Source organism: Corynebacterium intestinale (assembly GCF_023574125.1).
GTDB classification, from domain to species: Bacteria; Actinomycetota; Actinomycetes; order Mycobacteriales; family Mycobacteriaceae; genus Corynebacterium; species Corynebacterium hesseae.
Window position 1 is genome coordinate 514633 of sequence record NZ_JAMKFF010000001.1, and the last position, 57671, is coordinate 572303.

General features: G+C 59.6%; 54 protein-coding genes and 1 tRNA gene (2 of these 55 only partly in view). 43 read left to right on the top strand and 12 right to left on the bottom strand.

Annotated elements, in window-relative coordinates:
• Positions 1 to 1763 carry the 5' portion of an aconitate hydratase gene (can, locus tag M5J06_RS02360; RefSeq protein ID WP_210386600.1) on the bottom strand. 1054 nt of this gene lie to the left of the window's left edge, so only the first 1763 of its 2817 coding nucleotides appear in the window; its start codon is at positions 1761 to 1763; its stop codon lies off the left edge, out of view.
• A 346-nt stretch (positions 1764 to 2109) separates the two neighbouring features.
• Here can and M5J06_RS02365 point away from each other — a divergent pair, with 346 nt between their 5' ends.
• The 3 genes from M5J06_RS02365 (at position 2110) to M5J06_RS02375 (ending at position 7009) form a co-directional block, all read left to right on the top strand.
• On the top strand, positions 2110 to 2586 hold the full coding sequence (locus M5J06_RS02365) for an Rv1476 family membrane protein (protein ID WP_070520584.1): 477 nt from the start codon (positions 2110 to 2112) through the stop codon (positions 2584 to 2586).
• A 1364-nt stretch (positions 2587 to 3950) separates the two neighbouring features.
• Positions 3951 to 5864, top strand: coding sequence for a DIP1281 family NlpC/P60 protein (locus tag M5J06_RS02370; RefSeq protein WP_070532878.1), 1914 nt, complete (start codon positions 3951 to 3953; stop codon positions 5862 to 5864).
• Between the two features lie 26 nt (positions 5865 to 5890).
• Positions 5891 to 7009 carry a ferrochelatase gene (locus M5J06_RS02375; RefSeq protein ID WP_154761965.1) on the top strand — a complete coding sequence of 373 codons (1119 nt, stop codon included), beginning with the start codon at positions 5891 to 5893 and terminating at the stop codon, positions 7007 to 7009.
• Here the strand turns inward: M5J06_RS02375 and M5J06_RS02380 are convergent.
• A complete protein-coding gene (locus tag M5J06_RS02380; protein WP_250223864.1) occupies positions 7006 to 7773 on the bottom strand; it encodes an Rv1486c family protein in 768 nt (255 codons plus the stop codon). The two genes, M5J06_RS02375 and M5J06_RS02380, sit on opposite strands and share 4 nt — an antisense overlap.
• Positions 7774 to 7812: 39 nt before the next feature.
• Here M5J06_RS02380 and M5J06_RS02385 point away from each other — a divergent pair, with 39 nt between their 5' ends.
• Entirely contained in the window at positions 7813 to 8655 is an 843-nt protein-coding gene (locus tag M5J06_RS02385) for a DUF3097 domain-containing protein (protein ID WP_250223925.1), read from the top strand.
• Here M5J06_RS02385 and M5J06_RS02390 read toward each other — a convergent pair.
• On the bottom strand, positions 8652 to 9224 hold the full coding sequence (locus M5J06_RS02390) for a MarR family transcriptional regulator (protein ID WP_070520572.1): 573 nt from the start codon (positions 9222 to 9224) through the stop codon (positions 8652 to 8654). The two genes, M5J06_RS02385 and M5J06_RS02390, sit on opposite strands and share 4 nt — an antisense overlap.
• A 37-nt stretch (positions 9225 to 9261) precedes the next feature.
• The gene (locus M5J06_RS02395; RefSeq protein ID WP_070520569.1) at positions 9262 to 10002 is read right to left on the bottom strand and encodes a TVP38/TMEM64 family protein; all 741 of its coding nucleotides are present in this window, start codon (positions 10000 to 10002) and stop codon (positions 9262 to 9264) included.
• Positions 10003 to 10347: 345 nt separating this feature from the next.
• Here M5J06_RS02395 and M5J06_RS02400 point away from each other — a divergent pair, with 345 nt between their 5' ends.
• Complete coding sequence (locus M5J06_RS02400; RefSeq protein ID WP_250223865.1) at positions 10348 to 11019, top strand: DedA family protein; 672 nt, start codon at positions 10348 to 10350, stop codon at positions 11017 to 11019.
• A 75-nt stretch (positions 11020 to 11094) separates the two neighbouring features.
• Here the strand turns inward: M5J06_RS02400 and M5J06_RS02405 are convergent.
• Positions 11095 to 11180, bottom strand: a tRNA-Leu gene (locus tag M5J06_RS02405).
• A 210-nt stretch (positions 11181 to 11390) separates the two neighbouring features.
• Between M5J06_RS02405 and M5J06_RS02410 the strand changes: the two genes are divergently transcribed.
• Together M5J06_RS02410 and M5J06_RS02415 are read left to right on the top strand one after the other, a co-directional pair.
• Complete coding sequence (locus M5J06_RS02410; protein WP_250223866.1) at positions 11391 to 11954, top strand: YbhB/YbcL family Raf kinase inhibitor-like protein; 564 nt, start codon at positions 11391 to 11393, stop codon at positions 11952 to 11954.
• A 23-nt stretch (positions 11955 to 11977) separates the two neighbouring features.
• A complete protein-coding gene (locus M5J06_RS02415) occupies positions 11978 to 12373 on the top strand; it encodes a hypothetical protein (RefSeq protein WP_070520563.1) in 396 nt (131 codons plus the stop codon).
• Between the two features lie 45 nt (positions 12374 to 12418).
• Here the strand turns inward: M5J06_RS02415 and M5J06_RS02420 are convergent, their stop codons facing one another.
• Together M5J06_RS02420 and M5J06_RS02425 are read right to left on the bottom strand one after the other, a co-directional pair.
• Positions 12419 to 13531 carry a quinone-dependent dihydroorotate dehydrogenase gene (locus M5J06_RS02420; protein ID WP_250223867.1) on the bottom strand — a complete coding sequence of 371 codons (1113 nt, stop codon included), beginning with the start codon at positions 13529 to 13531 and terminating at the stop codon, positions 12419 to 12421.
• A gap of 44 nt (positions 13532 to 13575) precedes the next feature.
• Positions 13576 to 14613 (bottom strand): NHL repeat-containing protein, encoded by a 1038-nt coding sequence (locus M5J06_RS02425; RefSeq protein WP_250223868.1) that lies wholly within the window; start codon positions 14611 to 14613, stop codon positions 13576 to 13578.
• A gap of 69 nt (positions 14614 to 14682) precedes the next feature.
• Between M5J06_RS02425 and M5J06_RS02430 the strand changes: the two genes are divergently transcribed.
• The 9 genes from M5J06_RS02430 to M5J06_RS02470 all read left to right on the top strand — a co-directional run bounded on the left by M5J06_RS02430 (position 14683) and on the right by M5J06_RS02470 (position 24262).
• A complete protein-coding gene (locus M5J06_RS02430) occupies positions 14683 to 15534 on the top strand; it encodes an undecaprenyl-diphosphate phosphatase (RefSeq protein ID WP_210386601.1) in 852 nt (283 codons plus the stop codon).
• Positions 15535 to 15631: 97 nt separating this feature from the next.
• Positions 15632 to 16876 (top strand): cysteine--1-D-myo-inosityl 2-amino-2-deoxy-alpha-D-glucopyranoside ligase, encoded by a 1245-nt coding sequence (gene mshC, locus M5J06_RS02435; RefSeq protein ID WP_070564548.1) that lies wholly within the window; start codon positions 15632 to 15634, stop codon positions 16874 to 16876.
• Positions 16877 to 16900: 24 nt separating this feature from the next.
• Entirely contained in the window at positions 16901 to 17284 is a 384-nt protein-coding gene (locus M5J06_RS02440) for a hypothetical protein (protein WP_070520547.1), read from the top strand.
• Positions 17285 to 18010, top strand: a complete 726-nt coding sequence (locus M5J06_RS02445) for an HAD family hydrolase (RefSeq protein WP_256485272.1) — start codon at positions 17285 to 17287, stop codon at positions 18008 to 18010.
• A 103-nt stretch (positions 18011 to 18113) separates the two neighbouring features.
• Positions 18114 to 18377, top strand: coding sequence for a phosphoribosyl-ATP diphosphatase (locus tag M5J06_RS02450; protein ID WP_070520541.1), 264 nt, complete (start codon positions 18114 to 18116; stop codon positions 18375 to 18377).
• Positions 18378 to 18435: 58 nt separating this feature from the next.
• A complete protein-coding gene (hisG, locus tag M5J06_RS02455) occupies positions 18436 to 19281 on the top strand; it encodes an ATP phosphoribosyltransferase (RefSeq protein WP_070520538.1) in 846 nt (281 codons plus the stop codon).
• A gap of 91 nt (positions 19282 to 19372) precedes the next feature.
• The gene (gene aspA / locus M5J06_RS02460; RefSeq protein ID WP_070520535.1) at positions 19373 to 20905 is read left to right on the top strand and encodes an aspartate ammonia-lyase; all 1533 of its coding nucleotides are present in this window, start codon (positions 19373 to 19375) and stop codon (positions 20903 to 20905) included.
• Positions 20906 to 21214: 309 nt separating this feature from the next.
• On the top strand, positions 21215 to 22522 hold the full coding sequence (locus M5J06_RS02465) for an anaerobic C4-dicarboxylate transporter (protein WP_070520532.1): 1308 nt from the start codon (positions 21215 to 21217) through the stop codon (positions 22520 to 22522).
• Between the two features lie 72 nt (positions 22523 to 22594).
• Positions 22595 to 24262 carry a formate--tetrahydrofolate ligase gene (locus M5J06_RS02470; RefSeq protein ID WP_250223869.1) on the top strand — a complete coding sequence of 556 codons (1668 nt, stop codon included), beginning with the start codon at positions 22595 to 22597 and terminating at the stop codon, positions 24260 to 24262.
• Positions 24263 to 24289: 27 nt separating this feature from the next.
• On the opposite strand, the gene M5J06_RS02475 is transcribed toward M5J06_RS02470, so the two are convergent.
• The gene (locus M5J06_RS02475) at positions 24290 to 25093 is read right to left on the bottom strand and encodes a RecB family exonuclease (RefSeq protein WP_250223870.1); all 804 of its coding nucleotides are present in this window, start codon (positions 25091 to 25093) and stop codon (positions 24290 to 24292) included.
• A gap of 76 nt (positions 25094 to 25169) precedes the next feature.
• On the opposite strand from M5J06_RS02475, the gene M5J06_RS02480 reads away from it, so the two are divergent.
• The 11 genes from M5J06_RS02480 to M5J06_RS02530 all read left to right on the top strand — a co-directional run bounded on the left by M5J06_RS02480 (position 25170) and on the right by M5J06_RS02530 (position 38536).
• On the top strand, positions 25170 to 26432 hold the full coding sequence (locus M5J06_RS02480) for a M18 family aminopeptidase (RefSeq protein ID WP_250223871.1): 1263 nt from the start codon (positions 25170 to 25172) through the stop codon (positions 26430 to 26432).
• Positions 26433 to 26468: 36 nt separating this feature from the next.
• Positions 26469 to 27305, top strand: coding sequence for a tRNA (adenine-N1)-methyltransferase (locus tag M5J06_RS02485; RefSeq protein ID WP_070520523.1), 837 nt, complete (start codon positions 26469 to 26471; stop codon positions 27303 to 27305).
• Between the two features lie 44 nt (positions 27306 to 27349).
• Complete coding sequence (gene arc, locus M5J06_RS02490) at positions 27350 to 28924, top strand: proteasome ATPase (RefSeq protein WP_070520520.1); 1575 nt, start codon at positions 27350 to 27352, stop codon at positions 28922 to 28924.
• The gene (gene dop / locus M5J06_RS02495) at positions 28921 to 30465 is read left to right on the top strand and encodes a depupylase/deamidase Dop (RefSeq protein ID WP_250223872.1); all 1545 of its coding nucleotides are present in this window, start codon (positions 28921 to 28923) and stop codon (positions 30463 to 30465) included. Before arc ends, dop begins: the two co-directional genes overlap by 4 nt.
• Positions 30466 to 30501: 36 nt before the next feature.
• On the top strand, positions 30502 to 30693 hold the full coding sequence (locus tag M5J06_RS02500) for a ubiquitin-like protein Pup (protein WP_070520514.1): 192 nt from the start codon (positions 30502 to 30504) through the stop codon (positions 30691 to 30693).
• Between the two features lie 47 nt (positions 30694 to 30740).
• Positions 30741 to 32123: a Pup--protein ligase gene (gene pafA, locus M5J06_RS02505; protein WP_250223873.1), complete on the top strand. Its 1383-nt coding sequence runs from the start codon at positions 30741 to 30743 to the stop codon at positions 32121 to 32123.
• Positions 32124 to 32154: 31 nt separating this feature from the next.
• Positions 32155 to 33144, top strand: coding sequence for a helix-turn-helix transcriptional regulator (locus tag M5J06_RS02510; RefSeq protein ID WP_070564575.1), 990 nt, complete (start codon positions 32155 to 32157; stop codon positions 33142 to 33144).
• The gene (locus M5J06_RS02515; protein ID WP_250223874.1) at positions 33137 to 34102 is read left to right on the top strand and encodes a helix-turn-helix transcriptional regulator; all 966 of its coding nucleotides are present in this window, start codon (positions 33137 to 33139) and stop codon (positions 34100 to 34102) included. The genes M5J06_RS02510 and M5J06_RS02515 overlap by 8 nt, the downstream gene beginning before the upstream one ends.
• Before the next feature lie 81 nt (positions 34103 to 34183).
• Entirely contained in the window at positions 34184 to 34447 is a 264-nt protein-coding gene (gene tatA, locus M5J06_RS02520) for a Sec-independent protein translocase subunit TatA (protein WP_070520503.1), read from the top strand.
• A 189-nt stretch (positions 34448 to 34636) separates the two neighbouring features.
• On the top strand, positions 34637 to 35626 hold the full coding sequence (gene tatC, locus M5J06_RS02525; protein WP_250223875.1) for a twin-arginine translocase subunit TatC: 990 nt from the start codon (positions 34637 to 34639) through the stop codon (positions 35624 to 35626).
• Between the two features lie 96 nt (positions 35627 to 35722).
• Positions 35723 to 38536, top strand: a complete 2814-nt coding sequence (locus tag M5J06_RS02530; protein WP_250223876.1) for a DEAD/DEAH box helicase — start codon at positions 35723 to 35725, stop codon at positions 38534 to 38536.
• Here the strand turns inward: M5J06_RS02530 and M5J06_RS02535 are convergent.
• Positions 38533 to 39162: a trypsin-like serine peptidase gene (locus tag M5J06_RS02535; protein WP_250223878.1), complete on the bottom strand. Its 630-nt coding sequence runs from the start codon at positions 39160 to 39162 to the stop codon at positions 38533 to 38535. The genes M5J06_RS02530 and M5J06_RS02535 overlap by 4 nt on opposite strands.
• Positions 39163 to 39207: 45 nt before the next feature.
• Here M5J06_RS02535 and M5J06_RS02540 point away from each other — a divergent pair, with 45 nt between their 5' ends.
• Together M5J06_RS02540 and M5J06_RS02545 are read left to right on the top strand one after the other, a co-directional pair.
• Positions 39208 to 40332 carry a M24 family metallopeptidase gene (locus M5J06_RS02540; RefSeq protein WP_250223879.1) on the top strand — a complete coding sequence of 375 codons (1125 nt, stop codon included), beginning with the start codon at positions 39208 to 39210 and terminating at the stop codon, positions 40330 to 40332.
• Positions 40332 to 41078, top strand: a complete 747-nt coding sequence (locus M5J06_RS02545; RefSeq protein ID WP_101736345.1) for an SDR family oxidoreductase — start codon at positions 40332 to 40334, stop codon at positions 41076 to 41078. Before M5J06_RS02540 ends, M5J06_RS02545 begins: the two co-directional genes overlap by 1 nt.
• Here the strand turns inward: M5J06_RS02545 and M5J06_RS02550 are convergent.
• Positions 41075 to 41917, bottom strand: coding sequence for a ferredoxin-like domain-containing protein (locus tag M5J06_RS02550; protein ID WP_250223880.1), 843 nt, complete (start codon positions 41915 to 41917; stop codon positions 41075 to 41077). The two genes, M5J06_RS02545 and M5J06_RS02550, sit on opposite strands and share 4 nt — an antisense overlap.
• Before the next feature lie 70 nt (positions 41918 to 41987).
• Between M5J06_RS02550 and M5J06_RS02555 the strand changes: the two genes are divergently transcribed.
• The 9 genes from M5J06_RS02555 (at position 41988) to musI (ending at position 51945) form a co-directional block, all read left to right on the top strand.
• A complete protein-coding gene (locus M5J06_RS02555) occupies positions 41988 to 42560 on the top strand; it encodes an FxsA family protein (protein WP_250223881.1) in 573 nt (190 codons plus the stop codon).
• A complete protein-coding gene (gene lnt / locus M5J06_RS02560; RefSeq protein WP_250223882.1) occupies positions 42560 to 44047 on the top strand; it encodes an apolipoprotein N-acyltransferase in 1488 nt (495 codons plus the stop codon). Before M5J06_RS02555 ends, lnt begins: the two co-directional genes overlap by 1 nt.
• Before the next feature lie 28 nt (positions 44048 to 44075).
• A complete protein-coding gene (locus M5J06_RS02565; protein ID WP_070564604.1) occupies positions 44076 to 44951 on the top strand; it encodes a polyprenol monophosphomannose synthase in 876 nt (291 codons plus the stop codon).
• A gap of 218 nt (positions 44952 to 45169) precedes the next feature.
• Positions 45170 to 46300, top strand: coding sequence for an ABC transporter ATP-binding protein (locus M5J06_RS02570; protein ID WP_070520478.1), 1131 nt, complete (start codon positions 45170 to 45172; stop codon positions 46298 to 46300).
• Between the two features lie 99 nt (positions 46301 to 46399).
• The gene (locus M5J06_RS02575) at positions 46400 to 47644 is read left to right on the top strand and encodes a DUF4032 domain-containing protein (RefSeq protein ID WP_250223883.1); all 1245 of its coding nucleotides are present in this window, start codon (positions 46400 to 46402) and stop codon (positions 47642 to 47644) included.
• Between the two features lie 365 nt (positions 47645 to 48009).
• Positions 48010 to 49341: an ABC transporter substrate-binding protein gene (locus M5J06_RS02580; protein ID WP_070520595.1), complete on the top strand. Its 1332-nt coding sequence runs from the start codon at positions 48010 to 48012 to the stop codon at positions 49339 to 49341.
• Positions 49342 to 49513: 172 nt separating this feature from the next.
• Positions 49514 to 50359, top strand: a complete 846-nt coding sequence (locus M5J06_RS02585; RefSeq protein WP_070520471.1) for a carbohydrate ABC transporter permease — start codon at positions 49514 to 49516, stop codon at positions 50357 to 50359.
• A 3-nt stretch (positions 50360 to 50362) separates the two neighbouring features.
• Positions 50363 to 51277 carry a carbohydrate ABC transporter permease gene (locus M5J06_RS02590; RefSeq protein WP_143335529.1) on the top strand — a complete coding sequence of 305 codons (915 nt, stop codon included), beginning with the start codon at positions 50363 to 50365 and terminating at the stop codon, positions 51275 to 51277.
• 26 nt (positions 51278 to 51303) lie between these two features.
• Complete coding sequence (musI, locus tag M5J06_RS02595) at positions 51304 to 51945, top strand: ABC transport system MusEFGK2I component MusI (protein WP_250223885.1); 642 nt, start codon at positions 51304 to 51306, stop codon at positions 51943 to 51945.
• Between the two features lie 103 nt (positions 51946 to 52048).
• On the opposite strand, the gene M5J06_RS02600 is transcribed toward musI, so the two are convergent.
• Positions 52049 to 52432, bottom strand: coding sequence for an RNA polymerase-binding protein RbpA (locus M5J06_RS02600; RefSeq protein WP_010186588.1), 384 nt, complete (start codon positions 52430 to 52432; stop codon positions 52049 to 52051).
• 135 nt (positions 52433 to 52567) lie between these two features.
• Between M5J06_RS02600 and M5J06_RS02605 the strand changes: the two genes are divergently transcribed.
• The 4 genes from M5J06_RS02605 (at position 52568) to M5J06_RS02620 (ending at position 55784) form a co-directional block, all read left to right on the top strand.
• The gene (locus M5J06_RS02605; protein WP_250223887.1) at positions 52568 to 52927 is read left to right on the top strand and encodes a hypothetical protein; all 360 of its coding nucleotides are present in this window, start codon (positions 52568 to 52570) and stop codon (positions 52925 to 52927) included.
• Positions 52928 to 52930: 3 nt separating this feature from the next.
• Complete coding sequence (locus tag M5J06_RS02610; RefSeq protein WP_250223888.1) at positions 52931 to 53629, top strand: YceI family protein; 699 nt, start codon at positions 52931 to 52933, stop codon at positions 53627 to 53629.
• Positions 53630 to 53644: 15 nt separating this feature from the next.
• Positions 53645 to 53809, top strand: coding sequence for a hypothetical protein (locus M5J06_RS02615; RefSeq protein WP_168163001.1), 165 nt, complete (start codon positions 53645 to 53647; stop codon positions 53807 to 53809).
• Positions 53810 to 54413: 604 nt separating this feature from the next.
• Positions 54414 to 55784 carry an MFS transporter gene (locus M5J06_RS02620; RefSeq protein WP_250223889.1) on the top strand — a complete coding sequence of 457 codons (1371 nt, stop codon included), beginning with the start codon at positions 54414 to 54416 and terminating at the stop codon, positions 55782 to 55784.
• 338 nt (positions 55785 to 56122) lie between these two features.
• Here M5J06_RS02620 and M5J06_RS02625 read toward each other — a convergent pair whose 3' ends face one another.
• A complete protein-coding gene (locus tag M5J06_RS02625) occupies positions 56123 to 57100 on the bottom strand; it encodes a bile acid:sodium symporter family protein (protein ID WP_250223890.1) in 978 nt (325 codons plus the stop codon).
• A 109-nt stretch (positions 57101 to 57209) separates the two neighbouring features.
• On the opposite strand from M5J06_RS02625, the gene M5J06_RS02630 reads away from it, so the two are divergent.
• Positions 57210 to 57671, top strand: partial view of an FAD-binding and (Fe-S)-binding domain-containing protein gene (locus tag M5J06_RS02630; protein WP_250223892.1) — the 5' portion only. 2460 nt of this gene lie beyond the right edge of the window; only the first 462 of its 2922 coding nucleotides appear in the window; its start codon is at positions 57210 to 57212; the stop codon falls past the right edge of the window.

Here is a 57671-nt window from a genome sequence, read left to right on the forward strand (position 1 = left end):
TTCATCTTGACGTCCGGGGAGATGCGGCCCTCAAAGTTACGGTTGCCGGACAGCACCGCGGTAGCAGCCAGATCATGCTCGTTGATGGCGTTGGAGATTTCCTCCGGCAGAGGGCCGGAGTTACCGATACAGGTGGTGCAGCCGAAGCCGGAGAGGTAGAAGCCAAGCGCCTCCAGATCCTTCCAGAGGTCTGCGCGCTGGAAGTAGCCGTCAACAACCTGGGAACCCGGGGCACAAATGGTCTTGACCCACGGCTTGGACTTCAGGCCCTTTTCAGCAGCCTTACGTGCGATGAGGCCAGCGCCAACCATGACGGACGGGTTAGAGGTGTTGGTGCAGGAGGTAATGGAAGCGATAGCAACCATGCCGTGGTCCAGGGTGTACTCACCACCGTTCGGGGAGGTGACGGTAACCGGGTTGGACTGGCGGCCGGAGCCGCCCTTGGCTGCGGACTCGCCTTCGCCTGCGCGAGACTTGTTCAGGCCACCGGTAACGTCGACGAGAGCATTCTCGTCGCCGCCCTCGGAGGTCATGCGCTTTGCCTCGATGGTGGACTCGTCTGCAACAACCTCGCCGGAAGCGTAGGTCGGCAGATCCTTGCGGAACTGCTCCTTTGCCTCGGAGAGGAGAATGCGGTCCTGCGGGCGCTTCGGGCCGGCGATGGACGGCTTAACAGTGGACAGATCCAGCTCGAGGTACTCGGAGTACTGTGCCTCCGGAGCGTCCTGCTCGAGCCACATGCCCTGAGCCTTGGCATAAGCCTCGACGCGATCGATCTGCTCCTGCGGACGGCCGGTGAGCTCGAGGTACTTGATGGTCTCCTCGTCGATCGGGAAGATCGCAGCGGTGGAACCGAACTCGGGGGACATGTTACCGATGGTGGCGCGGTTGGCCAGCGGCACGGACTTGACACCGTTGCCGTAGAACTCAACGAACTTCTGAACCACACCGTGCTGGCGCAGCATCTCGGTGATGGTCAGCACCACGTCGGTAGCGGTCACACCGGTCGGAATCTCGCCGGTGAGCTTGAAGCCCACGACGCGCGGGATCAGCATGGACACCGGCTGGCCCAGCATTGCAGCCTCGGCCTCGATGCCGCCAACGCCCCAGCCCAGGATGCCCAGGCCGTTTTCCATGGTGGTGTGGGAGTCGGTACCAATACAGGTATCCGGGTAGGCAACACCATCGTTGTCGAAGACCACGCGGGAGAGGTACTCAATGTTTACCTGGTGGACAATTCCGGTTCCCGGAGGAACAACGCGGAAGTTGGAGAAGTTCTCGGCACCCCAGCGCAGGAACTGGTAGCGCTCCTGGTTGCGCTCGTACTCGATCTCGACGTTCTTTTCCAAAGCCTCGGTGGAGCCGAAAGCCTCTACGATGACGGAGTGGTCAATAACCATCTCGGCCGGGTTGAGCGGGTTCACCTGGTCCGGCTTGCCGCCGAGGGTGGCGATAGCCTCACGCATGGTTGCCAAGTCGACCACGCAGGGGACGCCGGTGAAGTCCTGCATCAGAACGCGGGCCGGGGTGAACTGGATCTCGGTATCCGGCTCAGCGGACGGATCCCAGTTGGCCAAAGCGTTAATGTGATCCTTGGTTACGTTCTTCCCGTCCTCGTAGCGCAGCTGGTTCTCAGCCAGGACCTTGAGGGAGTAAGGAAGCTTCTCCAGGCCCTCGACTGCATTGATGTCAAAGTAGTCATAGGACTTACCGTTGACCTCAAGAGTCTTCTTGGCGCCGAAGGAGTTCAGGCTTTCAGTCATAAGGAGCTCCATTCCTTGCTTTTCGCTTGTGGGTTATCGAACACTGGTCGAAGGTTCATCGAATTTGCCGATATGCCCTAGCAACCACATGGAGCCAGGTGTATCGGCGATCTCAGAACGCGAATGTTCCGTATCTATTGTAGATGCAAGAACCCTCGGTCGACACCAGCATAACAGTACGGGCGTTCTGTTTCCTACATTTCGGGGGTAGCGGCGAGTCACCGGCCTCGCCCACGCTCCGAGGTTTAGGCTCGATCGGGAATCCGGGGGACAAACCTCCGAATCGTGTTTGGACAGAAGACTGTGCCACCAAGCATTAACGGCCATAGAGATTAAGGAGTGGCGGATGATCCCGGCGGGCGTAGATGTAGACGACATTGCAGATCAGCTCTCGGCCGACGGTGTAGCGTTCTCCAACCCAGAGCTGGCGCAAGACGCCGACCTCCAGGTCCACATCGCAGACTCCCTCCAGCCCAACCATGGCATCGCAGTGGTAGATGTCTTCCCCGACAAAATTCCCGATCTGCGCGACCTGGCGACAACCCTTCAAGAACAAACGGGACTCGATACCGTGATTCTCCAAGCGCCAATGCGGGTGTCCGCAGTCAGTAATTCTTATGCTCGGGCATCCATTGAGGCAGCCGAGGATTCGCTGCCAACTGGACTCGATCAGGTAACTTTGCTGAATGATTTCTATGCAACTGCAGATCATTTTTCAACGCCATGGCTGGCAATCTTGACGTTGTTTTTCTTCGTAGCGGCAATTGCGGGCTGGGCGGGATTTCGAGCCGCTACACAGAAAGCTGACACGGCCAGAAACTAAGCGATCGAGGTCGCCGAGTGAATTCCGCTAAACATGCGCCACACCCACCACAGGGGTAGGGAAGTGGCGAATATCAACCACTAAGACTTGACTTTTGCAACGGGGGAGTGGTTGAGAGGGCGTAAGAGCCCTAGGAATATGGCCCACGCAGCGACCACATCGGATGCCGCACGGGCACCTTAAGTCGACGAATACTTCGGTTCTCTCCAGTCCCGAAATGGAGCGTTTCCTGCGCCCCAGAAGACAGGTTCCACTGGGAACAATCGAAGCTTCTGCGGCAGGCCCAGGGCCGCAATCCACAGCGATAGTCAGGGGGGAGAGGTTTGCACTCCGGGGAAGAGTGAGCAACGTCACAGTCACACATTGATAACAAAGTCATTGCAGGTTAGGTGCGCCTGTAACGCCTTGTGGTTTTCCGTGGCTGATGTGAAAGATGGGAAAAGTGTGCGAGATGGCGTGTCGGTGACGTATGGTTCACGTATCGACTCACGGGTTGACTATTGCTCCATACGTTCATGGACCAAGCCTTGACTCTCAACTGATTTGTCGCACGGGTATGTGGGGAAGCACGCCGCGAGCGAAGAGGACCGTTGGGGTTCACCGCCTGGTGGATGACCGTCGCACCGCGCTAGCGATGCGCGTAGCAATGCAGTTTTCTCGACGCAGTCGGTACCAGTGTTCAACCTTTTAGATATCGAAACACCTACCTCCCGAGTGGAAGAGGCTTCATACACTTCATTCGCACGCCCTCATCGAGGGCTGTGATGGCCATGAGTTCCATCGGTTTCCGGTTGGGTGCCAGCTGTGAGTGCTTACGCGTGCGCCACTAAGGACCGCGGAAGTGCCCTCCACGAGCGCGGCGCCGAGCGAGGAGGAACCGACGCAGGACCTCGAGCCTGAATATGGGTGTGTGTCCCTTCGTCGTCGGATCGTGCAGCCATACTCGGCGCCGCTCTCCGTGAGCCCAACGAGCACCATGCGAGTGCGGTGTGGCTAGCTATGACGCACGGTTCGACGTGATGTTGGTGCACACGCCAGACGCCCCGCAGATTTCCCTGCCGCCTCTATAAGAGAAAATGCCGCCCCGTCTATTCGGCATTTCGTGGCGTAGAGAGCAAAGAGCTCTTCAGGGGCAAGCCGCGTTCGCGTATCCCGGTCAATTCCGGGCGCAAGCCTTATTAAGTCCACTATTCCCATTGGGAAATCGATTGCCGCCTCATCCTGCTTGAAGGCGAGACTAGCTACGTACACACCGCTGTTTCTTTTGCTCGTCCAACTCGTCACCTCCAGGTCTCGATGTCCGGCAAGCTCGTCTACGCAACGTGCGTGACATCTCCGGGGTAGGTGTCTAGGAGATAACCCTCGTGGCCACCACATCATCTTTCGGCTTTCGGCGCTTTAAGGCAGCGTGCGCTGCCATAGCGACCACCGCCGCCTTGTCTACTGTCTCCGCGCTCACTCCTGCAGTGGCTGCGGAACCTGAGCAGATCAACATCAAATCCCTGCTATCCTCCGACAACCCATCCATCGCAGACCTCGCGGGCGCAATCGCCCAGATTGAGGAGCGCATCGCACAAGCGGAAGCCTCCATAGGTGCGCAGCGCGAAACCGTCAACCGTGCGCTGGTCGATCTCAACGACGCCCGCACTAAGGCAAACCAAGCGCGCCAAGGAACAACGACGGCGCGCGAGCAGCTTGACGACGCACAAGCGGATGTCGCCGATGCCCAGGCCAAGCTGGATGAGGTCTCCCGTTCCGCCTACCGCCGAGCCAATACTTCCGATGCCGTCTCCCATGCGGCAGGAAAAGACGCGCGTTCGGACATGCTGGAGCGCCAGTCCTACCTTCGCTCGCAGTCTGAGAAGCAGCAGGCCGTCGTTAGCGACTTGGAGAAGCAGCGCACGGAAAAGGCGAACAAGGAATCCCAGCTGCGGAAGACCCAACAACTGGCCGAGGAACGTGCGGACCGGGCGGCCGATGCCGAGGCTGCCGCGCGCGAGCAACTCTCCGCGTCCGAGGCTTCTATTGAGGAATCTACGTCCGAACGCGAGGATCTGCTTTCCCAACTCTCATCTCTTCACAAGGCGCTAAATCAAGCCAAGGGTCTGGACGGAGAAGGTGTGTCAAGCCCAACAGCTGGATCTAAGGTCAAGGAGCGGGCCGGGACTAATTCTGCACAGGGTCGTTCTGAGTCTAGTGCCGCAACTCCTGCCGACGGCCCATCGACGGTATCCTCACCGCCCGCTGCGGGGCACTCGACACCAGCCAGCACGGAGCCGACCGCCGAGTCCACAGCGTCCACCGTGGCCGGCCCCTCCGGCTCTGAGGCACAGAACCCCACGCTTCAATCGCAGCCGTCGACGGCTTCTGCCTCTGCAGACGAATTGGAAGAGCTCTCTAGCGCCGCAAGCACTGTGGCTTCCGATCCGAACGTGCAAGAGTTGTCGTCGACAAGCACGGCCAACTCCTCTGAAGGCCACGCCGAGAACTCCCAGGGCGGTAGCTCCAGCTCGTTCGATCCGAACGGAATCGATGCGGAAACCGTAGCGCTTGGCATTGAAGCGGTGGGAACAGTGGCCTCGATGGTGGCCGCATCTCAGCCGGACCACAATAACAGCTTGAGCCAAGAGGAAATCGATGCTCTGGCGGAAGGCTCTTCCAAGCTCTTTGCCCTCCAGGGTGGGCAAGACAGCGCTGGGGAAGCGACGGATTCCACGGAGACGTCCGATAGCGATGCAGCGAACGCAACTGATGACGAGGATTCCCTTGAGTCCGATGTTTCCGGTGTCCTGGAGGAACTTGACACCACCGATAGCGTGACGAAGAAGGCATCCGCTTCACTGGGCGATGCCTCCCGCGAAGCGAAGATCGAGACCGTGATCGAGCGTGCGACGTCTCAAGTAGGAGTTCCTTATGCCTGGGGCGGTGGCGATGCCAACGGTCCTACACAGGGCATTCGCGACGGCGGCGTCGCTGACTCTTATGGCGACTACAACAAGGTCGGCTTCGACTGTTCTGGGCTGGTGCTCTATGCCTTTGCTGGCGTCGGCATTTCCCTGCCGCATTACACCGGCTACCAGTATCAGAAGGGAACCAAGATTTCCCCGAGCGAGATGCAGCGAGGCGACCTTGTCTTCTACGGCCCGAGCGGAAATCAGCACGTGGCAATCTATCTTGGTGACGGCACCATGGTCGAAGCTCCGCAGTCCGGTCAAAACGTCAGCATCTCCCCAGTACGACAAGCCGGCATGGCACCCTATGCCGTGCGACTGATCTAGTTCAGCCCGTTGCTAAACTGGGCTGCATGACTGACACACTGCGTACTGCCCAGGGCAACACCCGCGGCACCGATTCGGTGCCCTCCTCATTTGACGCCCTCCTCGTTCTTTCCTTCGGTGGCCCGGAAGGAAACGAGGAGGTCGTCCCGTTTTTGGAGAACGTTACCCGTGGGCGTGGCATCCCGCGCGAGCGGCTCGAAGTCGTCGGGGAACACTATTTCCGCCTAGGCGGCATTAGTCCGCTTAATGCGCTAAATCGAGAGATTATTTCTAATGTTTCCGCGGAGCTGAAGGAACGCGGACATAATCTACCGGTCTATTTTGGTAACCGTAACTGGTACCCGTTTGGGACAAAAGCCGTCGAGCAGATGGCCGCCGATGGTGTGCGCAACGTCGCCGTATTCGCTACCTCCGCCTGGGGTGGCTACAGTGCTTGCCGCCAGTACAACGAGGACATCGTTGCATTGCGCAAGCACCTCGAGGACGAGCAACTGCCCGACATGAACTTCACCAAACTGCGCCAATTCTTCGATCACCCCAAGTTCATCGAGGAGATGGCCGCAGCCGTCCGCGAGGCTTATGCGGAGGTGCCGGAAGACAAGCTGGCTAGCACCCGCATGCTTTTTACTGCGCATTCAGTGCCATCGGCACACGATGCTGTTGGGGGAGCAGAAGGCGATAAGCATATCTATTCCCGCCAGGTAGCGGAGGCTGCACGGCTCGTAGCCAAGGCTGCCGGGGTCCAGAATTATGACCTAGTGTGGCAATCCCGTTCAGGAAACCCAGCCACCCCGTGGTTGGAACCGGACATTGTCGACCACACCACGCGAATCCATGAGGAAGATGGTGTCGACAGCGTTGTCGTGTGCCCAATTGGATTTATCTCCGATCACATGGAGGTCATCTGGGATCTCGATACTGAACTTCAGCAAGCCGCTGAGGAAATGGGCGTCAGCGTCTATCGCACCCGCACCGCCGGCCCATCTGCGCGTTTTGCCTCGCTCATCGTGGACCTCATCGAGGAGCTAGAGCATGACGCTGAACCTGCTTCACTCGGTGAGGTTACCGTTCAGGGCTGTACGGTCAATGGCGCACCCTGCGCTGAAGGTTGTTGTGACATCTGGTCTCTGCGCAAGCCGCATTAACGCGCGAAATCGGTGAGCGCATAAGCCACGCCGGCCATGCGTGCTTCGCGGATATGGCGCCACAGGCGCAGAAGCTGCGGATCGAGACTGTGATCTTGAATGCGGTCAGTCACCGTCTCGATGATGGCCGCCACGCGGTCGGCGCGGGCGAAGAGCTTCGCTGCTCGCCCCGGCACTGCAGCGGGTAATCCGGGGGTGTCGTAGAAATCGCTTAGTGTGCCTACTGTTAGCCGGGGATTGGGGAGGGCATCGCTGCGATAGCCCAATGCCTCGATGAGGTTTGCTGACTCATTCGTCGCGGTACTCAAGAGCTCATCGGCCTCGCCCGGGCTAAGCCAAGCGGGCGAGGGTAACGGGGCAGTCTCTTCAATCACCGTCCACCGTGTCGCGCCCACGGCATAGGTGGGCACCAACACCAGGTTTCGATCCCGATTATTGGTACGCACCACGATTGCGCCTGCCGGATTTTCTGCCGCCGCTCGCGCCGATTCCGTGCCGGCTGGAAGTGCTGGCGCGTCGCCAGGACCGGAGAGAACTAGCCGAAGCAGCGGTTCGCGCTCTCCACGCTCGATGACGGAGGCCGTTTCACGCCGGAGAAGTGACATAACATCAACAAACGGCTCTCCTTCGACCCCTTGTTGCTCACCACCCAGCTCGCTGAGGGCATCAAGAAAGCCATCAGTGGATTCGTGCCCCCATAGCCATGCACCAAGCCAAACAGAAACGTTTTGTACAGGGGACCAGACTTCGGCGCGCATATCCATGGCAGGACAGTGTAGACGATAGGGTAGACCCCTATGAGCTTGAATTCCCGAGATCCCTATGGCGGCGATATTTTTGCAGGACATGCGCGGAACAAGAAGCCGGAGTACCCCGAGGTACCCGCTAAACCAGGCATGGTCGTCGAGGTTCGAGGTGATGACTTTGTAGGGGCAGTATTGGGCGTCGACAAAACCGTATGGGGCCCAGTCGTGCGCCTCGAGGACCGACATGGAAATGAGCGAGTATTCAAACTCGTGAAAGGGGGGTTCTTGTTGGAGGGGCAGCCAGTGACGTTAACGCGATACGTCGAAAAGCAGGCGCCGCGGAAGTCAAACTCCGGGTCGCGCCGTGTGGAGAATCTTGAGGCGAAAGTTGCCGCACCTTCGCGCATTTGGGTTGAAGGCATTCACGACGCGGCCATCGTTGAAAAGGTCTGGGGTCACGATCTGCGGGTGGAAGGTGTGGTCGTCGAATACCTCGAAGGACTCGATAACCTTGAGGAACGCCTGGCTGAGTTTCAGCCCGGTCCGGGACGCCGTGTGGGCATCCTCGCGGATCACCTAGTCGAAGGATCAAAGGAAACGCGGTTGACGCAAACGGTGGGCGAGCACGTGCTTGTCACCGGTCACCCCTTCATTGATATCTGGGCGGCTGTAAAGCCTGAGCGCCTAGGGCTGCGCGCCTGGCCCGAGGTTCCCTATGGGGAAGACTGGAAGACGGGCATCTGCAAGCGCGCGGGGTGGTCTGATCCTAAGGAAGGGTGGAGCCGCGTGTACAACGCCGTGAATTCTTTCCGGGATCTCGATTCCACGCTCATCGGCGCCGTCGAGCGGCTCGTCGACTTTGTCACAACACCGGAATTGAGCAAAGAAGATTTGCTCTAATTCGAATTCGCTCGGTCAATGAGGTTGATGGCGAGCTGGCAACCGGCCGTCTCTGCTGCCCACCCCGCCGCTTGGAGGCGCTGGGACATCGCTTGTTTGGAAATGCCCAGCTCTTCCGCAGCTTCGTTCTGATTCAACCCGCCGCGTACAAGAGATGTCGCCTCACGGCCTTCCATTGTGCGCTTGTGCAGCACAAAGCCGAGTAGGGCGAATGCCGCTGCAATATCCTGCGCCTCCGCAGCGCGCCCGCGCCGATCAATTTTGGCGTAGACGTGTCCGGCCCGCGCCGAGCCCTTTACCGCGGCGGTTGCCACTGCGCGTGTTTCGGCATCACCTGCGCCTTCGCCAGGGATAATTCCAATGCCAATGGCCCAGTCACCGTCCGCGAGAAGCGCCATAACGACATCACAGACCGCCGGAGAAGAATAGGCCACAGCGCAAATATCCTCAACACCAAGGACCTCAAACTCGCCGATTCCCTCCAGGGTGGAAAGCGCGGCGGCGGATCGTTGGACCAAATCGGCGCGGCGTACCGAGCGTCCGCGGTAGCGGGCATGGACAGCTAGCACAGTGAGAGACTCCTTCCAGCAAGAAACAACGCTCAGTCTACTCTTTGCGCTTGACTGGGCCACGCATTCCGGGGCCGAGCGGCAACCGCGTGTCTAGGATGAGACCAGCGATTCCCACTGCCGCAGCGATAAGGAAGCCGGCGATCGTGTAGGGGCTCATCGCTCCGGTGAGCGCATCCCCGAAGAAGACCCCGATGGCGGTGGTGGGAATCGAACCGATGAGTGTAGCGATGGCGAAGTGAGTCACCGAAATCGGCGTGAGCGCTGCAACATAGTTTAGTAAGGAAAACGGAACTCCGGCGACCATTCTCAATGACGCCACCGCTAGCCAACCCCGGCGCTCAAGCCGGGCATTGATTGCATATACCGCTTTGTGCGTGAGATGCGGGCGAATCCACTCACCAAGTAAGCCGCGGACGATAAGGAGAGAAATGGTGGCGGAGATAGTCAGCGCGACAAGGGAAACAGAAAGCCCAAGCCACGGGCCGAAAAGAAGGCCTGCCGCCAAAGTCCACACGGTCCGGGGAATAGGGAACTGGGTGAAGAAGATGTAGGCGCCCGTAAAAGCAACGACAAACCACGGCCCGAGTTGGTCTGACCACGTGCGGAGGGCGGCGAGTGAGGGGACGTCGACAAGCACGGCGAGTAGCATCAATGCCGCACCGGCAGCGACTACTGCCGTCCAACGTTTCCACGTCCAACGCTTGCAGCTTTGCCACGCAGCGCGGCCCAGAGACGCGAAGAAGTCCCCGACGCTGTGCACCCAACCTGTGTTCATAGAGATAGAAGTCTAGTGCCGAAGACGCCAAACCCCGCATTGAGTCCAAAGCATGGGAGAACGGCTAAAGACGAAGGCAGGAGACGGCTTGGCTGGCTGGGGAGCAGCTGAGAGCTGCACCTCAACTTACTGTTAAGCCGCGATTCGATGCATGAGTATTGCCTTGCACGCGGGATACTGAACAGCAGTGCGCATCCGCAAGCATCTCTAGGGCCACTTCTATTGTGACCGTCTTAGCTAGTTTCACTTCTATTGTCTCTACGCCCTAGCTGCGGAGCGAATTCTTGATTCACCACCTACTTTTGGCGCCCGCCCTGGCGCCTGCATTTTTCTTTGGAGAGCATTATGGACTTTATCCACAACCTCACGTCTTATATGGACGCAGCCACCTTGCTCGAAGCCTTTGGGCCCTGGGTCATCGGTGGTATAGCCCTTGTCGTCTTCATCGAGTCCGGTGTGCTCTTCCCATTTCTTCCGGGAGATTCACTACTCGTGACTGCCGCGATTCTGCGCCATGAGCTCCAGGTCTCCCTGTGGGTACTCATTGCTGTAGGCATGATCGCCGCGATGGCTGGTGACCAGGTGGGGTACTGGATTGGGCACCGTTTTGGCCGTGGCCTGTTTAAGAAGGACGCTCGGCTTCTCAAACTTGAGTATCTCAACACCGCCGAGGACTTCTTCCACAAGCACGGCCCGCTTGCACTAGTGCTCGGACGATTCGTCCCAATCGTGCGCACCTTCATTCCGGTAGCCGCCGGCACGGCGGGAATGCGGTACAAGAAGTTCATTGGATGGAATGTCAGCGGTGCAGTCGCTTGGGTGCTCTCCATGAATCTCGTTGGTGTTTTTCTCGGAAACATTCCGGGCATTGCTGACTCGATTGAGAAGATTATGCTGCTTATCATCGCGTTGTCGGTGGCGCCTATCGTCATCAAGGGCCTGCATAGCTACATCACGTCGAAGAAGAAGACTACGGTAGTAGAGGAGACGGAGCCTATTGCGGAATCGCGCGCATAGACCCTAGACGCATGAAGAAGGCCCCGCGCCTCACATCATCATCTCTGACGGTGTGAAGCACGGGGCTTCGCTCTGTGCCCGAGGGGGGACTTGAACCCCCACGTCCGTTAATAGGACACTAGCACCTCAAGCTAGCGCGTCTGCCATTCCGCCACCCGGGCTAGGGTGTTTGTTCAGCCTCTCGGCTGGGCACTCGCATACTGTATCCCGAACCGGCATAACTTCACAAATCGCCACTTCAGAGAGGGTTTTCACTAGGTTCTTAAACGAGGAAAACACAACGATGAAAGTTGCGTATCCACTGCCACCTCCTAAGACAGCCGGGTAGTAAGCGACAACGCGGCAGATAGCTTTCCGGTAGAAATGGATTTATGACTAGTAACACTTCACATTCCACTGCGAACTACGCCACCGACTCCCGTTTCCCCGGCCCAGACCCCTATGCACCGTTGGGGGATGTCCCAGCTTTTACCGTGGCCTCGTCCGATATCGAGGAGGGAGCGGAGATCGCAGAGCGCTTCCGCGCACCTGAAAATGTCTCGCCCCAGCTGTCCTGGTCGGACGTGCCCGAAGGGACCAAGTCCTTTGCCATCACGTGCTTTGACCCTGACGCGCCGACGGGGTCCGGCTTCTGGCACTGGGCTGCCTTCAACATCCCGGCCGACGTACGCGAGCTCCCCACAGGTGCAGGGTCCGCTGAGGATCTCGGACTCGAAGGCGTCATCAGCTTGCGCGGTGACTCTGGCCAGCGCGTCTATTATGGCCCCCAGCCGCCTGCAGGTCACGCCCCGCACCGCTACCTCTTCGCCGTTCACGCTGTCGACGTCGAACGCCTCGAGATCGACCCGGAGGCAACACCTACGGTCCTCGGCTTCAACCTTTATTTCCACACCCTCGGGCGCGCGATTACCTGGGGCTGGTACGAGGCCCACTAAGCGGCCCAATTACACTCATCACAATGAGTAAGAACCCGGACATCCCTCCCACATCCGACGGAGTAGAAATCCCCGCCGCCCTGCGCGTGGGCGGCGCTTTCATGTTGTTGGCTGCCGTGTTAGCACTATTCGGGCTCGTGTCCATTTTCACCGACGGATGGGGCGCCACCTTCGAATGGACGTGGCGCCGCCTCGCCATCGTTGGTGCGGCCCTCCTCGTCGGCGCATTCAGTACCCAACGCCGCGATCAGCGTGGTAGCCGCGAACAAATCATTGCGCTGATTCTCGCGCTAGTGCTTATCATCGCCAGCCGCGCGCTGCCTAGTACGGTCCTCACAACGATGGGCCAATACGTCGTCTTCCTCTACGCAGTGGCGGCAGGGCTGTGCGCGGTTATCATCCGCCGCACACTGCGCTAAACGCTGAAGCGCTCCGTGCGGCTGGCCTGAAAGCTCTTCGCCGGGCTAGTCAATCCATTCAAGACCAGAACCAATGGCCTCCGAGATATTGCTGAGGCGGTGAGCGTGGATCTGCTGGGCAATGCCGCGGTGGATGTCACGGATCCAATCCGGGCCGCCGTAAATCAAGCCGGTGTAGCCCTGCAACAGCGAAGCGCCTGCCGTGATGCGCTCCCATGCTTGCTCCGGGGTGGAGATTCCGCCTGCGGAAATGAGTACCAGGTCGTTGCCTACGCGGGCATGGAGGCGCTTGAGCACCTCTAAGGAACGCGCAGCCACCGGGGGACCCGACACGCCGCCTGCGCCCATGGCGGCAACCTCAGCGGATGGGGTCTTCAAACCCTCGCGAGAAATGGTGGTGTTGGTAGCCACGATTCCCGCCAGCCCCACGTCAACGGCCATATCCGCCACAGCATCAATGTCCTCATCGCTGAGGTCTGGGGCAATCTTGACCAAGACCGGCGAGGACGTCGATTCCACCACGGCTTCCATGATGGGGCGCAGCGATTCCACTGCCTGCAAATCACGCAGCCCCGGGGTATTAGGGGAGGACACGTTGACCACAACGTAGTCGGCCAGCTCCCCGAGAACTGATGCGCACTGACGGTAGTCATCCACTGCGTGCTCAGCCTCGGTGACCTTGTTCTTTCCGATATTGATGCCGATGACATCGTTGTAGCGGCGCTTCCGCAGGTTTCGTGCGGCCGCCAGCGCCCCTTCGTTATTGAAGCCCATGCGGTTGAGGATGGCCTTGTCTGCTTTGAGCCGGAACAACCGGGGAGCCGGGTTTCCCGGCTGCGCCTTCGGGGTGATGGTGCCCAGCTCCGCGTACCCAAAGCCGATGGGGGACCAGACGTCGGCTGCCGCCGCGTTCTTGTCAAAGCCTGCTGCTAGACCCAGCGGGCGCGGAAAGTGCACACCAAACACGTCTTGTTCAAGGACGGGATCGGCAACCGGCAGAGCTTTGCCCAGAGCTCGGTTGAAGGGGCCGGCCGATTGGAACACAGCCAACCCACCGTTGATGATCCCGTGAATTCTTTCCGGGCTGAGCTTAAACATCCCCTTCAAGGCGGCTTGATAAGCCACGTGGCGGGCGCGGTCAAGAGCGGAGTACTGCATGCATTGTCCTTTGGAAAGTTGAGGCTAAAGGGGGGACTGAAATACTAACGCGGGGATTTCTCGAGCTGTGGATCAGAAATGAATTGGAGTCCGTCGCCAGAAGCGGAGGCGGCGACGAGGGTGCCGTCGCCAAGCACGGCAATATTGCGCGCATCCGCCACCGTATCCATGGTGCCGACGTTCTCCGGGACACCCGCAGCGATGGTGTAGGCGTGGAGGAGGTTGTTGTCTGTAGTTGTCGCCCACGCTAGCTTGCGCCCGGCGTCCCAAGCCACACCCCACGGCGTGCCATCGGTATTGCCGTACTGGTGCAAGCGGATGACGTCGCTGGCGGTATAGATGGCGATGCGCTTGCCGACGGTATCCGAAGCCACAACCACGGCGCCCTCGCCGCCTGCGATCTGACCTACGCCCTGGCCCACGCGAAGGCGTCCGCCTGCACGCTCCTTCTCCCAATCCAGCGATTGAATTGTGGAGTCTTCCCTCAAGACACGGACGATGCCGTCGGCGCCATCCGGATTAGGCACGGAGATGAGCTGATCCGAGCCTGCTTCCACAGTGATGCCGGTAGTGCGTTCACCGTCTAGGTACACGCCGATAGTGGTGGAGTCCTTCGAGCCAACGAAGACTTCGCCACTGGAGGCTTCCGCAGCCACCGTCACCGGTTGCTCCTCTTCCACAGCCAATTCCTGCGGGGAATCCGGCTTGAGCGGATCAATGAGCATAACGCTATCCCCGCACGCTAGAAGGAAGTGCTTCTCAGAAGCGGTGAGGTCACCACATTTCTCGTCCACGGTAACCTGCGTGGACTTTTTGCCTTCAAAGTCCGCAGCTGAACCTACCGCGAGCGAGTCCTCGGTGCGCACGGCGAGGATGTCGCCGACGGCTGCGAGGTCTGTCGCCGCATCGAATGGCACGACGTTACCCACCGGCTTCTCGGATGCCGGGGAGGACGCGGGCTCGGCCTTGCCATAGACCGCCGAGTCGGGGTCCCCGCCAACCCCGACCGTGGGATTACAGGCGGCAAGCGCGCATGCGCTGGAAAGGAGGGCAAAAGAAAGCAGGACTCGACGCGTTTTCACGATCCCTCATCCTAGCAGCCAGCGTGGTGGAAACAGGAAGCGATGGGACTCCCGAGTAGGCTATCGCGGGTGACTACAACAGCTACAACTGAAGCCATGACATGGCTGCAGGTCATCGTCCTGTCTCTTGTCCAAGGCCTCACCGAATTCCTGCCCGTGAGCTCGTCTGGGCACTTGCGCATCGTCTCCACTCTTTTCTGGGGACAGGATGCCGGTGCTTCCTTCACCGCTGTCATCCAGCTGGGCACCGAGCTAGCGGTGATCGTCTACTTCGCCGGGATGATTTGGCAGATCCTGAAAGGCTGGTGCGTGGGCCTCGTGCACAAGGACCAGCGTGGTCAGGATTATCGAATGGGTTGGATGGTCATCGTTGGCTCAATTCCGATTGGCATCCTGGGAGTGCTGGGGAAAGACCTGATTAGGGATAATCTGCGCAACCTATGGATTACTGCTTCCATGCTCGTCCTGTTTTCCTTTGTGTTCATCCTGGCAGAGCGCGTGGGTAAGAAAACCCGCAGCTTCGACGAGCTCACGATGCGCGATGCCATCGTTATGGGACTATGCCAATGCCTAGCACTCATCCCTGGCGTCTCACGCTCCGGCGGCACCATCTCCGGTGGCCTCTTCCTCGGCCTCGACCGTGAGGTGGCCACGCGCTTTAGCTTTCTTTTGGCTATTCCGGCGGTGATGGCCTCGGGGCTGTTTTCGCTCGGCGACGCTTTCGGTCCCACCGTGGGACAATCCGCCACCGGCGCCCAATTACTCGTTGGCACGCTCATCGCCTTCGTTGTGGGCTATGCATCTATCGCCTGGCTGCTGAAGTTCGTGGGCAGCCACTCCTTCGAGTGGTTCGCCGCTTACCGCATCCCCGTCGGCCTGATCGTCATGCTCTTGCTGGGCCTTGGCGTGCTGGCCGCGTAGGAGGTGAAGAGGCCCAGCCCCGCAGCATCCTGCGATACACAGCCCTGTGCCCGGCCATGCGCCCGCGTCGGAGGCAGCACACGTTAGGATTGTGGGCATGCAATCTTGGCCTGTCCCGCACATCGATTCCGTCCCTGGCGCTCCGTCGCCGCTTCACCTCTATGACTCCGCTGATGAAGCGGTAAAGAAGCTCGACATCAGTGGGGAGACTGCCACCATGTACGTCTGTGGCATCACCCCATATGATTCGACCCACCTGGGCCACGCCGCGACCTATCTGACCTTTGATCTGATTTACCGCCAGCTGCTGGATAACGGCTACAAGGTGAATTACGCCCAAAACATCACCGATGTGGATGATCCGCTCTTCGAGCGCGCGGAGCGCGATGGCGTGGATTGGCGCGAGTTGGGCACCTCCCAAATCAACCTTTTCCGCTCAGACATGGAGCTGCTCTCCGTGTTCCCCCCGGATCACTTTGTGGGGGCGATGGAGGCCATCGACGAGATTACGGAGATGGTGCAGGCGCTTCTCGACGCCAATGCGGCCTACGTCGTCGACGATCCGGAGTACCCGGATATTTATGCCTCCATTGAGGCCTCGAAGAACTTCGGCTACGAGTCGAATTACTCCCGCGAGCAAATGGAGACCTTCTTTGCCGAGCGCGGTGGCGACCCTGATCGCCCCGGCAAGCGCGATCCTCTTGACGCTCTGATTTGGCGCGCGCACCGTGAAGGCGAACCGGCCTGGGATTCGCCTTTTGGTCCGGGCCGCCCTGGATGGCATATTGAGTGCTCCGCCATCGCAACCAACCGGCTTGGCTCCAGCTTCGATATTCAAGGCGGCGGTTCGGACCTGAAGTTCCCGCACCACGAATTCTCCGCAGCGCACGCAGAAGCAGCGCTCGGCGTGGAGCGCATGGCGCAGTCCTACGTACACACCGGCATGATCGGCTTGGACGGAACCAAGATGTCCAAGTCTTTGGGCAACCTCGTGTTCGTCCACAAGCTCGTGGAGGCGGGCGTCGATCCCTCGGCGATTCGCTTGGGCGTCTTCGCTGGCCACTACCGTGCCGACCGTGACTGGTCAGATGACGTTTTGCGCACTGCGCAGGAGCGACTCCAGCGATGGCGCGAAGCTTTAAGCCATCCGGGCACGGTGGAGGAAGTCAAGGAGGTGATTCAGCACCTGCGGTTGGCGTTGGCTGATGATCTCGATACTCCGCGCGCCATTGCGGTTCTCGATGAATGGGCGAAGAAGGCTCCAGAATCCGGGGAAGCAACAGAAGAGGCATCCGATTTGCTGCGCACCGCAGTTAATTCCTTGCTGGGCGTGCGCCTCTAGGTAACTTCAGGCATGATTTAGCTCATGACGATTCGTGCAGAATTCCAGCCCACCGTTGATGAGTTCATGTCCAACCTACAGTCCTTCGCTACCGGGGATTACCTCAAGGAAGAAGAAAAGGAATTCTGGGAGGCCCCGTTTGATGCCGCGGTACTCCCACGCCTTCGCACTATCTTGGAGTCCTTCCTCGACGATATGGATAAGCTTCCGGATGACCCTGAAGGGTCACTCCTGAGCGCCGCGGTACGCCCCACCGTGGACAAGCTCGCGGCCTTCAACCAAGAAAACGCAGATGCAGTGCTGGAACCGGAGGAGAAGGAAGAGCTCACAGAGCTTATTCACTCCGCCTCTGCGGCAACCGGTGCGGACGATGAGGCGCTCGCGCAGCTTCCGGAGCTGGACTTCTAATTGACTGACCACGCAAATTCCGCTTTCACTACCCGTCCAGCAGCAATCTTTTGGGATATGGACGGCACACTGACCAACTCCGAGCCCCTGTGGGAAGAGGCCACTTTTTATCTCTCTGAAACACTAGGGCGCCGGTTAACACCCACGGAGCGCTTAGCCACGGTTGGCGCTACCTTCGAAGACACACTCAGCATCTGTGCGCACAAAGCAGGCGTTACGCTTCAGCCAGGAGATAACGAACGCTATCGTGCGCTCATGTTCGATTACGTCAGGTCCCTTTTTGCCCAACACCTGGAGATTTTCCCGGGGATTCCCGAGCTGCTCGACGAACTCAAGGGCCTGGGAATGCCGATGATCGTGACCACAAACACGGAACGATATGTGGCTGATTCCGCGATTGCGGCCTTAGGCCGCGAGTACTTCGTCGACACGATTTGCGGTGACGAAGTACCCCAAGGCAAACCTGCCCCCGATATGTATATCGAGGCGGCGCGTCGAGTGGGTGCCGATCCACGGGACTGCCTTGTATTTGAAGACTCTGCGGCAGGTATGCGCGCGGCTGTCGACGCCGGGTGCACCGTCATCGGACTGCCGGAGGGAGACCACGTCGCGGCGCCCGAGCAAGCCACCGAAATTACTGACCTCCGGGGCTCTGCTCACCGTCATCTGAAGGGGGCGACGGCGGCCAATGTTCACGAGTGGTTTAGCCGGTTGCGCGCCGACTAGACGTACCGATTTCAGTTGCGCATCATGTCAGCCGGCTTTGCGTAACTGAGAATTTCGGCCGACTAGCAGAATTTTATGCAGCGGTGTGGAAGAATAAACCACCGTGAAGAATTTTGAGAGCCTATTTGAGGAACTGTCCCAGAAGATCGCCGAACGCCCTGAGGGCTCCGGCACCGTGGAGTCTTTTGACAAAGGCATCCACCATCTGGGCAAGAAGATCATCGAAGAGGCTGGCGAAGTGTGGATCGCCGCGGAATACCAGTCTGATGAAGAGCTCGCTGAGGAGATGTCACAGCTGCTGTATTGGCTCCAGGTTATGGCCCATAAGCGTGGCCTGAAGCTCGAAGACATTTACACCTACCTTTAATCGGCCATAAAGCCGTCCCACCATTCACCGTATTCAGCGTAGAAAGCACCACACACTGATGATCAAAATCGCCGTCCCCAACAAGGGATCGCTGTCCGAGGCAGCCCTTGAAATCCTCAAGGAAGCCGGCTACAAGGGCCGCGGACACAGTAAATCGCTCAACGTCGTGGACGAGGAGAACGGAGTCGAGTTCTTCTTTCTGCGCCCAAAGGATATCGCTATCTACGTGGCACAAGGCGTCTTGGATCTGGGAATTACTGGTCGAGACTTGGCGCTCGATTCCCGAGCGAAATTCAATGAAGTTCTAGCACTCAATTTTGGCGGCTCGACCTTCCGTTACGCCGCACCAGCAGGGGAGCAGTGGGACGTCGCCAAGCTGCAAGGCAAGCGCATCGCCACGTCCTATCCCAACGTGGTACGCGATCACCTCGCTGCCAATGGAATCGATGCCGAGGTTATCCGCCTTGACGGTGCAGTAGAGATTTCGATTCACCTTGGAGTCGCGGACGTCATTGCCGACGTTGTCTCCACAGGAGCCACCCTCCGCCAGCAGGGGCTTGAACCCTTCGGCGACCCCATCGTCTCCTCGGAGGCCGTGGTGATAAAGCGTGAGGGAGAAGACGTCACCGCTGATGAAAACGTTGTGCTTAGCCGCATTCGAGGAATCCTCAATGCGCGCCACTACGTCATGCTGGACTACAACGTGGCAGAAGAAAAGTTGCCAGACGTCGAGGCGGTGACCCCTGGGCTTACAGGACCGACCATCTCTCCTTTGGCCCGTGAAGGGTGGGTTGCCGTGCGCGTCATGGTTCCCCGCAAACTGGCCAACCAAGTTATGGACAGCCTCGAAGAGCTCGGGGCAGAGGCAATTCTTGCCTCGGATCTTCGGATTGCCCGCTTTTAGGGGGAGATTCCAAACATTTTATTCGGGCTCCTAGCTACGATGGGGACTGACCATCATCGTTCTTCGATTTTTATGCAAGGAGTCAGCCCCGATGGCAAAGACAACTAAGAAGGATGCACAAGCAGAGGCCAAAGAGACCAAGGATGTAAAGTCCCAGGTCGAAGAAAAGGCCACCAACAAGTCTTCGAAGTCCGCCTCTAGCAAGAAGACGCGTACTGAGACTGACCTTCTCGGCTCCCTGGAAGTTCCGAACGATGCGTACTACGGCGTTCACACGCTCCGCGCTATCGAAAACTTCCAGATTTCCTACGTGACCATCAACACCATCCCGGACTTCATCCGCGGCATGGTCCAGGTCAAGAAGGCCACCGCTATGGCCAACCGCCGCCTGCACGTTCTTCCGAAGAAGAAGGCAGAAGCAATTATCTGGGCCTGTGACCAGATTCTCGAAGAAGGCCGCTGCATGGACCAGTTCCCGCTGGATGTCTTCCAGGGTGGCGCTGGCACCTCGCTCAACATGAACACCAACGAGGTTGTGGCCAACCTGGCGCTCGAGCACCTCGGTGAGGAAAAGGGTGCCTACGACATCATCAACCCGAACGATGATGTCAACATGTCCCAGTCCACCAACGACGCGTACCCGACCGGCTTCCGTCTCGGCATCTACTACGCGATGGAGGACCTCATTGAGCGTATCGACGCGCTGCAGGCTGCGTTCCACGCCAAGGGCAATGAGTTCGTTGACATCCTGAAGATGGGCCGCACCCAGCTGCAGGACGCAGTGCCGATGACCCTGGGTGACGAATTCAAGGCCTTCGCTCACAACTTGGCCGAAGAGCAGGCCATCCTGCGTGACGCCCAGAAGCGCCTGCTGGAGATCAACCTCGGCGCAACCGCCATCGGTACCGGCGTGAACACCCCGGCCGGCTACCGCCACCAGGTCACCGCAGCACTGTCTGAGGTGACGGGCCTTGAGATCAAGACCGCCCGCGACCTCATTGAAGCAACCTCCGACTGTGGCGCCTACGTGCTTCTGCACTCCACCATTAAGCGCGCAGCGATGAAGCTGGCCAAGATCTGTAACGACCTGCGCCTGCTGGCCTCTGGCCCGCGCGCCGGCCTGGCTGAGATCAACCTGCCACCGCGTCAGGCCGGTTCCTCCATCATGCCGGGTAAGGTCAACCCGGTTATCCCGGAGGTTGTCAACCAGGTCTGCTTCAAGATCTTCGGTAATGACCACGTAGTCACCATGGCTGCCGAGGCTGGTCAGCTGCAGCTCAACGTCATGGAGCCGGTTATCGGAGAGGCACTGTTCCAGTCCATCCGCATCATGGGCAACGCCGTCGACACCCTGCGTGAGAAGTGCGTCGTGGACATCACGGCTAACGCTGATGTGTGCCGCGCATACGTTGAGAACTCCATCGGTATCGTCACCTACCTGAACCCGTTCATTGGTCACCACAACGGTGACATGATTGCTAAGGAGTCCCTCAAGACCGGCAAGGGTGTTAAGGAACTCGTTCTGGAGAAGGGCCTGCTCGATGAGGAGACCCTTAACAAGGTTCTGTCCGTTGAGAACCTCATGCACCCGGAGTTCCGCGGTCAGCTCTACATCGATGAATAAACCGTCGTCAGCACCAGTGTTGTAAATACGCTCTGCTGTTTCGTCCACGCCCGTACTGCCTCGCTGAAGGTGGTACGGGCGTTTGGCTGTTTTCAATCCGACTGATGCTACCGACACCGTGGACACCCCGATGGGGGAGCAGTGGTTGGCATCGGTGTGTAAACGGACACAATCGGGCCTGGATTCTCGCCAAAGCCACATAAATAGGGCAGAATTAGAACTGTCAGTTGTCGCGCCCAGGTCGTGTACTGACCACAGCGCGAATTACCACCCATACTGCAGTTCACCTGCACATATTGGAGTTACATAATGGTTGTTGTGCACATCATTATCGTCCTTGCGGCGATTTATCTCGGTGCCCGAATTGGTTCGATCGGTATTGGTATGGCCGGCGGCTTGGGCGTTCTACTACTCGGCCTCACCGGTGTCCCCGTAACGCGTGAAGACATCCCCTTTGATGTCATTGGCATCATCATGACCGTGATCGCCGCCATTGCTGCCATGCAGCGCGCTGGCGGTATGGACTATCTGGTCTACCTTGCCGAAAAGTTTCTTCGCAAGAACCCAAAGAGGATCACGTTCTACGCACCTATCGTTACGTGGTTGATGACCGTCCTAGCGGGCACCGGCCACACGGCGTTCTCCACGCTCCCGGTTATCGTTGAGGTAGCGAAGGAAGGCAAGGTCCGTCCTTCCCGTCCGCTTTCGATTTCCGTCGTAGCCTCGCAGATGGCAATCTGTGCCTCACCTATTTCCGCAGCCGTCGTTCTGTTGGCTTCGCTGCTGGAACCGATGGGTGTGGGCTATTTGCAGATCCTCGCGGTCCTCATTCCGGCTACGTTCCTCTCCATTTTCCCTGCCGCTTGGGTAGCAAACCGCTCGGGCGCAGAACTCGAAGATGACCCCGTTTACCAAGAGCGCAAGGCCCAGGGCTTGGTGAAGCTGCCGCAGGGTTCCCAGAACTACGCTCCGGCACAAGGTGCAAAGACCTCGGTCATCATCTTCCTCGTCGCCATCGTCATCGTGATGCTGTGGGCCACCCTTACCTCATCTCAGGTGGGTCTTATCGAGGAACCGACGCTGCCGCGAAACGAGGCCATCATGACAGTGATGCTCACCGCTGCAACCCTCATTGTCATGGTCACCAAGGTCCCCGCCGGCGACGTTCTCAACACGCCTGTCTTTAAGTCGGGTATGTCCGCCTGTATCTGCGTGCTCGGTGTCGCATGGTTGGGTACCACGCTGATCAACCACTACATGGAGGACATCCAGGCCATCTCCGGGTCCATCATTGAGTCCGCCCCGTGGCTGCTGGCCATCGTGCTCTTCTTCGCTGCGGCGCTCCTGTACTCGCAGGCCGCAACCACCAAGGCTCTCATGCCGGCAGCCCTGGCCCTCGGCGTCAATCCGCTTACCGCAGTGGCTGCCTTCCCAGCAGTGTCCGCACTGTTCATCCTGCCGACGTACCCGACCTTGTTGGCGGCCGTCGAAATGGATGACACTGGCTCGACTCGCATTGGCAAGGCTGTCTTCAACCACCCGTTCATCATTCCAGGCACTGTGAGCATCGTCTTGTCGGTCCTCCTGTGCTACGCCTTTGGCGCAGTCCTTATCTAGCATCACCTAGCATCATTTAGAAATAATTTGATGTTGCTTAGCGCGCTTCTTTAGCGCGCTAAGCTGGAGAGCATGACTACGCAACCTTCTGATGTTGATATTGCTCAAGCTCACCAGCTCGAACCGATTTCGGATATTGCTGCACGCGCAGGCATTCCGGAGACGGCTCTTATTCCTTATGGGCAAAGCAAAGCCAAAGTGGATATCACTCGAGTTGGGGATACTCCCGCAGATGGCAAGTTGGTCCTCGTCACCGGCGTCTCACCGACGCCAGCTGGCGAGGGTAAATCTACTGTTCTTATCGGCTTGACCGACGCCCTCACGCAGCTGGGCAAGAAGGCTATCGTCGCCCTTCGCGAGCCTTCCCAGGGCCCTGTCATGGGCATCAAGGGAGGCGCCGCGGGTGGCGGCTACTCTCAGGTTGTCCCAATGGAGGACATCAATCTCCACTTCACCGGTGACTTCCACGCTATCGCCGCGGCCACCAACACCTTGGCCGCCATCATCGATAACCACATCCACCAGGGCAATGCGCTCAACATCGATCCGCGCCGCATTACCTGGCAGCGCTGCGTTGACGTCAATGACCGTGCCCTGCGCCACGTTGTTACCGGGCTCGGTGGCCCCGCCCACGGCGTGCCGGGGGAGACTGGGTTCACCATTACGGCGGCGTCGGAAATCATGGCCATCCTCGGCCTCGCAACCGACTTGGCAGACCTAAAGAAGCGTCTCGGTGACATCACTGTGGGCTACACCTACGACCAAAAGCCAGTAACCGCCCGCGAGTTGGGAGCAGAAGGCGCACTAACAGCGCTCATGCGTGATGCCCTGAACCCTAACCTGGTCCAGACCCTGGGCGGCACCCCTGCCTTCGTCCATGGCGGCCCCTTCGCCAATATCGCTCACGGCTGCAACACGCTGCTGGCAACCCAGACTGCGATGCGCTTCGGTGACATTGTCCTCACGGAGGCAGGCTTCGGCGCGGATCTCGGCGGCGAGAAATTCATGGACGTCAAGTCCCGCTTCGGTGACCTTGACGTCGCCGGCGCCGTCGTTGTTGCGACTATCCGCTCCCAGAAGTATAACGGCGGACAGCCGCGCGAGGAGCTCACTACCGAGAACCTGGAGGCGCTAAAGAAGGGCGTGGTGAACCTCGAGCGCCACGTTGAGAACGTGCGCAAGTTTGGACTCAAGCCAGTGGTCGCTCTCAACCTCTTCTGGAGCGATACCGAGGCCGAGCGCGAGTTCATGCGCCAGTGGGCCGCCGATTTCGACGTCGCGCTCGAGGAAGCAGAAGTGTGGGCCAAGGGCGGAGCGGGAGCAACAGCGCTGGCTGAGCGCCTTCTGGAGAATCTTTCCGAGGGTAACTCCCACCAGCTCTATGATCCCGCTGAGGGCATCGAGGCCTCCATCGACACCATTGCTAGGGAAATCTACCGCGCCGAGCGGGTGGAGTACTCGTCTAAGGCGCTGAAGGATTTGAAGTACATCAAGGACAACGGTTGGGAGGAGTTCCCAGTCGTGATCTCGAAGACTCAATATTCCTTCTCGGATGATCCGAGCCAGCTCGGCGCCCCGGAAGGCCACGTCCTTCATGTCCGCGAGCTGCAGCCCCGCACAGGCGCTGGCTTCATTGTGGCGCTGACCGGCGACGTCATGACCATGCCGGGTCTACCGAAGAAGCCCGCGGCCAACAACATCGATGTTGCTGCGGATGGTTCCATCTCTGGCCTGTTCTAAGCCGCGGCTCGCTCTTCGGGGCGCCGTCTACGAGGCCCGGTCCGGCCACCCGGGGTACTCGGGTGGCGTGCCGCCGAAGGCGGGGCATAGGTCTTGGAAAGAACACCAGCCACAGAGCTTCGAGGTCTTGGGCCTGAAGTCACCGGACTTGCCATCGCCTTCGATCTTGGCCCAGAGCTCACCCAGGTCGCGCTCGAAGTACTCGAGCTCCTCCGGCCCCGGCGTGAGGAACATCGAATCCAGGACCTTGAGGTACATCAGCCGCAACTGCGTGGGGATGGTGCCGAGCAGCCGCCAGTACACCAGCGCGTAGAAGTTCATCTGGAACTGCGCGTCCTGGGAGTAGCGGGGGAGCGGCTTCTTACCGGTTTTATAGTCCACCACGCGTACCTCGCCGGTGGGAGCAACATCAACGCGGTCGATGAACCCACGGACGGGCACGCCGTTGGGCAGAACTGTATCGACGTACATCTCGCACTTGTGGGCGTCGAAGCCTTGGGGGTTTTCCATCTGGAAGTAGCCCTTAACCAGCTCGCGCGCCTCGACGAAGAAGTCCAGTTCTTCGGGCTCCGGCACCAAATCACGCAGCTCGGGGTCTTTGTCCAGCATCACCGCCCATTCGGGCTTGATCATTTTCACCGCGGCCGGGTACTCACGTTGCTCGCGGGGCAGCTGGTGCATCTTTTCTAGGACTGCGTGGACCAGCGTTCCCTTCACCTGGGCCTTCGTCTTGGGCTCGGGCAACTTGTCAATAGCCCGGAAGCGATAGAGCAGCGGGCATTGTTTGTAGTCGGAGGCACGGGAAGGGGAGAGGGCTAGTCGTTTCGGCATAGTGCTCCTCAGCCTAGCGCATAGCCCACCGCGAACCTTCCCGCATCTCCCGACCGTCCGTGGCAAGCTAGATGGCATGAGCACTACGCAAAATTTTCTTGATTTCATCGCAGCCAGCCCCTCGTCCTATCACGCAGCTGAAGAGGTGGCGCGCACGCTCGTCGCCGCCGGTTTTAGCCGCCAAGATGAGTCTGCCGAATGGTCAGCTGCACCAGGCGGTCACGTCATGGTCCGGGGTGGTGCGGTCATGGCATGGTATGTCCCCGAAGGTGCCGGCCCGGATTCCGGCTTCCGCATTATCGGCTCCCACACCGATTCACCCGGCCTGGCTCTCAAGCCCACCCCGGACTTCGATTCCGCAGGGTGGCAGCAGGTAGCCGTCGAGGTCTATGGCGGGGTGCTTCTCCACAGCTGGTTCGACCGCGAGCTCACCGTCGGCGGCCAGGTCATCACGAAGGATGGCAACCGCCACTTGGTCAATACCGGCCCCTTGCTGCGCTTGCCTTCCTTGGCGATCCACCTCTACCGCAAAGATGAGTTCAAGCCGGATCGCCAGCGCCACATGCAGCCGGTGCTCTCCGTGGGTACTCCGGAGACGTCGGTGATGGGGGTCGTCGGCAAGCAGCTTGGCGTAGACCCAGAGGATATCGCTTCCTTCAACCTGATTACCGCGGATGCCCAGCGCGGTGAGGTCTTTGGCGCCGGCGAAAAGCTCATCGCTGCCGGGCGCATGGACAACCTTTCTTCCGTTCATGCTTCGCTGCGTGCCCTGCTCGCTGCTGCAAAGAACGCCGACTCCATCGAGCACAAGGACGTCCTCGTCATGGCGGCCTTTGATCACGAAGAGGTGGGCTCCTCTTCGCGCTACGGCGCAGGTGGCCCGATCCTGGGGGATATCCTGACCCGCACCGCCCGTGCCCTCGGCGCGAACGAGGAGCAGCGTTTCCAGATGTTTGCGCGCTCCAGTTGTGTCTCGGCCGACGCCGCGCACTCCGTGCACCCCAACTACGCCGAAAAGCACGATCCCACGCATCATCCGATCATCGGCCAAGGCCCGGTGACCAAGATTAACGGCAACCAGCGCTATGCTTCCGACGCTAATACCGTGGCCCTGTGGGAATCTGCCTGCCGCCGTGCGGGTGTTCCGGTCCAGCGCTTCGTGGGAAATAACGATGTCCCGTGTGGCTCCACCATCGGGCCGATTTCTGCCACCCGTCTGGGCATCCCCACCGTTGATGTGGGAGTGCCGATGCTCTCGATGCACTCGATCCGTGAGCTGGTAGGCGAGCGCGACCAACTATGGCTTGGTGACGCCCTTGAGGCATACTTGGTTGGTTAATCCTTGCCCCTAACTTTGTGAAAGGTTTTTCACGCTATGGCTTATTCTGGCCCCTTCCGCTACGGCGACCGCGTGCAGCTCACGGATGCCAAGCGGCGTCATTACACCATCGTCCTCGAGGAGGGAGGCCAGTTCCATTCGCACAAGGGCATCATCAACCACGATGACATCGTCGGCATGGATGAGGGCTCCGTCATCGATTCGACGCTGGGCAGCTCCTTCCTCTTGTTCCGCCACCTCATGGTGGATCACGTCTTGTCGATGCCGCGCGGCGCCGCGGTGATTTACCCCAAGGACTCCGCGCAGATCCTGGTCGAGGGCGATATCTTCATGGGTGCGCGCGTGCTGGAAGCCGGCGCCGGTTCCGGAGCACTCTCAATGACCCTCTTGCGCGCCGTGGGGCCAGAAGGCCACGTTTTCTCCTATGAGGTGCGCGATGATCACTTGGAATACGCCGTGAACAACGTCGCCGAATACTTCGGTGAGCAGCCCGAGTGGTGGAGCCCGCGGCTTGGCGATTTGGCCGATGTGACCGTCGAGGAGCTCGGCGGCCCCGTGGATCGCGTCATCTTGGACATGCTCGAACCCTGGGAGCACCTCGAGAAGGTGCGCGATATCCTCATCCCGGGCGGCGTCTTCATGACTTATGTGGCCACCGTGCCGCAGCTGATGAAGGTGATGGAGGGAATCCGCGAGCTGAAGTGCTTTACGGAGCCGCGCGCCTGGGAGTCCCTCGTGCGTGAATGGAAGGTGGAGGGCTTGGCCACCCGCCCGGAGCACCGCATGAACGCGCACACCGCGTTCCTGATCTGGACGCGTCGGCTTGCCGACGGCGTCACCCCGCCCCGCCCGCAGCGCCGCGCCCGAAAATAAGCCCCGAGGCTTAACGTGGCGCACCGCGCGCTAGGGTGGATTCTATGAACGATGCCACTCATTCCCAGGAACTTGGCCAGCACCGCCGCCAGATAGAGCAACTGGCTGAGCGCAATGCCAAGCTTGCTGCCCTGTTGAAGGATGCGCGCACGAAGCTTCAGCAGATGCTCGCGGAGGTGGACGCTCTTGCAGAGCCTGCCTCCACGTACGGCGTCTTTCTTGGCTATTCCGGGCGCGCACACGATTCGCGCCGCGATGCTGAGGTATACACCAATGGCCGCGCCATGCGGGTGAAGATTTCTCCGAACCTGGAGCCAGGCTCGTTAGAAGTCGGGCAGCAGGTCCGCTTGGGCGAAGGATTCGTGGTGGTGGAGGGCTGTGCCCCGGTGAATACCGGCGCGCTGGCGACGCTCCAGGAGCGCCTAGGCACCGACCGCGCGGTGGTTATCAATTCCGCGGGCGAAGAGCAGGTGGTGCTGCTCGGCACGATGCTGCGCGATACCGTCCGTGCCGGCGATACCCTCCTGGTCGAGCCGAAATCAGGCGTGGCCACCGAGCGCGTGCACAAGACTGAAGTAGCGCAGCTCACGCTGGAGGAAGTCCCGGACGTATCCTACGAGGACATCGGTGGTTTGGACGAGCAGATTTCGCTCATCCGCGATTCGGTCGAGTTGCCTTTCCTCCACCCAGAGCTCTACCGCCAATACGATCTCCAGCCGCCGAAGGGCGTGCTGCTCTATGGCCCACCTGGCTGTGGCAAGACGCTCATCGCCAAGGCGGTCGCGCATTCTCTGTCGGCGTCCCTGGGCGCTACTGCCCCCAGCTACTTCCTCAACGTGAAGGGCCCAGAACTGCTCAACAAGTTCGTGGGTGAGACTGAGCGCCGTATCCGCCTCATCTTTGAACGCGCCCGCGAGCTTGCCTCCGAGCCCACTGCTGATGGTAGCCAGCGGCCGGTCATCATCTTCTTCGATGAGATGGAATCCATCTTCCGCACGCGCGGCTCCGGTGTGTCCTCCGATATGGAAACCACCGTCGTCCCGCAGCTGCTGACGGAATTGGATGGCGTCGAGAAGCTCAGCAATGTCATCGTCATCGGTGCCACCAACCGCGAGGAGCTCATCGACCCCGCCATCATGCGCCCGGGGCGCCTCGACATCAAGATCCGCGTCAACCGGCCCACCAAGCAGGGCGCGCGGGAAATCTTTGCGCGCCACTTCCCGGAATCAGTCCCGCACGAGGGCGAGCTTTCCCAGCTCATCGATACCGCAGTGGAGGATCTCTACGCGGAGCGCCCCTTCGTCACGCTGCACTTCTCCAACGCGGATCCTCGCGTGCTGCACTACCGGGACTTCGTCTCCGGCGCGATGATCGCCAACATCGTCTCCCGCGCAAAGAAGTTGGCTATCAAGGAGGCTTTGGACGAAACCAACGCTGCGGAGGGTAAACAACCCGCAGGCATCACCGCCGCGCACCTGCACCAGGCCATTGCTGCCGAGCAGGCTGAATCGGAATACGTACCGACATCCGCCAACCCGGAGGAGTGGGCCAAGATCGTCGCCGGGACCTCCGCCGGCGCGCATGTCACCGGGGTCGAATTGATGGGAGTAAAACCTTGAGCCGTGTCCTAGGAACCGAAACCGAGTACGGAATCTCCACGCCGTCGAACCCGGCGTTGTCACCAATCGTGACGTCCACGCACGCGGTAGTGGCCTATGCCGCCCTGCATACCGGTGCGCGCTCCCGCTGGGACTTTCGGGAGGAGCACCCGCTGCGCGATAGCCGCGGCTTCGATCTCAAGCGCTACCACACCGTGCCTGTGGTGGACCCAAACGCGCTGGGCGTGGCCAACGTGGTGACCGCCAATGGCGCGCGCTTCTACGTCGATCACGCCCACCCTGAGTATTCCTCGCCGGAGTGCACCAATGCCTGGGATGCGATGCTTTACGACGCCGCCGGCGACCTCATCCTGCGCCGCGCTGCCGATGCCGTGGCATCTCTGACTGCCCAAGGCACGTCAGTACTGGCCACGCACGATCCCTGCCCGCCGCTGAAGTTCTACAAGAACAATGTCGACGGCAAGGGTGCTTCCTATGGCAGCCACGAAAACTACCAGTACTCCCGGGAGACTGATTTCGACGACATCGCCCAAGGTCTGATCCCGTTCTTCGTCACCCGTCAAGTGGTCACCGGTGCTGGCCGCATGGGCCTGGGCGCTGATGGTGAGGAACCGGGTTTCCAGATTTCGCAGCGCGCAGACTATATCGAGCAGGAGATTTCCCTGGAAACCACGCTCAACCGCGGCATCATTAACACCCGTGATGAACCGCATGCGGTGGCAGAAGACTTTGGCCGCCTGCACGTCATCATCGGTGATGCCACGATGGCCCATACCTCGACGCTGCTCAAGCTGGGCATGACGTCACTGGTGTTGGACGCCATAGAGGAAGGCGTTGACTTCAGTGACCTGCGCCTGAAGGACCCCGTGGCAGAGGTCCAGCGAGTCAGCCGCGACCTCACCCTGACTCATCAGCTGGAGCTTCACGACGGCCGCCACCTCACCGCCCTCGAGATCCTCGCCGTCTACCGGGAGCGGGTTACTGCGACCTCAGAGTCAGATGAGAAGGTTCTTGCCGCCTGGGACGAGGTCGTGTCGCTCTTGGCGGACAACCCGTTGAAGGCGGCCCACCTCCTGGATTGGGTAGCCAAGTACCGCTTGATTAAGGGCTATCTTGACCGCGGCGTGGCTGCGGATGATCCGAAACTGGCGCTCATCGACTTGCAGTACACCGATATCGATCCGGCCAAGTCCCTCTACCACGCGCTCGTGCGCAAGGGGCAGATGCGCACCTTGGTCAGCGAGGACCAGATCGCTGCGGCCGCCGACACCCCGCCCACGGATACCCGCGCTTTTCTGCGCGGCCACGCCACCCGCAAGTTCGGCGAAGACGTCCTGGCCGCGTCGTGGCAGTCACTAACCTTCCGAATTGGTGAAGCCGAGGGCGCCAACTCGGGAGCCGCCTGCGTGGCCCTCGATGACACCACGCGGCTCGGGCAGGACGAAGTGGGAACCTTGCTGGAATCTGCGGACAGCGCCACCGATTTCGTCGACGGTTTGCGCCAGCTCGGGGTGCGAATCGAGTACCCTACACTGTATTAGCGCAGCAAACCTCCACTCGCGAAAGGAGCTCTGACAATGAGCGGACAGCAGTCTCAGATCAATGCCGGCGGCGGCAACGGTGAGGGAGGAGACTCACAAGAGTTCGACGCTGGACAAGTCAGCATCAACAGCGCCGGAACCGATGATCTCCTCGATGAGATCGATGGGCTCCTGGAATCCAATGCCGAGGAGTTCGTGCGCTCCTACGTCCAAAAGGGCGGCGAATAAAGGTGGAACGCCCCTCCGGTAGCGCCCCCGTGTACGCACGGCGGATCATGGGAATCGAGACCGAGTACGGAATCACGGCGAGTGCTTCCCATGGCCAGCGAGTCATGTCCCCGGATGAGATAGCGCGCGTGCTTTTCCGGCCCATCGTGTCGAAGTACTCCTCCTCGAACATCTTTAGCCCCAACGCCTCGCGCCTCTACCTCGATGTCGGCTCCCACCCGGAGGTCGCCACCGCTGAATGCGATAGCCTGAGCCAGCTCATCGCGTACGAGCGCGCTGGCGATGCCATGGTCAACCGCATGGCCGTACAGGCGGAGGAAGCCTTGGCTGCGGAGGGGGAGGAGCGCGCCGTCTACTTGTTCAAGAATAACGTCGATTCTGCGGGAAATTCCTACGGCTGCCACGAGAACTACCTCATTGGCCGCCACGTGGTGCTCAAAGACCTCGGCAAGGCCCTCCTGCCGTTCATGATCACCCGCCAGCTCATTTGCGGCGCCGGGATGATCAAACCTGCCAAGGGCGACGAGCCTGCGCGTTTCGTGCTTTCACAGCGCGCCGACCAAGTGTGGGAGGGCGTGTCCTCTGCGACGACTCGCTCACGCCCCATCATCAACACCCGCGATGAACCGCATGGTGATTCGAAGCGTTTCCGCCGCATGCACGTTATCGTCGGCGACTCCAACATGGCGGAGCCCACGATGGCGCTCAAAGTAGGCTCCACGCTGCTCATGCTGGAGATGCTAGAGGCTGGCTTTGAGGTACCGGAGCTTTCGGTGCTTGATCCAATTCAGCACATCCGCGCCATCGCGCTCGATTCCACCGGCCGCACCGAGCTTCCGCTCGAGGGAGGCGGCAACACCACCGCGCTCGCAATCCAGCAAGAACTGTGTGCCGCCGCAGAGCGTTGGCTGGAGCACCGCGAGGACGCCGGGACACCAACGGCTGAGCTCGCACGCGTCGTCGATCTCTGGAAGCGCACCCTCCAGGCCATTGACACACAAGACTTTTCCGCGGTCGACCGCGAGATCGATTGGGTGATTAAGCGCGGCCTGCTGAACCGCTACCGCGAGCGCCTGGGCGGAGATTGGGCGCACCCCAAGCTGGCCCAGATTGACCTGACCTACCACGACATTCGCCCTGGGCGCGGTCTCTACAGCGTGCTGGAGCAGCGCGGCATGCTGGAACAGTGGATCGATGATGCAGCAATCAATGCCGCCGTCGATACCGCACCGCAGACCACCCGTGCCAAGCTGCGCGGCGAGTTCCTCGCCGTTGCCCGCGAGCTCAATGCCGCTGTGACGGTGGATTGGACGCGGATGAAAGTCAACCGCCCAGAACCCATGACCGAAGAGTTCTCCGACCCCTTCGTATCCGAGGACCCGCGCTTAGACGGGTTGTTAGACTACATGCGTTCGCACCAAGGTGCTTAAGGCCCCGAACCTCAACAAGGAACCTGCCATCATGCCGTCAGCAGATCGCACTGCGGCTCGGACACCAGTCCGAGATCGAGCCATCGAAAGGCTCACCAACCTCACCTTTGCCCTCCACGGCGCAGCGCACCAAGGCGGCGTTCCCGACCGCAGCGCTGCCTGGATTCGCACCAACGTCGAGGGTTATCAATCCCGCAGCGACGAGGCCTTTCAGAAGCAGCTTTCCCGCGACATTGTGACGCTGCAACGCGCCGGAGTGCCGGTGGTGCACAGCAGTGGTGTGGAAGGCTCGCTGTATCGCCTTGATCCTGAGAGCTACCAGCTGCCTCCCGTGGACTTCACACCCGAGGAAGCCATGGTGTTGGGCGTTGCCGGCGGGATTGGCACCCCGGGCGGTTTGAGTGATTTCAGCTTGTCCGCGTGGACAAAGCTAGCGGCCTCGGGAGCCTCCCGCGACCTGCGCGGCGCGCCGGTATATACCGCGGTCAACGACATGACCAGGCTGAGCCCAGAGCTCGTCACCGGGGTGATTACCGCCGTGCGTGCGGGGCTGCGCATCTCCTTTGATTACTTTGCCACGCCCTCAGCCGAGCCGGTTCGCCGCCACATGGACCCGTGGGGGCTGGTCAATCACCGTGATCGCGTCTACCTCGTCGGGTGGGATGTGGACCGGGAGGCACCCCGGACCTTCCGCGCCACCCGCGTGGACAACGTCAGGCGCTCGCGCGCTGCGGCCACCCACCTCGAGCCCACCGCGCCGCTGCAAGATCTCGTCGTGGAAGCGCTGGATCGGGGAGACACCGTCGATGCCCTCCTTGAGGTACCAGATGGCCAGGCCGCGGAGCTTGTCGACGCCGGACGCAGGCGCTCAGATGGCCTCCTTGAGCTGACGGGCGTGCGCCGCGATTGGCTGGTGCGCACCGCCGCGGGATATGCACCAGATATCGTCGTGGTTGAGCCAGAAGAAGTTCGCTCCGACATCATCGCGCTCTTGAGCGGGGAGGAATCGCACCATGGCTGATCAACCTCGCAAGCTGCAGTCTCTTGTTCGCTCCCTCAACCTCATCCCATACCTGCGCAACCACCCAGGGTTGACCCCGATGGAAGCGGCCGAAGACTTGGGAATGACTCCCGCTGAGCTTAAAGATGCCGTCGATAGGCTCTTCTGCTCTGGGGTGGGCCGCAATACTGAAGACCTCATCGACTTGAGCTTCAGCTACCGCGACGGCATTGAGATCTACAACGACCAGGGCCTAACCCAGGCCCTGCGCCTGACCCCAACGGAGGCCGGTGCGTTGTTGCTGACGCTCGAGTCCCTCGAAGCGATGCCGGGGCTTGTCGACGTCTCCGCGGTCCATTCCGCCGCCGCGAAGCTGCGTGAGATCATGGATGAAAAGACCGCCGCCATCTACGATTCCCTGGCCACAACGGATCCGGAGGAATCTCAGGTGCAGGCGGCGTTGGCGGGGGCCGTCGACAAGCGCCAGCAGGTCCGTTTCACCTATTGGAGCATGTCCTCCAACCGCACCAGCGAGCGCACCGTGCACCCGGCACGAATCTTCATCGTGGATGGCGAACCCTATTTGGTGGCCTGGGATGAATCGGTGGGGGAGCACCGCACGTTCCGCTTGGACCGCATGAGTGATGTGGAAGTCCTCGACGCTACCGCCACACCCCGTGTGCGTGAGTTGGATTTCAACCCCGGTTCACCCTTTGGTCTAGATCACACTCTCGTTGCGCAGCTAGAGATTCACCAAGATTTCACCTGGCTCGCAGAGCACTACGACATCACGCTCGGCGACACACTGGAAAATGGGCTGATAGCTGCAACAATGCCCGTAGGCTCTGAAGCATGGTTTAGCCGCTTCGCCCTCGGCCAAGCCGACCGAATGCGGGTCGTGGGGCCGCAAAAGCTTGTCGACGCCATTTCGGAGCATAGAAATCGGGCGCTGGAGCGTTATACTCAACTGCCAGACTAAGAGCTCTCCTGCGTGCGTCCCGTACAGCGCTGCTGCATGGAACCGTACGCTTCATCAACCTAGAAAGAAGGGGCACCCTCAATGACCGTGGGACCTTTGGAAATCGGCCTTGTCGTTCTCGTCATCGTGCTGTTGTTCGGCGCCAAGAAGCTGCCGGAGCTAGCTCGTTCGATGGGCCGCTCCATGCGCATTTTTAAGTCCGAAGTCAAGGAGATGAAGGAGGAGAACAACACTCCCGAACAGCAAGCCCAAATTGCTGCATCGAAGAAGAACGATGAGGACTTCTGGAACAGCCCGGAGATGCAGCCGCGCGCATCCAAGCCGGTTGATGGAAACCAGAACTAATCATCTTTCTCGGTAGGCACGCCACGCTCCAAGGGTCTTGGAACTCCAAGGGCGTGTGTGCCGCTGTGGGCTTTCTAGGGAGGCATTGCATTGAGTACCGCGAGTACACCGCCGAATCCCGCGTCTAGCGCACGCAAGCAAAAGTGGACCTCAAAGCTTCGCCGCAAGCCCAAGAATCCTACGGGGGAGATGACCCTAGTCCAACATCTCCAGGAGCTGCGCCGGCGCATCGTGATTTCACTCCTTGCCCTCGTGGTGGGCGCCATTGTCGGCTTCATCTGGTACCAACACGCCCCGTTTGGCATGTCACCGCTGGGCGAGATCTTGCGTGGGCCCTATTGCTCGCTGCCTGAGGAAAAGCGCATCTCTTTCACCGCGGATGGCGAATGCCGCTTGCTTGCCACCAGCCCCTTCGAAATGCTGCTACTGCGCCTCAAAGTGGGCGCGTTGGCTGGCGCAGTAATGTCCTCACCGGTGTGGCTCTATCAAATATGGGCATTCATTGTGCCCGGTCTGCATAAGAACGAGCGCCGTTTCACCTTCTTTTTTGTCTCCACGGCGGTTCTGCTTTTCGTGCTTGGCGCGCTTCTTGCCTACTTCATCCTTTCCGTGGGCTTGGAGTTCCTCATGGGGATGGGCTCCGAGTACCAGACCGCGGCACTAACCGGTGAGCGCTATTTCTACTTCCTGCTGACGTTGCTCCTCATCTTCGGCGTGAGCTTTGAGATCCCACTACTCGTGGTATGCCTCAATGTGATAGGTGTCTTGGAATACGATGACGTCAAGGACAAGCGCCGCATCATCATTGTCGCCATCATGATCTTCGCTGCGGTGGTGACACCCGGCCAAGAACCTTTTTCCATGTTGGTCTTGGCCGGTGCCCTCGTACTCCTCGTGGAATTGGCCTTCCAGTTCTGCCGCATCAACGACAAACGCCAGAAGCGCCAGCGCCCAGACTGGATGGATCTGGATGATGAAACGGCCTCGTCCTTGGACGAAGGTCCGGGTGCCATAGGTGCACCAACTCCGGTGTCTGCATCAACGCGCGTTTCTGCGTCTTCGCGGCCGGTATCTTCCAGGCCTGTTCCCCCGGCCTCGACGGGTGAAGCTCCGGCACCGCAGCCTCAACAGAGGAATACTCAGCCCCCGCAGAGCGGCTTTTTCGACGACGTTCTGTAAGCTGGTCAGCCTTTTTAGGGAACTTGTTCAAACGTTTCCCTGGCGCTGGGGACCGGGGCGCTAGTACGCCGTCCCTGACAGGTACCCTGGGGACTTATGACACTGACGCATCTGGACGAGTTCACCCAAGCACTGCCGTACTCACTGGATGACTTCCAAATCCAAGGATGCCAAGCCGTCGAAGCCGGCCACGGTGTTCTGGTCTGTGCGCCCACCGGCGCGGGTAAGACCGTGGTGGGTGAGTTCGCTGTCTCTTTGGCGCTGCGCCAAGGGACCCGCTGCTTCTACACCACCCCTATCAAGGCGCTGAGTAACCAGAAGTACCACGACCTGGTTGATGCACACGGCGAAGATGCCGTGGGGCTGCTGACGGGTGATGTCTCCATCAATTCTTCCGCGGACATCCTCGTGATGACCACCGAGGTTCTGCGCAACATGATTTATGCAGGATCCGGCGCACTCGACCGTCTGACCCACGTGGTGATGGATGAGATCCACTTCCTGGCGGATGCCTCGCGCGGCGCGGTATGGGAAGAGGTCATCCTCAACCTCGAGGAACATGTCTCCATCATCGGTTTGTCGGCAACGGTGTCCAATTCCGAGGAGTTCGGCCGGTGGCTAACCACCGTGCGCGGAGATACCAAGGTCATCGTCACCGACAAGCGCCCCGTACCGCTGGACCAGTGGATGATGGTGGGGCGCAAGATCTACCCACTTTTCGAGCCTGATTCAGGCGGCCAGGTCAATACTGAGTTGGCGCGGCGTATCCAGCGCCTAGAAGCAGGAGACAGCGATAACGGTCGCGCAGACTATGCACAAAACCGTGCGAGCTTCCGTGCACGTGCCCGACATAAAGGCGGAGGACGCAACGACCGAAACAAGGATCGGCGCAGCGGTGCACCCCGTGCGCAGGACCGCTACCGACCGCTGGGCCGTCCAGAGGTACTCAAAGAACTGCAGGCAATGGAGATGCTGCCGGCGATTACCTTCATCTTTTCCCGAGCGGGCTGCGATGGCGCTTTGTATCAGTGCCTGCGCTCCCGCATGGTGTTGACCTCCCAAGAGGAGGCATCTGAGATTAAGGCCATCGTCGATAAGGGCGTGGAAGGCATTCCGGAAGAAGACCTCAAGGTCCTAGATTTCAAGCGCTGGCGCGAGGCGCTTTCGCGTGGCTTCGCCGCCCACCATGCGGGTATGCTGCCAGCTTTTAGGCACATCGTGGAGGAGCTCTTCGTCAAAGGCCTGGTTCGTGCGGTCTTTGCCACCGAAACCCTTGCCCTGGGCATCAATATGCCCGCGCGCACGGTGGTCCTTGAGAAGCTCGTGAAGTTTAACGGCGAGGCACACGTGGACCTGACACCGGGTCAGTACACGCAGCTCACCGGCCGCGCGGGCAGGCGTGGCATCGATACCTTGGGCAATGCCGTCGTGCAGTGGGCACCCGCCATGGATCCCACCGCGGTGGCGGGCCTCGCATCGACCCGCACCTATCCGCTCATCTCTACCTTCGAACCCGGCTACAACATGGCCATCAACCTGCTGGGCATGCTCGGCTTCGATGACTCTTTGCGCCTGCTGGAGAAGTCCTTTGCGCAGTTCCAGGCGGATGGCTCTGTCGTGGAAGAAACGCGCGAAACTGAGCGCGCTGAGCATCGGGTCCGCGAGCTTCGGGCACAGTTAGATCAGGCCGTAGATAACTTGACTCCACCGACAATTGATGGTGAAGACCCAGCGGAGATACTCATGGACTATATGAGGCTGCGCCGCGAACTGACTGAGGAAGAAAAGTCAGCGCGTGCCTCCAAGAAAGAAGAGAGGAGCAAGGAGGTCGCGGCGGTCCTTGCCCGCTTGCAGGTGGGTGAGGTCGTCGCTATCGCAACGAAGAAGCGACCAACCCTGGCAGTTGTCATCACCCCGGCAAACCAGACCGCCGATCCACGCCCCTGGGTCACCACGGAGACCGGATGGTCAGGCCGCATCGATGCAGCCGGTATTGATAATCCGCCGATAGTGGTCGGCCACATGAAGCTGCCGCGTGCGGCGCAGAAGCATCCGCGTCGGCATACCAAGTACGTTCAGGATGCCTTCAAACGCGACTACTACAAGCGGCCTAAGAAGATGCGCACTGAGCCGCGTAATCGTCCCAACAAGAAGATCGCGCAGCTGCGTGATGCCCTCCGCGAGCACCCGGTGCACAATTGGCCGGCGACCGACCGCGAGCAGTTGGCTGGTGTGGCCCAAAAGCTCGCCCGACGCGAGCGCGAGCTCCACAAGTTGGAAGCCAAGGTGGAGCGCGCCACGGATACCCTTGGCCGCACTTTCGAGCGCATCGTGGACCTGCTGGCGGAGATGGATTACGTGGAGTTTGAAGGCTATGGCGAGGACCGCGAGCCTGTCATCACGGACGAGGGCGAGCGCTTGGCCAAGATCCATTCCGAATCCGACCTACTGGTGGCACAATGCCTCAAGCGGGGTATCTGGAATGACCTTGACCCGGCAGAGCTGGCCGGCGTTGCCTCCCTGTGCGTCTTCGAGAACCGCAAGGCCACCCGCGGCGAACCAGGTGCGGCTAGCGACGACATGGCGGATGCCATGAACGCAACGTGGCGCATCTACACGGAGCTTGTCAGCGATGAGAAGCGCCATAATCTGCCACAGACCCGTGAACCGGAGCCTGCCTTCGCGCTGGCCATCCACCAGTGGACGGCGGGCGCACCCTTGGCATATTGCATGGCCGCGGCTAACGAGTCCGGCGCAGAGCTGACTCCGGGTGACTTCGTCCGTTGGTGCCGCCAGGTCATCGACCTGCTCCAGCAGGTAGCCAAGACAGGCTACGAAGAAGAGATTCGCCGCAATGCCCGGCGCGCCATTGACGCGATTCAACGAGGCGTTGTCGCCATCGGCGCTTAATTTCCTTCGACCAAGTCCAGCATCGCGGTGGCTGCCGCCGCGATGGCCTTGCGGTGGGGCGCGACCAGCGCCACCGTGGCTAGCTTCAGGTTTCTCCCCAATGGGTTGAGGATGAGGGCTTGGGTTCCGATGACGGAGTCGTCGACAAGCGCTGGCCCTCCCGAATCACCCTTGACCGCTGGAATCGTGTTGAAGACGAATCCGGCGGGGGAGACGGTGGTGAGGAAATCGACCGACCACGTGCGAAAGAAGGACAGTAGAAACAACCCCGTTCGCTTCTGTGCGCGGCGGGACTTTCCGCCATATCCCCAGGTGCTGACTGGCGCGCGAAAATGCGGTGTGCTTTTAGCGAGCCCCGGAAGGTCCCGGGGCGGTGCTGGTTTATCAAGCAGGCACACAGCTATATCGGTCCCGTCAATCGTGCGCACGGCGGTCATCCGCCGGTTGAACCCGCCACTGACTTTGTAGTGTTCACCACCGCCCACGCCATCGCGAAAGAAGTGCGCACAGGTCAGAACTAGCCGGGTTCGCTGCTGGGTGCGGGGGTTTAAGGATGCATCGATGAGAACACCCGAGCAATAGCTACCGCGGGTTCGTATCTTGACGGCTGCGGGATAGGAATTCACGGCGCCCAGCTTAACTGGACGAAGGCGAGCGGTAGGCTAACTGCCATGACTGATTATGCTTCCCGCTTGAGCCGCGCCCGCGCGATTGCCGCTGCCAAGAATATCGATGTGTTGCTCGTGGGTACCGGCGCAGAGTTCGCCTATCTTACGGGCTCCTGGGTCTCTTCTCATGAGCGTTTGACCTGTCTGGTCATCCGTCCCGATGCCGAACCGATCATCGTCGCACCCAGCACCGACATTGAATCGCTTCAAGGCGTTGCTGCCCAGCTAGTGGGATGGAGTGACGGGCAGGACCCTTATGCACTGGCCTTAGACGGTGCGCATCCGACCACCGTGGCTGTGGGCTCTTCGCTAACTGCGGACCACGTATTGCGTTTCCAGTCCACGATTCGCCGCCACGTAGAGCCGTCTTCGCTATCTTCAACGGATGCTCCACATGTGGAGTATGTGCTTGCTACCGAGGCGCTGGCTGGGCTCTTTAGCCGCAAGGACCCAGATGAAGTAGCGGAGCTGCGCGCTGCGGCAGTGGCTATCGATGCCGTCCATGCAGAGGTGCCACGTCTCCTGCAGCCTGGCCGCACTGAGGCCGACGTAGCGGCAGATTTGCGCGAGCTTATCTTGCGCGAGCACAAAGAGGTGGACTTCATCATCGTTGGTTCCGGCCCGAATGGTGCGAACCCGCACTATGACTATGGGGAGCGCGAACTCAGCGCTGGTGATCCCGTGGTGGTGGACATCGGGGGCACGTTGCCCTCCGGCTATCACTCTGATTGCACACGCACCTACGTGGTAGGCGCGGATCCTTCTGCGGCGCCTGCTGATTTCCAGGAAGCCTATGCGGTGTTGGAAGAGGCCCAAGCTGCCGGGCGAGCTGCTGCACGGCCCGGGGCGACTGCCCAGGAGATCGACCGTGCGACACGCAGTGTGATCGAAAGCGCCGGCTGGGGTGAGTACTTCACGCACCGCACCGGACATGGCATCGGCTTGTCGACGCACGAGGAGCCCTTCATCATGGAAGGAAACGAGCTGGAGCTTGCCGAGTCCACGGCCTTCTCAATCGAACCAGGCATTTATGTACCCGGAAAGTGGGGCATGCGCCTCGAGGACATCGTGGTGACCACCGAGTCCGGCTACGAGTCTTTGAACCAAGCTCCGAGGGGGTTGCGTTAATGGGCGCGCTATTGATTCTTGGTGGGCGCAGCGACATTGGCGGCGAGCTTGCACGCCGGTTGTGCGCAGGCCGCCCGGTAGTGCTTGCCGCGCGGGGTGAGCACGGCATGGATGAGCTCACTTCAGAGCTTCTGCGCAACGGAGCAACGTCCGTTCACACGCTTTCCTTCGATGCCGCGGATGTTTCCTCCCACCGCGAAGTTATCGAGCAAGCTGCAACGCTCGCGGGTAAGGACATCACGACGGCGGTTGTCGCCTTCGGAATCTTGGGTGACCAGGAACAAGCTGAGCACGACGAGGCGCATGCCTTCGACATCGCTCTGGTTGATTATGCCGCGCAGGTATCTATGCTCACCGTGCTGGCCGACGTCATGAAAAGAGGCCACATCGTGGCCTTTTCCTCCATTGCGGGCTGGCGTGCACGGCGGGCCAACTATGTCTATGGCTCAACCAAGGCTGGCCTCGATGCCTTCTGCCAAGGTCTGGCGGATCGCCTGCAGGGCAGCGACCTAGCGCTGATCACCGCGCGCCCCGGTTTCGTTATCGGGTCCATGACACACGGGATGAAACCCGCGCCGCTGTCGGTGACACCTGACGTAGTCGCACAAGCTGTGGTCAAGGCCGTCGAATCCTCGTCGGGTTCGCGGCCGGTGTCCCGCACGCTGTGGATCCCACGAACGCTTCAGCTGTTGGCCTGGGTCATGAAGCTTGTCCCGCGCCCCATCTGGCGGCACATGCCGCGCTAGTGATGTCCGAGCGCGGAGGAGTTGGCATCGAAGATGAATCCGCGCGGAGCAAGGACTCGGAGCACGACGTCCGCATCGCCCTCCGCCAAATCGTGGATGACCAAGCCCTGCCACGGAGTAACGGTGATCGCTGCTCCCAGCTGGGCAATGAGCCCTGCGTACTCTGCGGGCAACACGCCATCTTGGAGGCCCGCGCCGAGATCGACGCGGCCGGGCGCAGTGTGTTCGGTTAACCAACCAATGGGCGCATCTGATTGCGCGAGTCCGGCAGGTGTAGCCAAGGACAAACGGTCAATGGCCTCTGGATTCTCAGCGGAGGCCTCGACCACGTAGTCCACGAGCTGCGAAATCGCGTCGCTTAATCCCAGTGCCGGCCCAGTTGCTGCCCCCTCAAGGATGAGACGAGCGGAATCGGCTTCCTCGTCCTGCCCTGCGCTGCCGCCGGATAGTTGGAGTCCCGCCGCCACGCCGTGTGCGAGGAGATCGCCAGCTCCACCATCGACGCCGAAAACCGCAGCGCGGGTGATAGCCGGGGAGGTTCCTTCCTCTTCAGATAAGGCATCAGCAACGCGCTGCGCTACCCGGCGCGCCTGAAGGGAGAGGGGAGAGGCCAAGACGTGGGCAGCAGCGGCGGTAGGGAGGGGGACGTCGCCAAGCGCCTGCTCGTTACTCACTCCGCGCAGACTGATAACGCTGTGCTCCTCAAGGTACACATGGCCATCGCCATGTTCCCTAGCGGCCTGGCCTAGGGCAAGCCACTGTTCGGGCGTGACGACGCCTGCGGCGGGGTGGAAGCGCAAGGTATCGGATTCAGGATGCATCGACTCGGTGAGGGACATGGTGCGCAAGTTTAATCGCTACGGGAGGGTCGCCAGCGAACCGGCAGGTCCAGCAAGTATGGTGGGCTGCATGCCGTTTCTTCTGTTCATCGCGTACATCCTCCTCGAAACCCTGGCGTTTTGGGCAGTCGCCGAGTGGATCGGTGTGCTGTGGGCGCTGCTTGCTCTGGCGTTGACCATGCTGTTCGGTATGACGATTGCCAGCTGGGAAGTGCGCCGCATGATGGCCAGCCGCATCCGGCAGACCGGAGATGGCGTCTATGTGATGGAGGATCCCACCCCAGGCAAAACGGCCGGCAATGTTGGTCTGACCATGGTGGGCGGCATCCTGCTTTCGCTGCCTGGGTTCGTCTCCACTGTTTTTGGCGCTCTGCTCATCTTTGCGCCCACGCGCTCCATCATCTGCACGCTCCTTGCCGCATCGATGTTCAAAAAGATTGAGGACATGGGCGTGCGCGTGTACGAGGCCTCGCCCATGGCGCAGCACCGCGATTCCTATGGTTCCTTCGGCACTGTTGGTGGCAGTACAGCAGGTAGCGGGATGGATCGGTCAGGCCAATCGCACGAAGTCTTGGATGAAGAAGAAATCCGCTCGTGGACCCAACACGTTAAGCCTGAGGACTTCGAGGACGGAAACAACTAGTGCTCACGCTGTGCGCGCGGCTTATTCTTGCCGCTCTGTCGGGCGCGGTCACGTATCTTTCGGTGGAACCACGCGGCTGGTGGGCCGCGGGGATCATTGGGATGGCCATGCTGGTGGCCGCGTTGGCACCCTGGAGAAAGCCTCTGCACCTAGGGTGGGCAGCACTCATCGCCTTTGCCCATAGCGCTGTCTTGTACCTCTTCACGCTGCCGTGGATTGGTGAGCTCGTGGGCAACATGCCTTATATTGCGCTCGCTATCTTCCTCTCGCTGTACAGCATCCTCCTCGGCGTCGGTGGGGCAGCACTACTGCGTTTGCGCTATGGGTTCACGCTTTTTCCTTTTTTCTACGTGGCGGTGGAGATGCTGCGCTCCTCCGTGCCTTTCGGTGGCTTTGCCTGGGTGCGGCTGGCGTGGGGGCAAATCGAGGGCCCGCTAGCTAATCTCGCCCCGTGGGGTGGTCCCGCGCTCATTACTTGTGCTGTCGTCTGCGTGGGTGCGGGTCTGGTGGGGCTTGCGCGCGCGCCACGGTTGGCCTGTGCCTTCTTAGCGGTGCCGCTGCTTGCCGGACTTGTAGCTGCGCAGGGCGTGAATCGCCCTAGCCATACCACGGGTACTGTGACGGTAGCCGCTGTCCAGGGAAACGTTCCGCGGCTTGGCCTCGACTTCGCCGCGCAGCGCCGCGCGGTGCTGGATAACCACGTCCGCGTCACCGAACAGGCAGCCAAGGATGGTGCACGGCCTGACATCGTCATCTGGCCGGAGAACTCCTCCGATATCAATCCTTTTGCCAACGACGACGCACGGGCGCTTATCGACGCCGCCGCCCACGACATCGACGCCCCCATCCTCGTCGGCACGTTGACCCGCGATGAAGTCGGTGCGCGCAACACCATGCAGGTATTCAACCCGGATGGATCGGTGGGGGAGCATCACTACAAGAAGTACCTGCAGCCTTTCGGCGAAACAATGCCGATGCGTGACTTCTTTGCGCGGATTACCGATTTGGTGGATCTCGCAGGCGACATGAAACCCGGTGACGGGCCAGGAGTGGTGACCATGGCCGGGACTGCGGTCGGCGTTGCCACCTGCTACGAGGTGAGCTTTGACCAGGCATTTCGAACCGCGATTAACAACGGGGCGCAGATTCTCACGACGCCAACAAATAACGCCACGTTCAGTGATTCCGATATGACCTACCAGCAGTTGGCCATGAGCCGTCTGCGCGCCATGGAAGCAGATCGCGCCGTCGTTGTGGCGGCCACGTCAGGGGTCTCCGCCATCGTGCACCCAGATGGTTCCGTGAGCCAGGACAGTGGGATCTTTGAACCGGCTTATCTCGAAGAAGAGCTTCCGCTCCGAGAGGGGCGTACATTTGCGGTGCGTTATGGTTCGCTCCTGCAGTGGCTCATGACTATTATTGGAACGGTCTGCGCGCTGTACGCGATCTATTCCACCCGCTTGTCCGGACGGCGCAGCGCGCCTTAAAGCAGAAACCAAAAGGAGCAAGGAACTAGTGAGCTCGACCCGCGAATCTACTCTGGTCATCATCCCCACCTACAACGAGATTGAGAACCTGCCGCTGATCACCGGCCGCGTGCGCAAGGCCACCCCGGAGGTTCACATCCTGATCGTGGACGATAACTCCCCGGACGGCACCGGAGAGGCCGCGGACAAGCTGGCCGCCGAGGATTCTCACCTGCACGTCCTTCACCGCGAGGGCAAGGGCGGCCTCCTCGGCGCCTACATCGCCGGCTTCGAGTGGGGCCTGGAGAAGGACTACCAGGTGCTCTGCGAGATGGACGCGGACGGCTCCCACGCCCCGGAGCAGCTGCATCTCTTGCTCGAGGAGATCGACAAGGGCGCTGACTTGGTGATCGGTTCTCGCTATGTGCCGGGTGGAGAGACTGTGAACTGGCCGGCCAACCGCGAGCTACTGTCCCGATTGGGCAACAAGTACATTTCGGTGGCGCTGGGCGCTGGCATCAACGACATGACCGCTGGATACCGCGCCTTCCGTCGCGAACTGCTAGAGCACCTGGACTTTGAGGAACTATCCAACGCCGGCTACATCTTCCAGGTAGATGTTGCCTTCCGCGCCATCAAGGATGGCTTCGATGTTCGCGAAGTTCCGATTACCTTCACCGAGCGCGAGCTGGGCGAATCCAAGCTGGACGGCTCCTTCGTCAAAGATTCCCTGCTCGAGGTGACCAAGTGGGGTGTCGCTCACCGCTCCGAGCAGGTCAGCGACTTCACCTCGGAAGTATCCAAGATCACTTCCCGCACAGTGAAGGATATGGAGCTTGGTTCCAAGGCCACCACGGCTAAGAATGCCGTGTCTGACTTTGTGTCCGAGGTATCCAGCCTGGTTAAAGGGATGCTCAGCCGTTAAAATCCAGCCTGTCTGAGGCAAGGCACGCTGACCTTTCGAGCCTCGCATAAGGCAAATAAGCCCGAAAACCTGTCATGGTTTTCGGGCTTTTGCGGTAATAACCACCACCAGTGCTAATGTCGTAGGTGGCACTTTATCTGGTGCACAGTGACTTGCTTCACTTCATTCTCACACTACGGATCGTTCGGCACGTACCTGCCGATGGAGGAGAGTTTGCTATGGCAACCGTAACGTTCAAAGATGCGTCCCTGACCTACCCAGGCGCTAAGGAACCCACCGTCAAGAAGTTCAACCTGGAAATCGCCGATGGCGAATTCCTCGTCCTCGTCGGCCCCTCCGGCTGCGGTAAGTCCACGACGCTGCGCATGCTGGCCGGCTTGGAAAACGTTACCGACGGTGCCATCTACATCGGCGACAAAGACGTCACCCACGTTGCCCCGCGTGACCGAGATATCGCCATGGTCTTCCAGAACTATGCTCTCTACCCGCACATGACCGTGCGCGAGAACATGGGCTTCGCCCTGAAAATCGCCGGCAAGTCCCAGGACGAAATTAACAAGCGTGTCGACGAAGCCGCCGCCACCCTGGGTCTTACCGAATTCCTTGAGCGCAAGCCGAAGGCCCTGTCCGGCGGTCAGCGTCAGCGTGTTGCAATGGGCCGCGCAATCGTGCGTAACCCGCAGGTCTTCCTCATGGATGAGCCGCTGTCCAACCTCGATGCCAAGCTACGTGTGCAGACCCGTACCCAGATCGCAGCCCTGCAGCGCAAGCTTGGGGTTACCACCGTCTACGTCACCCACGACCAGACTGAGGCCTTGACCATGGGTGACCGCATCGCTGTACTGAAGGACGGTTACCTTCAGCAGGTTGGCGCACCCCGCGAGCTCTACGACCGCCCCGCCAACGTCTTCGTCGCCGGCTTCATCGGCTCCCCGGCAATGAACCTGGGCACCTTCTCTGTCAAGGACGGTAACGCTACCTCCGGCCATGCTCGTATCAAGCTTTCCCCGGAAACCGTCGCTGCGATGACGCCGGAGGATAACGGTCGCATCACCATCGGCTTCCGCCCAGAGGCCCTCGAAATCATCCCCGAGGGCGAGTCCACCGATCTCTCCATCCCGATCAAGCTTGACTTCGTGGAAGAGCTTGGTTCCGACTCCTTCCTCTACGGAAAATTGGTGGGCGAAGGTGACCTCGGCTCCTCGAGCGAAGACGTTCCCGAGTCGGGCCAGATCGTCGTTCGTGCAGCCCCGAACACTGCGCCTGCCCCGGGCAGCATTTTCCACGCACGCATCGTGGAAGGCGGCCAGCACAACTTCTCGGCGTCGACTGGCAAGCGCCTTCCTTAAGCCCATACGCCGGCTGACCCGCGGAACATGTCGCGAACGTCAGCACGGCCGTGGCAAAGCTCTAGGCCAAAATCAGCAAAGAAGGTGAATTGACTCGACATGAAAGAGTCCATGAGCATCACCTCTTCGACGTACGCGTCGGCATTGCTGACGCTGCCTTGGGATACGCCCCTGGAACAGTGGCCCGATGATCTCATCGCCGCACTGCCCAGGGGCATTTCCCGGCATATCGTGCGTTTCGTGGGGATCAATCGCGGCATCGTCGCAGTCAAGGAGATTGGTGCGCGTACCGCTCACCACGAGTACAAGATGCTGCGTGAGCTGCAGCGCCTCGGCGCTCCCAGCGTGCGTCCCGTTGCAGTCATCACGGGACGCCAGCCGGCTGTAGAAAGCTACGGAGAGCTCACCGCAGCTCTGGTGACTGAACACCTAGAGTTTTCTCTTCCGTACCGCGAAATCTTCTCGCGGCACCTGACAGTCGTCGAAGCGGAGAAGCTCATCCGCGCCTTGTCGGTGCTTTTGGTGCGGATGCACTTGCTCAACTTCTACTGGGGTGATGTATCGCTGTCGAATACCCTTTTCCGTAGGGATGCCGAGACTTATTCGGCCTATCTTGTCGACGCCGAAACAGGGGAGTTCCAGCCCAATCTCTCCGAATCGCGCAGGCTTTACGACGTTGACATCGCCCGCGTCAACATCATCGGTGAGCTCATGGACTTGCAGGCAGGTGAATGCCTAGATCAAGATATCGATGTTATCGCCCTCGGAAGCTTGGTCGAGAGTTCCTACCTTGAATTGTGGACAGAGCTAACCGCCGAAGAATCCGTAGATGCCAGCGAGTACTGGCGCGTTTCCGAGAGGATCGACCGCCTCAACCAGCTAGGTTTCGACGTGGGGGAGCTCAAGGTCACCAAGGACGAGTCGAAACAGGTTGTGCGCATTCGCCCTGTGGTAGTCGATCCCGGCCACTATCGTTCGGAGCTGTTGAGCTTGACAGGGCTGAGCGTCGAGGAGCACCAGGCGCAACGCCTATTGGGCTCTATCCAGGCCTATCAGGCCATCGAGTGCGGCCCTCATGTTGGGCTGACCCAGGCTGCGCACTTGTGGATGACGCATGAGTATGAGCCGACCATCGCTGCGGTTCCCGTCGAGATGCTCCACAAGCTGGAACCGGCACAGATCTTCCATGAGATCGTTGACCACCGTTGGTTCCTCGCCCAAGAAAGGGGAGAGGCCGTAACCCTCCCAGAGGCCACGGCGTCCTATCTTTCTTCCGTATTGCCCGCCCGCCGCGACGAGGCTCGGCTGCTTCAGATCTCGGCCTCGGATGACGACTTGTCATAACCGCCCGTGTGCCCCAACACCGCTCAATAGCTCAAGTCTATCGAGCCGCTCTCAGCCGTTTCTTATATCGTTTTGTATGTTTTAGGCCCGATTGCCCCTTAAATGGGGAGCGATCTCATGCCCGAATATGGATATAGTCACAATCGGGCGTTTTAGGCCCGATTTCTTTTGATCGTGTGGAATACCTCACTAAGGTAGGAGACAGGCTAACCAGTTCATAGTCGGATAGTGACCAGCTATGGACCAACTGGTAGCACTGGGCAAGAGCCTTTGTCATGGAGGATCGCCCAGACATAACCGCATACGAGCCGGTTGTCTATCTACGGCTCAACATCCCGCTTTTCATCAAGAAAGATGAGGACCACATGAAGCGTCTTACTCGCATCGCATCCATCAGCATGGCTTCCATGCTGGCCGCCGCAAGTCTCGTCGCCTGCTCAGGCTCTACTGACGACGAAGGCGATGTCTACTTCCTGAACTTCAAGCCAGAACAGGATGCCGCTTACCAGGAGATCGCAAAGGCTTACACCGAAGAGACCGGCGTCAAGGTCAAGGTCGTCACCGCAGCCTCCGGCTCCTATGAGCAGACCCTCAAGGCTGAGATCGGCAAAGATGAAGCACCGACCCTCTTCCAGGTCAACGGCCCGGCTGGTTTCATCACCTGGCAAGACTACATGGCAGACATGTCGGATACCGAGGTAGCTAAGCAGCTCACCGATGACATCCCGCCACTGACCACTGAAGATGGAGAGGTACGCGGCGTCCCGTTCGCTGTCGAGGGCTTCGGCATCATCTACAACGACGAGATCTTCGACAAGTACATCGCCACCTCCGGGGCAAAGATCAAGTCCACCGATGAGATCAAGAGCTACCAGAAGCTCAAGGAAGTCGCCGAGGACATGCAGGCGAAGAAGGACGAGCTCGGCATTGAGGGCGCCTTTGCCTCCACCTCACTGACCTCCGGCGAGGACTGGCGCTGGCAGACTCACCTGGCCAACGCTCCGATTTGGCAGGAGTACCAAGACAAGGGCGTCGAGGACACCAACGAAATCGACTTCTCCTATAACAAGGAGTACAAGAACCTCTTCGATCTCTACCTGGACAACTCCACCGTCGAGAAGTCTCTTGCCCCGTCTAAGACGGTCTCTGACTCCATGGCTGAGTTCGCTCAGGGCAAGGCCGCCATGGTCCAAAACGGTAACTGGGCATGGTCCCAGATTTCCGAGACCTCCGGCAACGTAGTCAAGGAAGACAAGATCAAGTTCCTGCCGATGTACATGGGCCTGCCGGATGAGGAGAAGCACGGCATCAACGTCGGTACCGAAAACTACTTGGGTGTGAACTCGGAGGCTTCCGAGGCAGACCAGAAGGCTACCAAGGACTTCGTGGACTGGCTCTTCACCTCCGATGCCGGCAAGGAGCACGTGGTTAAGGACCTTGGCTTCATTGCCCCGTTCAAGAACTACTCCGCAGAAGACACTCCGAATGACCCGCTGGCAAAGCAGGTCGCGGAAGCTATCGACAACGAAGACCTCACCACCTACCCGTGGAACTTCCAGTACTTCCCGTCACAGCAGTTCAAGGATGACTTCGGCCAAGCCCTGTCTCAGTATGCCTCCGGCACCCTGAAGTGGGATGACGTCGTCAAGCAGTTCAAGGACAACTGGGCTGCTGAAAAGGAATCCAACTGGGGCTAAACCTTTAGTCCCATCCCCTCGCCATCCGCCTTCCCAAACGGAGGGCGGGGAGGGGAGTAGGTGAGAGGCATGGCACGTACTCGTCAGTTTGTTCCACGCCCTCAGCCCCCCTCTCCTCGCCGCCATCCTTTGGGAAACGCGTGGCACCACCTGAATTTAAGGTTTCACCACCATGCAAGCAACGCTGAAGAAATACTTCCCAGTCTTTGTCTTGCCCACCCTTCTGGCATTCATGATTGCCTTCTTGGTGCCGTTTATCGTGGGTTTCTTCCTCTCCTTTACGAAATTCACCACCATCACTAACGCCAAGTGGGTTGGCATCGACAACTACGTCAAAGCTTTCTCCCAACGCGAAGGATTCATCTCAGCCTTCGGTTTCACCGTCCTCGTGGTCATCGTCTCCGTGATCACCGTTAACGTCTTCGCCTTCCTCTTGGCGTGGATGCTGACCCGCAAGCTTCGCGGCACAAATTTCTTCCGCACGGTCTTCTTTATGCCGAACCTCATCGGCGGCATCGTCCTGGGCTATACCTGGCAGACCATGATCAATGCCGTGCTTTCGCACTATTCCACGACTATTAGCGCGGACTGGAAATTCGGTTACGCCGGCCTCATCATGCTGCTGAACTGGCAGCTGATTGGCTACATGATGATTATCTACATCGCCGGTCTACAAAACGTCCCGCCGGAGCTTCTCGAGGCCGCTGAGCTCGATGGTGTCAACAAGTGGGAAATGCTGCGCCACGTCACCATCCCGATGGTCATGCCGTCAATCACCATTTGTCTCTTCCTAACCTTGTCGAATTCCTTCAAACTCTTCGACCAAAACCTTGCACTGACCAACGGTGCACCTGGCGGACAAACCGAGATGGTCGCCCTCAACATCGTCAATACGCTGTTCAACCGTATGAACGTCGAGGGCGTGGGGCAGGCCAAGGCCGTCATCTTCGTCGTCGTCGTGGTCGTCATCGCGTACTTCCAGTTGCGCGCGACCCGCTCCAAGGAAATCGAGGCTTAAGTCATGACTACCAGTACTTCAGCGCAGGCCGCACCGGCCCCGAAGAAGAAGGATCACCAGCTTCCTACGGACAACCAGACCAGGATGTCCGGCGGCGCCAAGTTCATTGTCTACGCCATCCTGGTGTTCTTTACCATCGTGTTCCTTGGCCCGATTCTCTTCATCTTCATCAACTCCTTTAAGTCCAAGTTCGCTATCTCATCCGATCCTTTCTCCCTACCCATTGGTGAAACCTGGGTCGGTTTCGAGAACTTCATGGTGGGCTTGACCAAGCAGGGCTTCCTTGAAGCGACCTTGTGGTCCTTCGTCATTACGATTCTCTCCGTGATTGTCATCGTGTTTTTCTCCGCGATGACCGCCTACTACATCACACGCGTTAAGACCTGGTGGACGAACCTTCTGTACTACCTCTTTGTGGTGTCCATGATCATCCCCTTCCAGATGGTTATGTTCCCGACGGTCAAGATTGCAGACATGCTCCACCTCAACAACCCGATCGGCATCGTGGTGCTCTACCTCGGTTTCGGTTCCGGTCTATCGGTGTTCATGTTTGCCGGATTCGTCAAGTCCATCCCCTTGGACGTCGAGGAAGCCGCGATGATCGACGGCTGCGGCCCGCTCCAGAACTACTTCCGCGTGGTGTGGCCTATGCTTAAGCCGACTGCCATTACCGTGGCCATTCTCAACGCCATGTGGGTATGGAACGACTACCTGCTGCCGTACCTGGTCATCGGCCTGTCCACCCGCTACAAGACCATCCCGGTAGTCATCCAGTCCTTCGTTGGCTCCAACGGCAACCGCGATATGGGCGCCATGATGGCGATGCTGGTTCTGGCCATTATTCCTATCGTCATCTTCTACTTCTCCACGCAGAAGCACATCATCGAAGGTGTTGCTGCCGGCGCTGTCAAGGGCTAATCCGCAGTGCGGTAGGTTAGAAAACCATGAACCGCATGCTCGGCCCCGAATCGAAGTTCTATGCTGCTCTGAGCCTCTTCGCTGACCTCGTCATCGTTAACGTTCTCCTGGTTATCACGTGCTTTCCCGTATTCACTGGGGGAATGTCCCTACGCACCGCTCACGCGGTGACTGGTCAGATGGTTCGCGAAGAAGGTTCCCGCCGCGGCTCAGCCTTCGTTCGGGGCCTTGTGACGCGTCCCGGGGTAAACACTGCATGGTGGCTCATTTGCCTCGCCGTAGGCGCCTTGGCCGCCTATGAATTCGCCATAATCGCAAAGGCTGAGCTCGGGACGATGGGCGTAGTGCTTCGCGCTGCGCTGGTCTCAGGCCTCATTGTCATAAGCTGCATTAGTGTGTGGTTCTTCCACCTCGATGCGCCAGGGTTGAGGTTTAGTCAACGGTGCACAACGGCCATGATGAAGGCGGTAGCGCACCTTCCGCGTACGCTTTTAGCAGTGTGCCCTTGGGCACTGCTGGTACTGTACCCGCTCTTTTTCCCTGCGCAGTGGGGAGGCTACCTGTTCTTTCTCGTTGTGCTCGGTCCGGCCCTCGCAGTCTATCTCGCTGAGTTGGCGCTACAATGGCCCGAACTCAATTCCGATTCTCCCGATGGCAGCGCCGCATAAGGCGCTGCGGGCAAGCTGGGCCCAAAACGAAAAATAGGGTAGTGGTATCCACTTCTTCGTGGATTCACTACCCTTGAGAATTCTATGCGGCGCGCAAAGGCTGCTAGGCCTCTCCTTCTTCCTGCGCCTTCTGCTCCTTGAGGAGGCGTGCCGCCGCGCGACGTCGCGAACGCAGATTCTCAATGCGCTCCGTCAAGAGTTCATCCAGCTCCTCAATGGAGCGACGCTCGCGCAGCATATCCCAGTGGGTCCGCGGCGGCTTCACGGGCTTGGACTCTACGCCTTCGCCCTCAACCAGAGTGCCGAGCTTACCGTTCTTGCACATCCACTCCTCGGGAATCTCCGCATCGTCAGCGAAGGGCACCTCGTAGATGTCGCCGTCTTCGGTGCGGTACTTCACCATCTGGCGCGGGGCCAAGTCGTGGTCGCGGTCGGTTTCGTAGCTCACTGCGCCCATGCGGCTGCCACGGAGTACGCGATCTGCCATGCAACATCATCCTTTTCAAGTGTTGAGGTAGGAAAGGGATCAGGGTCGACCTATATCACCCAAAGATCTATCATTATAACGAATGGCCCCTTGCCTTTGTTCCCACCCTCGGGTTAATGGGCTAAGGTGATTGAGGTGATTGGTACACAGGATCCGCAGCCCGGCACGCCGCCAAGGCGCAGCCCGGCAACCTGCCAGTGGTGTGGCAAGGAAATCGCGCAGGGCGGCCGGGGTAGGCCACGCAAGTTCTGCTCGCCATCCTGCAAGCAGCGAGCCTACGAGCAGCGCCACAACGTGGTTGGAACGCCCATTCCTGCGGATGCCGTCATCCTAACTCCAGAGAAGGCTGAGCGTCTCCGCGACGGCCTCTTTGAGCTGCGGTGTTGCGCTGAGGATGTTGCTACGGCAGCGTCGGAAAGCGCCAGCGCTGAAGAGATGGAACAGCTGTGTGCTGAACTGGTCGCACTGGCTCGAAAGCTTGAGGAATTGAGATAGTACATGAAATCCTTATTAGGCAACCGCAAATTGATCGTTAGTATCTTCGTGATCCTGATTGTGGCCTCGACAGCGCTGGCCCTAGGACCACTCGTGTTTTCTTTGATCATGGGCCGCGGTGTCAAAACCGAGCCCATCAATGCGGATAAGGTCCAGGCCGCTACTACCAACGTCGATGGCGAATGGCACGTGGCGCAAGGTACGGCATATAACCACACCTCGGCAGGTTTTACTATCGATGAGATCCTCCCAGCCGATAAGCGCACGACATCCGGCTCAACCAAGCATGTCACCGGCCAGGCCACCATCAAGGACGGCACCGTTGAGAAGGCGCACATCGCCGTGGACATGGCGAGCCTGACCACGGACAAGAAGGTGCGCGACCAGAACATGAAGACAAAGCTCTTTGAGGTCACAAAGTGTCCAGAGTCTACCTTCACATTGACTGAGCCCGCAGACGTCTCCGCCGTGCCTGACGACGGCTCAGTAGTCACCGTCCCACTCACAGGCGATCTCACCATCCACGGCCAGACCAAGAGCGTGAGCCAGGATTTTCAGGTGGTCCGCGATGGCGACACCATCATCTTGGGTGGCGACATCCCGATTAACCGCCTCGATTTCGGTATTGAGACTCCTGAAATGATCGCCGCGCGGATCTCCGAAACTGGCGAGATCAACGTCCGCGTCACCTTTGAGAAGTAAGATTCACTGTTCTTCATGAATTCCCAACGCCTCATTCCAATCCTGTGGGTACGGCTCGTCGTGCTCGTAGGGTTTGGCATCTTTATTTGGTTGCAGGAGATGAAGCTCCTCGCTGCCTTCTCGGCGGTACTCGTAGCTCTTACCATCGTGCAGCTGGTGATCGCCTACCGTCAGCGCTAAAACTGACGCTTGACGCATGCACAGAAACATACCCCAATTACGTAACTGTGACTATTTAATGGCAATTTGGGCCGCCCACTAAGCAGCCAACAGGGAGGCGCAGATGAAGGTAAGCGGCCGCCAACTATAGCAACCCCGCACACGAGACCTTATCCACAAACAAGGAGTGGCGCGCAAAAAGGGACATCCGGAAGGTAGCAAGCAAAGGAACCTTGCAGCCACGAAGGATTTCCCAACACAGAATCGGCAACGCCGATACGACACGCAGCTCAGAAACCAATCGCCAGCCAGCCGCCAACAGCACGCGCTGCGACCAGGGTGAAACCATGAGCGTCCACGAGAAAGTCGAGACAGTACAGTCAAGGAACAAACTCGGAACCGGGCGGCGCTGAAGGAAAGATCCCCCTCCGCCCAGTGCATAAGTGGTTGTCCGATAATGTACATTATGTCATTTTAACCACGCTTCCACTCCCCAGCTTTCAACCGCTAGTCACTCGCTTTGAATTTTTCACTCAATGAGACTTTCATTTCAACCAGTGAGACTGGTAGTGTTTCCTCCATAACCAATCAAGCTATTGAAATTTTCGAGGAGGGCGCCTCTCACATGACCGCCGTCAACACCACGCTGCCGAAGTCAGCGGGCACAACACAGCGACTCACCAAACGTGATCGTGTTCGTATTGCCGTGGCTTCGACCATTGGCACGACCATCGAGTTCTACGACTTCTATATTTATGCCACGGCAGCCGTAGCCGTCTTTCCTTTTCTCTTCTTCCCAAAGACCGAGGATCCCACCGTCGCCCTGCTCCAGTCCTTCGCCACCTTCGGCCTGGCCTTCATCGCACGTCCGCTGGGCTCGTTGCTCTTCGGGCACTTCGGCGATCGCGTCGGCCGCAAAGCCACGCTCGTCGGTGCGCTCCTGACAATGGGCATCGCCACCTTCATCATCGGTATCCTGCCCACGTACCAGACCGCAGGCATCATCGCCCCGGCCTTGCTGGCCCTGATGCGTTTCTGCCAAGGCTTAGGCTTGGGTGGCGAATGGTCCGGCGCAGCACTGTTGGCCTCCGAAACCGCTGAGGAAGGCAAGCGCGCTTCTGCTGCCATGTGGCCACAATTTGGCGCACCTTTCGGCTTCTTCTTAGCTAACGGCTTTTTCCTGACCTTGGTTGCCACCATGGATTACTCACGCGGTGACACCACCGGCACCTTCATGGAATGGGGCTGGCGCTTACCCTTCCTCGCGTCTGCGGTCATGGTTCTCATCGGCCTCTATGTCCGCCTGCGCTTAGAAGAAACGCCCGTCTTCCAGCAGGCCGTTGACGAAGGCAAGAAAGTCAAGACCCCTATGGTGGAAGCATTCCACATCGCCTGGAAGCCAATGATCATCGGCACCTTCGTCATGGTCTCTTGCTACACGTTGTTCTACCTGGTCACCACCTGGATTCTCTCCTACGGCATTGGTGATAAGACCAAGGAGCTGGGCCTGGGTATCCCCTACCTGGAATTCCTCGAGATTCAGCTAATCTCCATCTTCATGTTCATGATCGGCATTCCCGTATCTTCGATGCTTTCGGACAAGTACGGGCGCAAGCCAATCTTGACCGTAACCTCGCTCATCATGATTGCCTTCGGCTTTAGCTTCCCCTTCTTCCTCGGCATCGACAACGCCGACCGAAACTCGGTCCTCGGATTCCTCATTGTCGGCATGTTCATCATGGGACTCATCTTCGGCCCCATGTCCGCCGTCCTTCCAGAGCTCTTCCCCACCAACGTGCGCTACACCGGTTCCGGCATTGCGTACAACGTCTCCTCTATCCTCGGCGCCGCCGTCGCCCCGTTCATTGCAACGTGGCTGGTCAGTGCCTTTAACGTGAGCTACGTGGGCTACTACCTCATCATCGTCTGCTTCATCTCCCTCATCGCAATCATAATGATGCAGGAGCTGAAGGACCATGACCTCTCGCAGGTTTAGCCGGTCTTAACCCACATACTTCTCCCCGACTTCTTCTGGTGTTACACACCAAAGGTCGGGGAGATTTTGGTTTCGGTTCCGTCGGCGGCTTGGCCCCGGCAGCGCCGTCCCGAAAGGCACCGATTGGGGGATCCAATCGTGGGAGCAATGCGCCACTGCTTCCAAAAGCGCAGACTAGAAAGTGCATACCTGCAGGTGGCCGTCGCTAAGCATCCGGGCAGTGCTTGGCGACGACCAGCGTGCCTGCACTTTCAGGTCTGGACAAATGGAAAGGGCGGCTAGCACAGTAGTTGCTAGCCGCCCATGAGACGCTGCTTTGTGAAAGAGGCGCCTGCTAACTACGCAGCAACAGTTGCTCGCCCGGTCTTGCGCTCGTCGACAATGGGCTTGCGGCGCACGATGGCGGCGAAGATCGCTCCGGTAATGTTGGCCCACACCGCGGCCACGACACCCGGCAGCGCCGCCTCCGGGGTGAAAAACTGCAGCGCCAAGGCCGAGGCCAATCCGGAGTTCTGCGTTGCCACCTCGATTGCCGTAGTGCGCGCCGCAGCCTCGCGCTCACGCGCCAGCTTGGCTAAGTAGTAGCCAAAAAGGAAGCCGATGAGGTTCTGAATGGCCACACCTGCGAAGACGACCAGGCCCACGGTCACAAGCTTGTCCTGAGACTTCGACACCACCGCCATGACCACGCCGCCGATGCCGGCAATAGCTACCCATGGCAACGCCGGCAGGATCTTGTCCACTGCCTTGCTGGCGATAACGCGCAAGAGAAGGCCGAGCCCTACAGGAATGAGCACTGTCTGAACCAGCGACCACATCATACCGGCACCGTCGACCTCGGCGGTCTTCCCTGCCAGCCACAGCATGAGCAAAGGCGTCATGATCGGTGAGACGAGGGTCGACACCGAGGTCATCGCCACTGACAGTGCCACATCACCCTTGGCCAGGTAGGCCATGACGTTGGACGCGGTACCGCCGGGGACAGAGCCGAGGAGGATGAGGCCGACAGTGGTGGCGTCGGAAAGCCCCAGCAGTTTTGCCACGAGTACGGCGCTGGTCGGCATGATGGCAAATTGGCAGACAACACCCAAGAAGATGGGCAACGGACGCTTCACCACGAGGGCCAGGTCCGGAATGGTCAAGGTCAGACCCATCGAGAACATGATGACCATCAGCAATTGCGAGGTGTACTGCCCTATCGGTTCAAAGGTGTTGGGGCTCATGAAAGCGACAAAAGCGCAGGCGATGATGACGATGGGGAAGATATACACGGCGAGTTTCTCGCCGGTCTCCCCCTCTGTGCGTAGGTTCGTCACGGTGTTTCCTTTCCAGAAGGTGTCTCACTAGATGAATTGAGTATCTCATATGATGAACCTCACGTACCCGGTTTGACCCATATTTACTATCAAGCGATAGATTAGAAACATGTCCAAGCTACTAAGCCCCGATTCCTCTCGTTTCTCACGCCCAGCCGGCACCACAAGCCAGGCCGACGCCGTCCCCGCACGCTTCAAGAACGGCTCCCCCGCCGAACTCCTCGCGGATATGAAAGCCATCGTCGGCGCAGAAAACGTGCATGGACGCCTCAGTGACCTCGTGCGCTTCTCCTCCGATGCCGGCCCCTACCGCTCCATCCCCAACATCGTGGTCTCTCCGCGCAACGCGGCGGACCTGTCTGCCTTGATGAAATATTGCGATACCCGCGATCGTCACATGACCTTCCGCGCGGCAGGAACCTCGCTCAACGGACAAGCTATGGGCGACGACATCCTCGTCGATGTCAAAACCCACTTCGGCGGCATGGAAGTACGCGAGGAAGGCCGCAAGCTGTGGTCCCGCCCCGGCGTCATCTTGGGCGATGCCCAGGCCGTACTTTCCCGCCATGGC

Excerpts from the sequence above, each read along its gene's own strand:
- M5J06_RS02440 (WP_070520547.1), top strand. The coding sequence starts at position 16,901 with ATGACGATTCGTGCAGAATTCCAGCCCACCGTTGATGAGTTCATGTCC.
- musI (WP_250223885.1), top strand. The coding sequence starts at position 51,304 with ATGAACCGCATGCTCGGCCCCGAATCGAAGTTCTATGCTGCTCTGAGC.
- M5J06_RS02515 (WP_250223874.1), top strand. The coding sequence starts at position 33,137 with ATGGCTGATCAACCTCGCAAGCTGCAGTCTCTTGTTCGCTCCCTCAAC.
- M5J06_RS02540 (WP_250223879.1), top strand. The coding sequence starts at position 39,208 with ATGACTGATTATGCTTCCCGCTTGAGCCGCGCCCGCGCGATTGCCGCT.
- mshC (WP_070564548.1), top strand. The coding sequence starts at position 15,632 with ATGCAATCTTGGCCTGTCCCGCACATCGATTCCGTCCCTGGCGCTCCG.
- M5J06_RS02465 (WP_070520532.1), top strand. The coding sequence starts at position 21,215 with ATGGTTGTTGTGCACATCATTATCGTCCTTGCGGCGATTTATCTCGGT.
- M5J06_RS02600 (WP_010186588.1), bottom strand. The coding sequence starts at position 52,432 with ATGGCAGATCGCGTACTCCGTGGCAGCCGCATGGGCGCAGTGAGCTAC.
- M5J06_RS02410 (WP_250223866.1), top strand. The coding sequence starts at position 11,391 with ATGACTAGTAACACTTCACATTCCACTGCGAACTACGCCACCGACTCC.
- M5J06_RS02510 (WP_070564575.1), top strand. The coding sequence starts at position 32,155 with ATGCCGTCAGCAGATCGCACTGCGGCTCGGACACCAGTCCGAGATCGA.
- M5J06_RS02530 (WP_250223876.1), top strand. The coding sequence starts at position 35,723 with ATGACACTGACGCATCTGGACGAGTTCACCCAAGCACTGCCGTACTCA.
- M5J06_RS02375 (WP_154761965.1), top strand. The coding sequence starts at position 5,891 with ATGACTGACACACTGCGTACTGCCCAGGGCAACACCCGCGGCACCGAT.
- arc (WP_070520520.1), top strand. The coding sequence starts at position 27,350 with ATGAACGATGCCACTCATTCCCAGGAACTTGGCCAGCACCGCCGCCAG.
- M5J06_RS02470 (WP_250223869.1), top strand. The coding sequence starts at position 22,595 with ATGACTACGCAACCTTCTGATGTTGATATTGCTCAAGCTCACCAGCTC.
- M5J06_RS02585 (WP_070520471.1), top strand. The coding sequence starts at position 49,514 with ATGCAAGCAACGCTGAAGAAATACTTCCCAGTCTTTGTCTTGCCCACC.
- M5J06_RS02610 (WP_250223888.1), top strand. The coding sequence starts at position 52,931 with ATGAAATCCTTATTAGGCAACCGCAAATTGATCGTTAGTATCTTCGTG.
- M5J06_RS02400 (WP_250223865.1), top strand. The coding sequence starts at position 10,348 with ATGGACTTTATCCACAACCTCACGTCTTATATGGACGCAGCCACCTTG.
- M5J06_RS02615 (WP_168163001.1), top strand. The coding sequence starts at position 53,645 with ATGAATTCCCAACGCCTCATTCCAATCCTGTGGGTACGGCTCGTCGTG.
- tatA (WP_070520503.1), top strand. The coding sequence starts at position 34,184 with ATGACCGTGGGACCTTTGGAAATCGGCCTTGTCGTTCTCGTCATCGTG.
- M5J06_RS02380 (WP_250223864.1), bottom strand. The coding sequence starts at position 7,773 with ATGGATATGCGCGCCGAAGTCTGGTCCCCTGTACAAAACGTTTCTGTT.
- hisG (WP_070520538.1), top strand. The coding sequence starts at position 18,436 with ATGATCAAAATCGCCGTCCCCAACAAGGGATCGCTGTCCGAGGCAGCC.
- pafA (WP_250223873.1), top strand. The coding sequence starts at position 30,741 with ATGGGAATCGAGACCGAGTACGGAATCACGGCGAGTGCTTCCCATGGC.
- M5J06_RS02590 (WP_143335529.1), top strand. The coding sequence starts at position 50,363 with ATGACTACCAGTACTTCAGCGCAGGCCGCACCGGCCCCGAAGAAGAAG.
- M5J06_RS02555 (WP_250223881.1), top strand. The coding sequence starts at position 41,988 with ATGCCGTTTCTTCTGTTCATCGCGTACATCCTCCTCGAAACCCTGGCG.
- M5J06_RS02415 (WP_070520563.1), top strand. The coding sequence starts at position 11,978 with ATGAGTAAGAACCCGGACATCCCTCCCACATCCGACGGAGTAGAAATC.
- M5J06_RS02580 (WP_070520595.1), top strand. The coding sequence starts at position 48,010 with ATGAAGCGTCTTACTCGCATCGCATCCATCAGCATGGCTTCCATGCTG.
- M5J06_RS02480 (WP_250223871.1), top strand. The coding sequence starts at position 25,170 with ATGAGCACTACGCAAAATTTTCTTGATTTCATCGCAGCCAGCCCCTCG.
- M5J06_RS02395 (WP_070520569.1), bottom strand. The coding sequence starts at position 10,002 with ATGAACACAGGTTGGGTGCACAGCGTCGGGGACTTCTTCGCGTCTCTG.
- M5J06_RS02365 (WP_070520584.1), top strand. The coding sequence starts at position 2,110 with ATGATCCCGGCGGGCGTAGATGTAGACGACATTGCAGATCAGCTCTCG.
- M5J06_RS02620 (WP_250223889.1), top strand. The coding sequence starts at position 54,414 with ATGACCGCCGTCAACACCACGCTGCCGAAGTCAGCGGGCACAACACAG.
- M5J06_RS02420 (WP_250223867.1), bottom strand. The coding sequence starts at position 13,531 with ATGCAGTACTCCGCTCTTGACCGCGCCCGCCACGTGGCTTATCAAGCC.
- M5J06_RS02500 (WP_070520514.1), top strand. The coding sequence starts at position 30,502 with ATGAGCGGACAGCAGTCTCAGATCAATGCCGGCGGCGGCAACGGTGAG.
- aspA (WP_070520535.1), top strand. The coding sequence starts at position 19,373 with ATGGCAAAGACAACTAAGAAGGATGCACAAGCAGAGGCCAAAGAGACC.
- M5J06_RS02475 (WP_250223870.1), bottom strand. The coding sequence starts at position 25,093 with ATGCCGAAACGACTAGCCCTCTCCCCTTCCCGTGCCTCCGACTACAAA.
- M5J06_RS02545 (WP_101736345.1), top strand. The coding sequence starts at position 40,332 with ATGGGCGCGCTATTGATTCTTGGTGGGCGCAGCGACATTGGCGGCGAG.
- M5J06_RS02485 (WP_070520523.1), top strand. The coding sequence starts at position 26,469 with ATGGCTTATTCTGGCCCCTTCCGCTACGGCGACCGCGTGCAGCTCACG.
- tatC (WP_250223875.1), top strand. The coding sequence starts at position 34,637 with ATGACCCTAGTCCAACATCTCCAGGAGCTGCGCCGGCGCATCGTGATT.
- M5J06_RS02570 (WP_070520478.1), top strand. The coding sequence starts at position 45,170 with ATGGCAACCGTAACGTTCAAAGATGCGTCCCTGACCTACCCAGGCGCT.
- M5J06_RS02550 (WP_250223880.1), bottom strand. The coding sequence starts at position 41,917 with ATGTCCCTCACCGAGTCGATGCATCCTGAATCCGATACCTTGCGCTTC.
- M5J06_RS02575 (WP_250223883.1), top strand. The coding sequence starts at position 46,400 with ATGAAAGAGTCCATGAGCATCACCTCTTCGACGTACGCGTCGGCATTG.